The sequence below is a fragment of the Bacillus sp. DB-2 genome (genome assembly GCF_003315125.1).
Classification (GTDB): Bacteria; Bacillota; Bacilli; order Bacillales; family Bacillaceae_G; genus Bacillus_A; species Bacillus_A mycoides.
The window spans coordinates 1-47,184 of sequence record NZ_QNRN01000009.1; the positions used below are offsets into that span (position 1 = coordinate 1).

Annotated in this window: 18 protein-coding genes and 4 pseudogenes (1 of these 22 only partly in view); 17 read left to right on the forward strand and 5 right to left on the reverse strand. The window is 37.3% G+C overall.

The window, feature by feature from the left end; all coding sequences use genetic code 11:
- The coding region (locus DET63_RS16260) for a transposase (protein ID WP_181777922.1) at positions 1 to 130 on the reverse strand (130 nt) is incomplete at its 3' end.
- A gap of 487 nt (positions 131 to 617) precedes the next feature.
- Between DET63_RS16260 and DET63_RS16265 the strand changes: the two genes are divergently transcribed.
- The 6 genes from DET63_RS16265 (at position 618) to DET63_RS16295 (ending at position 11,784) form a co-directional block, all read left to right on the forward strand.
- Positions 618 to 2,864, forward strand: a complete 2,247-nt coding sequence (locus DET63_RS16265) for a M60 family metallopeptidase (RefSeq protein ID WP_113937206.1) — start codon at positions 618 to 620, stop codon at positions 2,862 to 2,864.
- A 140-nt stretch (positions 2,865 to 3,004) separates the two neighbouring features.
- Positions 3,005 to 4,996 carry a DUF3472 domain-containing protein gene (locus DET63_RS16270; RefSeq protein WP_113937207.1) on the forward strand — a complete coding sequence of 664 codons (1,992 nt, stop codon included), beginning with the start codon at positions 3,005 to 3,007 and terminating at the stop codon, positions 4,994 to 4,996.
- Between the two features lie 266 nt (positions 4,997 to 5,262).
- Positions 5,263 to 7,509 carry a putative mucin/carbohydrate-binding domain-containing protein gene (locus DET63_RS16275; RefSeq protein WP_113937208.1) on the forward strand — a complete coding sequence of 749 codons (2,247 nt, stop codon included), beginning with the start codon at positions 5,263 to 5,265 and terminating at the stop codon, positions 7,507 to 7,509.
- A gap of 1,068 nt (positions 7,510 to 8,577) precedes the next feature.
- Positions 8,578 to 8,694: a DNA topoisomerase I gene (locus DET63_RS16280; RefSeq protein ID WP_002203966.1), complete on the forward strand. Its 117-nt coding sequence runs from the start codon at positions 8,578 to 8,580 to the stop codon at positions 8,692 to 8,694.
- Between the two features lie 757 nt (positions 8,695 to 9,451).
- On the forward strand, positions 9,452 to 10,672 hold the full coding sequence (locus DET63_RS16290) for a PrnB family protein (protein WP_016097103.1): 1,221 nt from the start codon (positions 9,452 to 9,454) through the stop codon (positions 10,670 to 10,672).
- A gap of 68 nt (positions 10,673 to 10,740) precedes the next feature.
- Entirely contained in the window at positions 10,741 to 11,784 is a 1,044-nt protein-coding gene (locus DET63_RS16295; RefSeq protein WP_113937209.1) for a methyltransferase, read from the forward strand.
- A gap of 526 nt (positions 11,785 to 12,310) precedes the next feature.
- Here the strand turns inward: DET63_RS16295 and DET63_RS16300 are convergent.
- A pseudogene (locus tag DET63_RS16300) lies at positions 12,311 to 12,538 on the reverse strand (TetR/AcrR family transcriptional regulator); the annotation flags it as partial.
- On the opposite strand from DET63_RS16300, the pseudogene DET63_RS16305 reads away from it, so the two are divergent.
- Positions 12,537 to 12,806 (forward strand): annotated as a pseudogene (locus DET63_RS16305) (serine hydrolase); the annotation flags it as partial. The pseudogenes DET63_RS16300 and DET63_RS16305 overlap by 2 nt on opposite strands.
- A 649-nt stretch (positions 12,807 to 13,455) precedes the next feature.
- Here the strand turns inward: DET63_RS16305 and DET63_RS16310 are convergent.
- A complete protein-coding gene (locus DET63_RS16310) occupies positions 13,456 to 14,628 on the reverse strand; it encodes a serine hydrolase domain-containing protein (protein WP_113937210.1) in 1,173 nt (390 codons plus the stop codon).
- A 549-nt stretch (positions 14,629 to 15,177) separates the two neighbouring features.
- On the opposite strand from DET63_RS16310, the gene DET63_RS31045 reads away from it, so the two are divergent.
- The 10 genes and pseudogenes from DET63_RS31045 (at position 15,178) to DET63_RS16360 (ending at position 45,663) form a co-directional block, all read left to right on the forward strand.
- Positions 15,178 to 15,309 (forward strand): DnaB-like helicase N-terminal domain-containing protein, encoded by a 132-nt coding sequence (locus DET63_RS31045; protein WP_003192741.1) that lies wholly within the window; start codon positions 15,178 to 15,180, stop codon positions 15,307 to 15,309.
- A gap of 22 nt (positions 15,310 to 15,331) precedes the next feature.
- The gene (locus tag DET63_RS16320; protein ID WP_002069669.1) at positions 15,332 to 16,594 is read left to right on the forward strand and encodes an MFS transporter; all 1,263 of its coding nucleotides are present in this window, start codon (positions 15,332 to 15,334) and stop codon (positions 16,592 to 16,594) included.
- Positions 16,595 to 16,608: 14 nt separating this feature from the next.
- The gene (locus DET63_RS16325; RefSeq protein ID WP_113937211.1) at positions 16,609 to 21,165 is read left to right on the forward strand and encodes a non-ribosomal peptide synthetase; all 4,557 of its coding nucleotides are present in this window, start codon (positions 16,609 to 16,611) and stop codon (positions 21,163 to 21,165) included.
- A gap of 2 nt (positions 21,166 to 21,167) precedes the next feature.
- Positions 21,168 to 27,638: a non-ribosomal peptide synthetase gene (locus DET63_RS16330; RefSeq protein WP_113937212.1), complete on the forward strand. Its 6,471-nt coding sequence runs from the start codon at positions 21,168 to 21,170 to the stop codon at positions 27,636 to 27,638.
- The gene (locus DET63_RS16335) at positions 27,635 to 42,544 is read left to right on the forward strand and encodes a non-ribosomal peptide synthetase (protein ID WP_113937213.1); all 14,910 of its coding nucleotides are present in this window, start codon (positions 27,635 to 27,637) and stop codon (positions 42,542 to 42,544) included. The genes DET63_RS16330 and DET63_RS16335 overlap by 4 nt, the downstream gene beginning before the upstream one ends.
- Positions 42,545 to 42,958: 414 nt before the next feature.
- Entirely contained in the window at positions 42,959 to 43,633 is a 675-nt protein-coding gene (locus DET63_RS16340; RefSeq protein WP_003192751.1) for a 4'-phosphopantetheinyl transferase family protein, read from the forward strand.
- Positions 43,634 to 43,649: 16 nt separating this feature from the next.
- Positions 43,650 to 44,372 (forward strand): thioesterase II family protein, encoded by a 723-nt coding sequence (locus tag DET63_RS16345; RefSeq protein WP_113937214.1) that lies wholly within the window; start codon positions 43,650 to 43,652, stop codon positions 44,370 to 44,372.
- Between the two features lie 30 nt (positions 44,373 to 44,402).
- A complete protein-coding gene (locus DET63_RS16350) occupies positions 44,403 to 44,777 on the forward strand; it encodes a putative mucin/carbohydrate-binding domain-containing protein (protein ID WP_258550635.1) in 375 nt (124 codons plus the stop codon).
- 172 nt (positions 44,778 to 44,949) lie between these two features.
- Positions 44,950 to 45,027, forward strand: a pseudogene (locus DET63_RS16355) (restriction endonuclease); the annotation flags it as partial.
- Positions 45,028 to 45,384: 357 nt separating this feature from the next.
- Positions 45,385 to 45,663 (forward strand): AbrB/MazE/SpoVT family DNA-binding domain-containing protein, encoded by a 279-nt coding sequence (locus DET63_RS16360; protein ID WP_016093792.1) that lies wholly within the window; start codon positions 45,385 to 45,387, stop codon positions 45,661 to 45,663.
- An 87-nt stretch (positions 45,664 to 45,750) separates the two neighbouring features.
- On the opposite strand, the pseudogene DET63_RS30635 reads toward DET63_RS16360, so the two are convergent.
- Positions 45,751 to 45,906: pseudogene (locus DET63_RS30635) on the reverse strand (spore germination protein); the annotation flags it as partial.
- Between the two features lie 708 nt (positions 45,907 to 46,614).
- Positions 46,615 to 47,184, reverse strand: the 3' end of a protein-coding gene (locus DET63_RS16370; protein ID WP_113937215.1) for a BclA C-terminal domain-containing protein. Its footprint extends 657 nt past the window's final position; the window shows 570 of its 1,227 coding nt (coding positions 658-1,227); its start codon lies off the right edge, out of view — the gene reads right to left on this strand; it ends in the stop codon at positions 46,615 to 46,617.

Below are 47,184 nucleotides of genomic sequence, written 5' to 3' on the forward strand. Positions count from 1 at the left end.
ATAACCTGATAAACATGTCTTTTGCATAATCTGACATATCATCATCAAACACATTTCTTCTGTATTTTACGACCAACACAAGATGATAATACAACGAGAATACTGAATGATTATTGCTATCTAATTTCATTGATATACCAACCCTTATACTTTATAAGACTGATTATATCAGAGGCAAAATAAAAAGCAAAGCCTTTTGGCTACGCCAAACCGAAATTCATCACCCACCTACCGCTGGGCTACGCCCTTCACGCGCTTGAGGAAGGAGAATTTTTTCGAGGAATTTGTTAAAAGTACTGGTATATCCGGGTTTAGGTGATTAGTTACAACTGCTTGGAAGTTTTTGTACCAAAACATAATGTATTAATATTTTGACATTTTTAAAGATTTTAATACGTTTTTAATAATAAACGTATTAAAATCCTTCTTTTTCTCATACATTCATTTGATTATTCTTCTTATCAAGTGAATTGAAATATGTTCATTATCTTATATAAATGAGTATATTTATGTTAAATTGTGTAAATATGTGTCAATAGATAATATGAATATATAAGTAATATCTATTACTTATATATTCATATTATAAGTATTTGGAAATATAGCGGGGGGATATTATGAAAAGGGGACAGCAACAAAAAACAAAAAATTTAGTGATGATAACTGCCACATTATCTATGTTTGCTACTGGAATAACGCCTTCATTAGAAGTCTTTGCGGAAGAACAAGCACAGCAAAAGAAAGTATCTACAACGTTACAGAATGAAAATTCTGTTAATGTGGAAAATCGAGTATTTGCAGTTCCAGGAAAAGGAGATGTCTCCCAACTTCAAAATATTGAAAGAAGGGAAAGAAATTTTAGTGCATACGAGCCAACAGGGTTATATGCTAAGCCAAATGAACAAATAACAATTCAGGTACAAGGAAATCAAAGTATACAAGCATATATTGGAACTTTCTCGTTCGATGCTTCTTGGAGGGAAGATTCCAAAATTAAATCATTTACTTTAAATCCAGGTACAAACACAATTCAATCTCCAAATGGAGGAATGATTTATTTTTATAATAAACAACAAGGTGGTACCATTCAAACAACAGTAATAACAGGCGGAACGGCTACTCCTCTCTTTGAACTTGGAAAGCATACGAAACAAGATTTAATAAATATGCTCAATCAATATCCAAATGCACATGCGGTGGAATTAAAAGGGGAGCGCGTATTGATTACTGCTAGCCCAGTTCGTGTTAAAAAATATTTGATAGACTCTAACACAGATCCTGTACAACTCTTAAAAAAAATGGATGAGGCTACTAGAATTCAAGATAAAATATCTGGATTATCTGAAGAACAAGTAGATAAACATTATCTGCATTATGTGGAGGATAACCATTCTCTGGATTATTATATGTATGCATATCCTCACAGAACTGCATATGTAGGAGATGCAATCCAACATGTATTAGACATTAATAAATTTACAAATGATGGATGGGGACCTTGGCATGAGGCAGGACATATGAGACAACAAACGCCTTGGAACTTTAAAAATATGACAGAGGTACAAGTCAATCTTTACAGCCTTGCTGTAGAAAAAGCATTTACATCTAATCAACCTTTTAGATTGCAACAAGAGGGCGCTTATACTAAGGCATTTCAATACTTAGAACAATCTAATAAAAATTATGATGACATTAGTGACCTTTTTGTTAAAGTTGTAATGCTTTGGCAATTACAACTAGCGTACGGAGAAGACTTCTATCCTAAGTTGCATCAGCTGTATAGAGACATGCCTTCAAATGAGATTCCACAAACTGATGAAACGAAAAAACAATTATTTATGATTTCAGCATCAAAGGCAGCAAAACAAAATTTAATTCCGTTTTTTGAGAAATGGGGATTACGCCCAAATAATGATACAATCCAAAAAGTAGCGGCACTAGGGTATCCAAATTTAACGGCTGAAATTTGGAAAAGTACAGATTCTAATCCGGTTAAACCGGATACACCGAATTTTTCGGATATTTTAGAAGGAAACCAGTTTGCATGGTCGATGAAAGGGATTGGTGATTTTGAATTTGTGAAAGTAAATTTAAATAAATCAACAGAAGAAATGCAAATTAATCTAAAAGCAGGTGTACCACATAACTACTTTGATAGTACATATGCAAGTATTAAAGTGCAAAACACATCAGGTAAAGTGTTATATAACAAAGAGATTTATGGAAATAAGCAACAAAATGCAGAGCAAGCAAAAGTTCCGGTAAAAGTAGGCAATTTTATTGAATTCACACATTTAGAAGGTGCGAACAGAGCTACTATTACAAATATGGAAAAAAACATTCAGGAAAGTTTTGGGAATAAAGCGGTCTATGAGATTACAAAAGAGGGATTGAAGAAAGTAGATAACATTGTTAATCCGAAACCAGATACAGAAGCTCCCACACAGCCACAAGGATTATATGCAAGTAACGTTACTTCTAACAGTGTAGAGCTAAAATGGAATTCTTCTACAGATAATGTAGGTGTAAAAGAATATCAGGTATTACGTGATGGACAACTAATTCAAACGGTACAAGGAACGACGTTTACTGATCAAAACTTAACAGCTAACAAGGAATATAAATATGCAGTGAAGGCTGTAGATGCAGCTGGAAATACATCAATTCAAAGTAACATTCTTCCGATAAAAACAAAAGATCAAAATGTATCTTATGAAAAATGGAATCCGAAGAAGGCATATACAAAGGGCGACAAAGTAGAACATCAAGGGAAGGTGTATGAGGCTGTTCAAAATCATCAAGGAAATGGTGACCCGAATTGGATATTTGCGTTATCTTTATGGAAACCACTTACAATCAATTAATATGTAAGAATCAGATGTGAATATAGAACATCATAGATTGGGTCAGTATTTTAAAGAATTACTGGATGTTACTTGAATTTTGATAGATTTCTCTACTAAGTTATTATTTAAAAATAAAAATTAGAAAAGGAAGTAGATTAGTGATTAGTCAGAAAACGAAAAAAAGATTTAATAAAGTTATTATAATTACCGCAGCATGTAGCATGTTTTCTATGTTTGGAACGTCTATTTCGCACACTAAAGCAGTAACACGTTCAGCTGCTCCTTCAGTTTATGTGAGTCCACAAAATACAGCTTCCTCAGATATTATTAGTATAGACTGGTCACCAGTTCAGACTGCACCTTATACGTATTGGGCTGTACACAACTGGAATGCAGGTGGTGAAGCTGGAGGATATGCTGGTTTTCAACAACAAAGTGGGTCTGATGAAAAAGGAAAGCGTACTTTACATTTTGCCTTATGGGATCCAATTGCCTCTAAAGAAGCAATAAAGGCCGAATACTTATCTCCGAATTCACAAGCTGGACTCTTTGGAGGAGAAGGAACAGGACTGAAGGTTCAAACAACTTATGGTTGGAAAGACCACAATTGGTACAGAATGACAATGCGTTCATGGCAAGAAAATGGTCATACTAAATTTGGACAATGGATGAAAGATGTAACAAAGAATAAATGGCATCTAATTGCAATTATGGACTTTCCGGTTGCTAATGTTGCATTTAATCATGGATTAGGAATGTTTCAAGAAGACTGGGCTGGTAATGGACAGGATGTTCGAGAAGCACGCCTAAAAAATGGTTATAGTCGAAAGTTATTAGATAAAAAATGGAATTCTTGGAATAATCAAAGTATTTCTGGACAGCATGATACTTCTTATCAATATGATGGAGGAGCGACTTCAGAATATGTATGGGTCAAAGCAGGAGGTAATACTCAATCTACCATTGGAACAGGAAAAATATTCACACTAAATCAACCTACTCAACCTGAAATAGGAAAACTAGATTTTGATATACAATCTATATATTATGAAAATGAAAAATTAAATGTATCCTGGAAACTAAAAGAAAATAGTGCACCACAATTTAAAGGTAAAATTGAAATTTATAATGATGAAAATATGACAGGACAACCAATCGAGATAATTGATAATATTAAATCTTATCAAAGTGAGATTAGTCAATCTATACTATTATCTACAAATGCTTATGCAAAAATTATATTAACAGATTTATTTGACCAAACTGTTGAGAAAAAGGTACAAATCAAAAATGAATCTCCAAACATTTTAGAAGGTAACGAATTTGCATGGTCGCTAAAAGGGATTGGAGATTTTGAATTTGCGAAAGTAAATTTAAATAAATCAACAGAAGAAATGCAAATTGATTTAAAAGCAGGTGTACCACATAACTACTTTGATAGTACATATGCAAGTATTAAAGTGCAAAACACATCAGGTAAAGTAGTATATAACAAAGAGATTTATGGAAATAAGCAACAAAATGCTGAGCAAGCCAAAGTTCCGGTAAAAGTAGGCGATTTTATCGAATTCACACATTTAGAAGGAGCGAACCGAGCTACTATTACAAATATGGAAAAGAACATGCAGGAAAGTTTTGGTAATAAAGCAGTCTATGAGATTACAAAAGAGGGATTGAAGAAAGTAGATAGCATTGTTAATCCGAAACCAGATACAGAAGCTCCCACGCAGCCACAAGGATTATATGCAAGCAACGTTACTTCTAACAGTGTAGAACTAAAATGGAATCCTTCTACAGATAATGTAGGTGTAAAAGAATATCAGGTATTACGTGATGGACAACTAATTCAAACAATACAAGGTACGACGTTTATTGATCAAAATCTAACAGCTAATAAGGAATATAAATACGCAGTAAAGGCTGTAGATGCAGCTGGGAATACATCAAATCAAAGTAACATTCTTCTGATAAAAACAAAAGATCAAAATGTATCTTATGAAAAATGGGATCCGAGGAAGGCATATACAAAGGGCGACAAAGTAGAACATCAAGGGAAAGTGTATGAAGCTGTTCAAAATCATCAAGGAAATGGTGATCCGAATTGGATATTTGCCTTATCGTTATGGAAACCACTTACTTTGAATTTTTAAGTTGATGGGCGTGGGAATACCACGTTATAAAATGAAATTTGTTATGATTTCATCTGAGAATGAAATTCGATAAAGGTAAAATTAGTGAAAGTTATAGGGACTAAGGTGCATTCCACTATGTCAGCCAGTTGCGAAAGGTTAGGAAACTACCAAATTATATTCATGTTGGCTGTTTAATTCCTCATGCCTTTAAGTATGGAAATTATTTTATATAAACGAGAATCATGCAGCAGTCAAAGGTCAAAAACAAAAAAGGGGGAATTATTTTGAAAAGGATTTCATCTTTATTATTAACAATGCCGATTATTTTAGGAAGTATTGCTACGATTCCGCATACAAAGGTTTCAGCTGAAACAATGTCATTCAATCAAGAGACATTCACTTTAGAAACATTGGACCAACAGACGGATCAAGCAATTGCAAATGGTAATTTTGAAGCTCATTTGAATAATCTCACAGCATATTTGAATGGAAATGTTGGGGGTATGACTGAAGAGAACTTGAAAAAGAAGCTTGCAGACCCAGTATTTGCAGCAGCTTTGGCTCAGTGGCAATTCATATCACAAACAGGTGCTGCAACAATGGCTACATTTGCTAAAAAAGATGCTGACCATCAGAAATTTCTTGGCTGGGCTATGAAAAATACAGATGTGATGAATACCTATCTTGAAGGTGGTAGTCCAACTGGAAAAAATCCTGTAAATGCACTTGAGATATGGAATACAATCTGGAATGCGGATGCAAATTCTCACGAAGGATTGTATTTAAAATTAGCGATAGCTACATCGTTAGCTCATGCTGAACCTATAAAATATTGGACAAACAATCAACCTATTAATCCATTAACAAGGTACCAACATTATAAATCAGCAGATCAAAATAATGAGTTACTTCCTTGCTTTAGAACATATGATGTTTGGCATTTAAGATTAGTAGTGAATACTTGGTCACCAGAAGAAGATTTAACTTGGGCAAGAAATATGATTAATACGGAACATCCAGAACTTAAAAATCAAGATAAGGTAGGGGAAAGTGCATATTTGGTTAATTATGTAACCCATAACAAAGATGGAGTTAGCATTCACGCTGGAAATGATGCATTCTACGGTTTAGGTTGGAATCTTTCTTCCATTTACAGATTTGGCGGGGTATGCGGTAATATTTCGAAGTTTGGTACGCAAGTAAGTCAAGCATTTGGAGTGGCAGCTATGCCTGTTGGACAACCTGGACATTGTGCACTTATATGGAATAATAAGCCATCTTCTTGGAATTTAGGAAATGATATATCTGGATGGAGTGGATCGAGCCGTCATGATGCAACTGTTATTCCTTGGTCAGATAATAGCCCGACAAATCAAGTGCCGTATATGCTACTATTTGAAAATGCTGAACGTGACCCAGTAAAACTAGATCAATCAGAGCGATTACGCTGGTTAGCGAAAGCGATGACTTCAGCAGATAATAAAATTGAAATTTATAAAATATCCACCAATATTTTACCAATCAATTTTTTAGTATGGGAAGATTACGTTTCTCTTATGTTACAAAATCCAAATGTAACAGATGCTGAGTGGAGAGAATTAAATAACAGTATCATTTCTGCTTTTGCGAATGAACAGCGACCGTTGAAGGATCTTCTTACTCAAATAAAAAGCCATGTACCAAATGCAGATGATATCTTGGAAGGAAAACAGTTTTCATGGTCACTGAAAGGGATTGGAGATTTTGAATTCGCAAAAGTAAATTTAAATAAATCAACAGAAGAAATGCAAATTGATCTAAAAGCAGGTGTACCACACCATTACTTTGATAGCACATATGCAAGTATTAAAGTGCAAAACACATCAGGTAAAGTGGTCTATAACAAAGAAGTTTATGGGAATAAACAGCAAAATGCTGAATCAAAAACAGTCCCAGTAAAAGTGGGCGATTTTATTGAACTTACACACCTAGAAGGTGAAGAGAGAGCAACGTTAATAAATTTAGATAATAATAAGCACGAAAGCTTTGATAAAAAGGTAATGTATGAGGTTACAAAGGATGGCCTGAAGAAAGTAAATCAAATTGTTAATCCTAAGCCAGATACAGAGGCTCCAACACAGCCACAAGGATTATATGCAAGCAATGTTACTTCTAACAGTGTAGAGCTAAAATGGAATCCTTCTTCAGATAATGTAGGTGTAAAAGAATATCAGGTATTACGTGATGGACAATTGATTCAAACGGTACAAGGAACGACGTTTACTGATCAAAACCTAAAAGTTAGTAAGGAATATAAATATGCAGTGAAGGCTGTAGATGCAGCTGGAAATACATCAAATCAAAGTAACATTCTTCTGATAAAAACAAAAGATCAAAATGTATCTTATGAAAAATGGGATCCGAGGAAGGCATATACAAAGGGGGACAAAGTAGAGCATCAAGGGAAAGTGTATGAAGCTGTTCAAAATCATCAAGGAAATGGTGACCCAAATTGGATATTCGCTTTGGCATTATGGAAGCCACTAACATAGGGGTCTAATATATATTGAAACTACGCCAAAATGTTGATGGTAATTATGGGGTTTCCCTCATTCCCATTAAGCTAACATTTTGAAGTGCCTACAAAACGGAAATTACAGCCAATAAAATAAAGTGGTTTTCCAATGTTGGGTTCCGTGAATGTTACCTATTGAAAAAATGATTTATAGTAATAACATAGACATTTGACGAAAGGGCAACGAATGCATGGTTGCCCTTATTATTCTAAAAGTTCCTTTATAATTTCTTTTATATGCTTAGTGGGCTTATCAACATGGTTTAAATAATAATTTTCAGTTATGACAAGACCTGGTCCTACTATTGAACGAAGAAAAGGTGATATCTTTCCTGTGTAATTATTAATAGTTATGCATTCAGTATCTTCATTCATTAGAATGTTATATTTACATGTTATTTCTAATACAGGCTTTCCTTCATTATTTATCATTTTTCGAGAACTGATGGATTCAATAAGCGCATTACTTTGTTCGATTTAAAAACTATCTGTATTAGCCAAATCGTAGGAAATAATGAAAGCTATACCTATTGCGTTAATCATAGATTTCCTCCTTTAGTAGTTATGCTTACTAAAATATAATAATATATATTAAAAGTAAACAATATGAGAGCAAGTGATGTATGGTTACTCTTTTTTATACGAAATATGACATACCGTAATGGATTATATAATAACAATTTCAGACATAAAGATAATTGAGAAGCATACACTTATATAGAACGGTTGCAAATATAATTACCAATATTCTTTGCGAGAGAGCACTTAAGGAGAGTGCTCTTTTTCATTTTCACACTTTAAAAGAGACAAGCATATAGTATAAAACAAGTTATATTTCATCTAATCCCTTTTTTACCAAAGTACTCGTGGAAACGGGTGCTGTTACTATGTCACCTTTTGATAAGGACAAGTATAGGAACAACCCTGCGTTGTTCCTTATTCACTCATATCTAACTCCTTATCACATTAAGAGCATCCTTGTGTAGGGTGCTTTTTATCATGTAATAAAACACTTTTTACACCAAAAAAGAAAGGTTTGATACATATGATGGATACAATTAAAGGATTTGTATCGAAGAAAACAGGAAAAATGTTTGGTGCGAAATTAACATATGACTCCGAACAGAAGAGGATTACTTTTGTATATGAGAAAAAGAAATAATATCATAAAAATTTAAATTCTGTATATAAAATTAATAAGAAATATGATGTGATGAAAGTAACAAAATACCTCTAAATCTATCTTGCAAAAGGACACACCTACGCATACATATGCCATAGGTGTGTCCTTTTTTCGTTGTCTATAAATTCCTGAAAAAAGAGAGGGGGAAGGTATATTGTGTACGAATGAAATACCAACTACAAATGTATCTTTTGAGAATGTGGAGAGTCAGAAGCGTAATAAGGGGAATGAAATATCAGCATGTCCCAAATGTAAAAAGCAATCATTCAGGGATACGTTTAACGAACATCCAAAGTGGGTTCGATTTTGCTTGTGTTGTGATTATGAAGGAGTGAATCCAGCATATAGTCCATTTTTTTGATTAAGTAGCTTGTGGGAATTTAATGGGATAATCATTTTACGAAAAAAAGGCCCTGTTGTCTCCAACATAACCTTTTTTATTTTAGGAAATGGAGGGATCAAAATATACATAAAAACTTTCTCAATACACAGATTCTAATTAATTCCAATTATTATATTGTGAAAGTATGATTATCAAATTATACTAAGTCCTGAGAATATCATATTTTCTATATCGATTCAAAAGTAAGGAAGTCCCCTTAACACTTATAAAGCAAGTTCGCTCTGTTTACAGACAAGTAATCTCCAATAAGAAAATATATACTATACCAACTATTTATAGAAATCCCAAAAAGTTTTAATAAAGCATTTCGAATCAATTTATGGAGGAATCATAATGTCAAAAGCTTTTAATGAGTTAGATATTCAAAAATTAGATAAATATTCTCATGGTTTTTTACCTAATACTACACCATTACAATTACATCAACTTCCTAATTACTTATCGGAATTTGATATTTTAGCAAATCAATGTATACAGGAATTACATTATCTAGGTGCGCGAAATTTAGTGAAAGAGTTTTTTGCAAAGCATAAGAAACTTTTTGATGTAAATAATGTAAAATCATTAAATAACTATGAACTTAATAATCTAAGTACTCGATTAGCAATTATATTTCATAGTTTCAGATGGGATACTATTCCACCTAAATCCGGCGAATATGCTAGAAAAACACTAGATATTCCGGAATATTGCTTGGAATACTGGCAATATATTAATGAGAAACTTGGAATGCCACCAGTCGGTACTCTTCACAATTTAATGCTCTATAACTGGAAGGTCGATAACATTGGTTCTAATCAAATTTATAATATAGAAAATGTAATTAAAGGTGAAGGGTTACAACCGATATTCTGTTGGGCAACTGAAGAGCACAGAGAACATCATAAAAACTTTTCAATGACCATTGTTCGAATGGAAGCTATCGGTGCATCCATATTTCCAGTAATCAAGAATGTAATTTTAAGTGGACTCACAACAGAATCTATTACTATCCTACTGGATGAACTTCATAAGATAGTAATAAATATAACAAAAATGTTTGCAAGCACTTTGAAAAAGGGAAGTTTTAGCGGAGAAAGTTTTTTATCATCTATTCAACCATTCATGATTTGGGGCCTCGCTTCAAAATCCGGAAAGATACTAACAGGAGCAAGTGGTCCAATGTCCCCAATTGTTCACATTGTTGATGCTATACTACAGATTTCTGGTAAATCTTCTATGAGAATATTATTACAAGAATCTCGTATGTATATGACATATGAACAAAGAAGCATCATAGAGTTAATCGAAAAACTAGCTAAAGAAATACAACCTATAATAGTTACCAATGAAGAATTAATTAACAAATTTAATGTATGTATAGATACAGTAAAACGTTGGCGAATCATGCATAAATCGAGAGCTGTATTCACTTTATCTGAAAAAAACATTCCACAAAAGGAGTATCTTTCTACAGGAATGACTATAGAAGGAGAAGACCGATTACAGCAACTTCGTATCCAACTTGATGAAATCATAGAAGAGACTTCTACATCGCGCTTGTATCATTTATGATTGATACTATATTCTTATTCTTTTGAAATTGTAATATGTATAACTATCTATAATAAGGAGTGGGAGAAATGAATAGTCAGATTAAAAATAAAATAGAAGATATATCAGTTAATAATTTACTGAATATTGCAACTGGTTTTTGGGCTTCTAAAGCACTTGCATCAGCTGTAGAATTAGAGATTTTTAATATAATGCCCAAACAAGGTATAAATATAAAAGAAGTAACAAAGGAACTAGAAATTCAGATTCGTCCTGCCGAAATGTTATTAACTGCATGTACTGCTTTAGGTTTACTTACAAAGAAAGGAGAATTGTATTATAATTCCCCTTTATCAAATAAATTTTTAGTTAAAGGTGAACCTTATTACTTCGGTGGGGTTATAACTATGTTGGATAAAAGAGAATATATCCCCTGGAGTAGGCTCACAGAAGCTATTAAAACCGATCAGATGCAAGTATTAAAAGATGATTCTCTAGGGATTTTCGAGTCTATTTCTGTTAACCCTGAAGAACAGCGGATTTTTACAGAGGGTATGCATAGCTGGAGTATTCAAACAGGGAAAGAGCTTACTAAGGTTTTTGATTTCTCCCAAAATACGCAACTTCTTGATGTCGGTGGATGTTCTGGGGCATATTGTATAGAAGCAGTACAAAAATACCCTGATTTACATGCAGTAGTTTTCGATTTAGCACCTGCATTAAAAATTGCTAAAGAAAAAATTGAACAGGCAGAATTATCTCATCGAATTAAAACGCATACTGGAGATTTTTTTAAAGAGGAGTTACCTAAAGGATCAGATGTTATTCTTCTTTCAATGCTTCTTCAAAATTGGTCACCTGAGGAAAATCATGAGATTTTACAAAAATGTTATAATGTACTTCCTGAAGGTGGAAGTATTATTATAAGTGAACTAATGATTGATGATGATAAAACTGGACCTATATCCGCGGCTCTCATGTCATTAAATATGCTTATTGAAACAATAAAAGGCCGAAACTACAGTTGGTCAGAATATGAGGGTTGGTTAAAAAATATTGGATTTATAGATATCCAAAGAATTACATTTCATTCCCCAGGGGCTAATGGTATATTAGTCGCTCGAAAGCCCTAAAAACTCTTACTTCGAGATTGTAAAGGGAAAAGCTCAGTGATAAGTAGGAAATGAATTATTCTGCTCAACCTTTCGTAAGAAAGGTTTTTTTGTATACATATCGATTGATGATAACTTACATTTAATAATAATCAATGGATTTGGTATTAATAAGGAAATTATTTATTTGATTTTTCAGCTAATTTCTTCTGGGTTTTCTGTCACATGCCCGACAGTTTAAGAATTTTCACATCACCCGAGTGTAAAAAACGTTATTTTTTCTAAAAAGCTATATAGAATAAATAACGTTTTTTTATGAATCTTTCGATTCAAGATGAATTACAACTATTTTCTGAAAGAGAAGTAGCTATCCTCTGTATTTGGGTAAGTCAACGTACAGCGAGTGATTATCTCGTTCGATTATGTAGTCAATTGTAAGCAGCTACAATAACTCAGCTATATTAGGACGAATTCGTTAGCTATCAAAAGTAACGACTAACCGAGAAGCCCCCACTTCAAACAGTCCGTTAGGACGTTAAGTGGCGGGTAGTTCACTTGCCTCTTCTTCAGATTCTTTAAAACAAGCTGTGATTTCAGGTGAATGGTACTCTTTATATTCTTGAAAGAGTGTAGAAACAAAAGGATCTTGATGATATTCTGTACTAATATAATGAAGGACCTTTTGTATTCGAAGTAAAACATCTTTTTCCGCTTTATATAAGTTAAATAATTGTGAGCGTTTAAGCCGAATATAACGCATATAGCAGTCACGCAATGTAAAACCGCTTGATGCAGGCCAATCATCCAAAGTAACGCTGCAAGCAAATGGGTATGCGAAATGGTTTACGATCCCACAAGCGGCAGCGGGGAAAACGATGACCGTGGCTTTGCCATCGAAGAGTTCGTTCGCGGTGTATGATGAGAAGGGAGTATGTGTCAATTTTACCGTTGTGAGCGGCAATAACAAAGTAAAACTGCCGAAGAACGGAACGGTTGTATTTGCTGGCGCGCCGACCTCGGAATTTGCAATCACGTTGAACTAGCTACAATTCTAGATGGACTTCAACAAAACCAGTACGACACAGAAGAGGTGTTTTGCTGGTTTTGTTTGTATTTACGTATGATCTTTACGAAGAGGCTTTCCACGAATAATATCACGCTCAAACTCTGCAAGAACAGCTAGCATACCAGTTCTGGGCAATCATCTTTTGCCCCACTCATCTTCTCGGTGTAAATACGTTCGCAGCCGGCATTATGATGTACAAGCCCTATACGATGCAGGAATTATCCGAGGTATTTCGGCTACTAAGTTTAACCAACATGGCACACTCACACATCAACAGGCTGAACTTATGTTAGAACGAACACTAGAATATCTAGGTGTAGAAAAAGAGTCAAATACAGGGCCCTACCACATACCCATCAACCTAAGACTTTGAAATAACCCCCAAAACGAAAATTTTATATCCCTACAGTTATTTATGAAAGTTCAATTCATTTTTTCATTTTGGGGAACAACCAACTTCTTAAGTTGAGGGGCATGGGGTAGCACCGTACATCCATCAACTTAAGAAGAATAAACGCCACCAAAATAAAAAAAGTCCCAAATTTTTCTTGAAAATAAATTGGGGCTCTTGAACCAGAAAAGTATATTTTTAACTATGAAAACTACGATAGATTTTTCCTTTTTTCCTACTTGCTAAATTCAGCAAGTAAAATATTTTTAAAAGGATCAGGATTGTCAGCTTTTCCTAAACTGTTAAAATTGACAGCTAACGTATGCTTACCTCCAAGTGTACCTCCAGCAAAAGTACTAAACCCTGGAATGCCACCTGAGTGCCCCCATATCGAGACACCGTTTGGAAGCCTAGTTTCATAGATTCCAAGACCATATCCGACGATTTCAGCACTTCCTGTAGAAACTGTAGTAAGCATTTGTTTTAGTTGCTGTTCCTTCAGTAATTTACCACTGAGTAAGTAAGAGAAGAATTTGTTTAAGTCGTCAGCAGTAGAAATCATATCTCCAGCTGAGCTACCTATACTTGGATTATAATACGTAATGTCTTTTAGCTCACTTGCTCCGTCTGGTTGGAAATATCCACGGGCATGGTTGGTGCCTGGAATAACGCTTGAATTGCCAGGTAGAAATGTATTTGACAATTCAAGTGGTTCAATAATTCGATTTTCAATCTCTTCCGCATAGCTGTTTCCAGTTACTTTTTCGATAAGGATACCCAGTAATACGTATCCTGTGTTTGAATAAGACCAGCCCTTTCCTGGGGCAAAGTCTGGGGGCAGCGAAAGTCCCAACTTCACTAGATCTTCAGCAGTAAACGATTTATTTCTATTCTTAAAAAAATCAGCTTCTTTTGTCCTTGAGTATTCAGCGATACCACTTGTATGGTTCAATATCTGCCGGATAGTAATCTGTTTAGCATCATATCCGTTTCCTTGAATAACACCAGGCAACCATTTTTCGATGGAATCGTCTAGATTCAGGCGATTCTCTCCAGCTAATTGAAGTACAACCGTTGCGGTGAACGTCTTCGTTACGCTGGCAATACGAAAGCGAAAATCTGTTTTCATTGGTTTCTTGGTGCTCAAATTCGCTACCCCAGCGGCATAACCCCACGTTTTTCCACCCTCATAGGTTTTAACAAGTATCCCCGGGAATCCAAGATGCAATGTATCTCGCATTGCTTGTTTGACGGAATTACGATCTCGTTTAGTGCTTGTGTGTGACGAACTAGATACATTTTCAGTGGACTCTGCTGTTACAATTGATGTTGGTGTTGTGTATAACAGGGAACTCCCAGCTATTAAAATGGCAAGACTTGCACATGTAATTTGACTACGTGTTTTCATAAGGCATTCCTCTCCTCTATTCATATTGTATAGGTGGTTGCTTGCTGTTTCATACTAACCACACAGCTATCATCTTCACCGATTACAAAAGGTCAACATTGAATTTGTAATCATCTTCATAAGTATGATTTTATCAACGCCATTCTGCCCTAACAAACGGTAAATCTCTCTTTTTTCACATGTTTGTAAACCACAGAAATTACTTCTTTTCCTTGAAACACTTTTGTTACTAGTTTGTTTTTCATATATAAGTCATATCTGTTCCACCTTTCACGCCTCGTAATATTTTTATCCTATACAATGAAACTCTCTTTTTCCTTATCCATTCCTTACAAATTTCTTACGTTCAAAATAGATTCTATTTATTAATATTATTTAAAATCTGCGATACGATTTAATCTTGATTTAGTTGTTTTATAGAAATATATCTGGTTTTCAGAAGAAATAATTGGAATATTCATTGTTTTCTATATTAATTTTAGAAAATAATCCCATTAATAGGAGTGTTATGATTTAATTGTTAGTCAATATCTCACTTTTAGAGCGTTAGTGTCTTTGAGAAAGTCTAAGCAAGCTATTGATTTCATTACCATCACAAACGAACTGCAAAAAAAGAATAGGGTTGAAGAGGCGGGAGAAGTCTCTTATTCCACCCAATTAGTTTCTATCGTCCCTATTTAGTAAACTTAAGGAGCTCGTTTTTATGAAAATTACCGAATCAAAAAGTCTATGGGGAAATACAATTTATTTACAAGTTTTCTCTGCGTATTCACTGCTTATGCTCGGAGTATTTATTGACATGTTAGCCATTATGACCATTGTTAGTTTTGAATGGGAAGTAGACCCCACCATGATTGGATTAATTCCTGTTGCGTATGCACTTCCTGGGATTATATTTAGTTCATGGGCAGGCGTGATTGCTGATCGCTTTAGAAAAATTCCAATTATGATGTTTTGTAATCTAATGGTTGGTTTATTAACAATTGTTCTTTTATTTGTCCAAAATATTCATTGGCTTTTGTTAGCATTAATGGTTCGTTCCATTTTCACCGTTTTTTACTATCCTGCACAGCAAACACTAACACGACAGATTGTTTCTCCTGATCTGCTTACCAAAGCAGTAAGTATCAATGGGATAGTTGAGCAAGGAACCAAGATACTGGGCCCACTTATAGGAGGAATGTTACTGAGCTGGTTTCAGCCAGAGTTTTGTCTGATTATAAGGGCAATATGCTGTTTACTAGCTGCTTTGGTTCTGTTGCCCACAATAAGGTTACAGGAATCTCTGTCAAGAGAACATATAGAAAAGAAACAGCAAAGTACTTGGACTGCTTGGTTACAAGGCTGGGGTTATGTATTATCCAATCGGATGATATTATCAACCATGATTTTCTTTACAATAGCTATGGCAGTATTACAATTAGTAGACTCACAGTTCCCTACTTTATTTAAGAGCTTGTTCCCAAATGATAAGAGTAAAATGGGATACATCATTTCTATTATTGGTCTTGGGGGAATAATTGGCGCATTCTTAACTCAGAAATTAAAACATTTTCAATATGGTTGGATAATATGTGGAGGTATTGCTTTAATGGGAATTGGCTTTGGAGGAATCAGTCTGATAACTCTGATAAGTCCTGATGCATCCCTCATTTTTGCCTATCTGATCAGTTTTATAGCTGGTATTGGAAGTGGACTTATGTTTGTATCCAATCAAGTCATTCTACAAATAGAATCTCATCAAGAACAGGTCGGAAGAGTATTTGGGATTCAAAGCAGTTTAGCAAATGCAGCCCTCATTATTTCTCCTGCTATGAGCGGTCCACTGGTTCACTTTTTCGGAGTAATTGAACTCTATTTTTATGTGGGTATTGGGCTCATCATCATTGCAGTAATTGGGGTTGCACTACAGAAATATTTATGGGTTACACATAAACAAGAACCTGTAAGAGTAAATAATTTTTGAAGGGAAGATTTTTTATGGCCAATGAGGAATGTTATCCGTTAAGTCATCCACAGAGGAGAATATGGTATACAGAAGTTATTCATTCCGGTAAAGGGATATGTAATTTAAGGTTTTTGTTTAAACTTCATAGAAAAATGGATTATTCAAAATTAAATCGAGTTGTGAATCGTGTTATTAGTGAAAATGATGGTCTTTGCATCAGATTAAAAGAAAATGGGCATCAGGAACCTGAACAATATTTTATTAAACATGAAGAACAAGAATTTGAGTTTTTCGATTTCAGTTCCGTGGAGGATTCAGATTTGCTTGAGGAATGGATTGAGCAGAAAACAAAAGAAACGTTTACATTATTTAATTCAGATTTATACTATTTCGCTTTAATAAAATTAAACGATAATGAATGTGCAGTTTTTGGGAATGTTCATCATATTATCATGGATGGTTTATCAATCCAAATATTTACCAGTCAGATTGCAAAATATTATTATGAGATACATAACGAGACTGAGGAAGGCGAAATTAGAAATTCATATGTTCAATTTCTGGCCAATGAACAAACATACTTGAATAGTATTCGCTTTCAAAAAGATCAAAAATTCTGGTTAGAGGAATTTAAAACAATTCCATCTGTGACGGGATTGAAGCCTTATAATACGTACCAAGTTAGTACCAAAGCATCACGTGAAACGTTTATATTATCGGAGCATTTGAAGAAAAAGATAGAGTTATTTTCTGAAGATTATAAATTGAGTGTATATTCTCTTTTTGTTGCTGCTTTCTCATTGTCTATGTATCGGTGGACCTCATCGCTTGATATTGCATTAGGAATGGCTTATGGCAATCGTATGACTAAAATGGAACGGGAATTAATTGGAATGATGGTGAGTACGGTTCCTCTAAGAATGGATATGGATCCAGAGGAAGAAGTACTTTCATTTATTGGTAGGGTGTCCAGAAAACAAAGTAAATCATTACGACATCAGAAATACCCATTTGATTTGTTATTAAAGCAGATTAATAAAGAGAATAACAGCAATGTTAGGCTTTTCGGAACTACGATTGATTATAGAGATCGTGATGAAAGTGGTGACTCACTTTGGATTCCAAATGGTGAAGAAATGCAAGATTTTGCAGTACATATTGAGAATTTGACTGATATAGACTCTTTACAAGTACATATTGACTATCGTAAAGAGCTATTTTCTAAAGAAGAGATAAACCGCTTTTTTAAAACCATGTTAGCAATAATAGAAAATACATTTAAAAACCCAAAGCAAAAGGTTTCTGAGATTGAAATTATTTCAGAAGAAGATAAAAGAAAAAGTTTAGTAGAGTTCAACAATCCTAAGCTTGATTTTCCACCTCAAGTAACTATTCATGAATTGTTCGAACAGCAAGCGATGATTTATCCAAATTCTATTGCAGTTACGTATGAAAAAGGAAAAATTACTTATAGGGAGCTAAATGAACGTGCAAATCAGTTAGCTCATTATCTGCAGAAAAAAGGAGTAGGACCTGATACTTTAGTTGGGTTGTGTGTTGAACGTTCTCTAGAAATGATTGTAGGTATTTTAGGGATTTTGAAGGCTGGTGGAGCCTATGTTCCACTTGATCCAACATATCCAGAGCAGCGACTTCAATATATTTTAGAGGATGCTGGCATTCAGTTATTCGTAACGCAAGAAAGTTTAAAAGAATTGAAATGGTTACCAGAAAATATTAAATCGATTTGCCTGGATCGTGATAGAGATGAGATTGGGCAAGAAAGTAAGACCTTACCGTTTTCTGATGTAAGTTCTCAAAACCTAGCTTACGTAATCTATACTTCGGGATCAACAGGGAATCCAAAGGGCGTTATGATAGAGCATCACAATGTCATTCGTTTATTTAAATCGACGGACTGTTGGTATCAGTTTAATGAAAAAGACACTTGGACGCTTTTTCATTCTTATGCATTTGATTTCTCAGTATGGGAAATTTGGGGAGCATTATTATATGGTGGGAAATTAGTTGTTGTTCCGTACTGGATTAGTCGATCGCCCAAAGATTTCTATCAACTGTTAGTAAAGGAAGAAGTCACAGTTCTAAATCAAACACCTTCCGCATTTCGACAGTTAATACAGGTGTGTGAACAAGAAGATGAGAATAAAAGCTTGCAGCTGCGTTATGTGATATTTGGTGGAGAAGCGTTAGAACCTATTAGCTTGTTACCGTGGTTTCAAAGGTATGGGGAGAAAAAACCGCAGCTAATTAATATGTATGGAATTACAGAAACTACCGTTCATGTTACATATTATCCAATTACTCAAGATGATGTGCAGCATGCTTCAAGAAGTAATATCGGAAAGCGGATTCCAGATTTAGAAGTGTATATACTAGACGCTTATCAACAACCTGTACCTATAGGTGTAGATGGTGAGATTTATATTGGCGGGGCAGGGCTTGCACGTGGGTATTTAAATCGACCTGAATTAACTGCAGAGCGCTTTATACCTCATCCATTTAGTAGTGATCCGAAAGCAAGATTATATCGGACAGGAGACTTAGCAAGGTATTTGCCAGATGGGAATCTGGATTATCGTGGAAGAATTGATCATCAGGTCAAAATACGTGGTTTCCGAATTGAGATTGGGGAGATTGAGTCTACTTTAAATGCATATGCATCTATAAAAGAGGCTGTTGTAATTGTTAGAGAAGATCAACCGGGTGACAAACGATTAGTAGCATATGTTGTAGGAGATGGAAATGTAGGTGCGTGGCGAGAGTATCTTAAAGCGAAACTACCGAGCTATATGGTCCCTTCGAGATTTGTGACGATGGAAGCCATTCCACTAACAGCTAACGGTAAAGTTGATCGTGAGGTCTTACCTATGCCGGAGGAAGAGCAGACTAACAGTGAAGCTGTTGCCCCTCGGAATAGTAACGAAAAGATACTGGCTACCATCTGGAAGCAAGTATTAGGTGTTAAAAAGGTAGGAATCCATGATAATTTCTTTGAAATTGGTGGCGACTCGATTCTCAGTATTCAAATCATATCTCAAGCAAGTCAAGAGGGATTAAAACTTACTCCAAAGCAAATGTTTGAATGCCCAACCATTGCCGAGTTGGCACAAGTGGCTATAGAAACTCAGGGAGTACAAGCGGAGCAGGGAATTGTGACAGGAGAAGTGCCCCTTACTCCAATTCAGTACTGGTTCTTCGAGCAAGAACATTCACGTCCGGAGCATTGGAATCAATCGATGCTTTTAAGAGTAAAAGAGAGATTGGACGTGAAGTTACTAGAAGGAGCGATCTTAAACTTACTAAAACATCATGATGCTTTACGTTTCCGGTACGAACAGTTACCAAATGGAACGTGGAGGCAGAGAAATGAAGGGACTGATGAGCATTCTGTACTTCATGTGGTAAAACGGAACAAAGCTAATGAACAAGCGTGGAATAAAGTAATACAAGAAGAGATGAACATTACTCAAACTAGTTTCAATTTAGTTACAGGTCCGTTAATGAGAGTAGTTTACTTTGAGGACACCTTGTCTGGAAATGATCGAATATTCTGGGTGATTCATCATTTAGTAGTAGATGGAGTATCGTGGAGAATTCTATTGGAAGATTTACAGGCGGTATATAACCAGATGAAACAAGGTCAAGGAGTTCGCCTACCTGCGAAAAGTACATCTTTTAAAGAGTGGTCGGAACGCCTGCAGGCATACAGTGATTCGGGTATTTCAAAAGAAGTACAAGATTATTGGAATGAACGGGTAGAAAAAGAAACGATGAAAATTCCAATGGACTATCCAATGCAAGAAACAACAGAAGAATCGATTGATCAAGTGACGAGGACTTTAGGAGTAGAAGAAACACATGCATTGTTACAAGAAGTTCCAGTGACTCATAAGACAAGGATTAATGAGGTACTATTGGCGGCATTAGGACAAGCTATCGTCGATTTTACAAATCAGCAAACGGTTTCTATTCATCTAGAAGGACACGGGAGAGAAGAGATGGTTGAAGGTATTGATCTATCACGGACAGTGGGCTGGTTCACGAGTATTTATCCTGTTCATCTGAATTTTCAAGGAACTAAAACACCTATTGAAGGATTAAAGGCTGTAAAAGATCAATTGCGTCAAATTCCGAATCGCGGAGTTGATTATGGTATTTTACGTTACTTGAAAAAAGAATTACTTCCGTTTTATCAGCAAAAGCCTTCAATAAGCTTTAACTATTTGGGCCAATTTGATCAAGTGTTTTCAAAAGAATCTTTGTTTATGCAAGAGACAGGGTTTACATTTTTAGATCATGCTCCAGATTCCAAGCCATCTCATCTAATTGAGGTTATCGGTATGGTAAAAGATGAGAAGTTACATTTTGTTTGGATATATAGTAGAGAACAGTTTTCTAGATTAAAAATTCAAGCGATAGCAGATGGTATGTTGAGGCATCTTCTTCAACTTATTAATAAACCAACAACAGAGTCAGCTTTTACAGTATCAGATTTTGCTGATGCTGAGGATCTTACGGAAGAAAGCTTGAGCAAAGTATTACTTAAATTAACAAAGAAGAGGGTGTAAAGATGGGAGACGTTATAGATATATATGGATTATCACCTTTGCAAAAAGGAATATTGTTTCATACTTTATACGATCAAGATGATGAACATTCTTTTTCCTACATTGTACAAGTAGGCTTCTTGCTCGGGGGGCAATTGGATGTTGCTACTTTTGAAAAGGCTTGGGAATATGTTATTCATCGACATGAAGTTCTACGCTCAGTATTTGTGTGGGAGGAAGTAGAAAAACCTCTGCAAGCAGTTTACCAACGTCTTCCTTTTACTATTCATCAAGAGGATTGGAGTGCCCATTCGCATGAGGAGAGGGAGAAGAAATTACACCAGTTTTTGACTGCAGATCGTAGAAAAGGATTTTTATTGGATGAAGCACCGTTGATGAGAGTCACTGCGATTAAAGAAGCAGAAGAGGAAACGAGAATCATTTGGACACATCATCATATTTTGCTAGATGGGTGGAGTGTGTCATTGGTCTTTAGTGAAGTGATGGAAGTTTATCTCAAGATGATAAAGGGAGAATTGTTGAATCTTCCTAAATCTCTTCCTTATAAAAAATATATCCAGTGGATAAATAAACAAGATCAAAGTCAAGCAGAGGAATTTTGGACAGAAGAATTAAAGGGGTTTTATGCACCTACGCCATTAGCGATGGAAAGAAAGGATCAAGAACAGGAGAAGGGCTATGGAGAGTGTGTTTATCAGATATCTGAGGAACTCACTGAGAATTTACAAGAGTGGGTACGAAATAGTCGATTAACATTGAATACGTTAGTACAAGGCGCATGGGCCTATTTGATGAGTAGGTATAGCGGTGAAAGTGACATCGTATTTGGCATAACTAGCTCTGGACGTCCTACTGATTTGATAGGAGCAGAGAATATGGTAGGTCTATTTATTAACACATTACCTACGAGAATTCAATTAACGGATGATACATCAGTAGTAGATTGGCTTCGTAAAATACAGATGAAAGAAATGGAACGAAGACAATATGAGCATAATTCGTTGGTTGATATTCAAGGGTGGAGTGAGGTTCCGCGGAATAGTTCCTTATTTCATACCTTGTATGTGTTTGAAAATTATCCAATTCAAGGTAAGAGAAATGATGATTTAAGATTACTAGATGTTAAAAGCGCGGAACAAACAAATTATCCTTTAACACTCATTGTAATGCCCGGTAAGAAAATTACTTTAAAGTTGATGTATGATCGAAGCTATTTTAATGAAAAAACAATAAATCGGATTCAGGGTCACTTATTGCAAATATTAATTCAGATGACGAAGAGCTTAGATTCAAAACTCTTTGAAATTACTCATTTAACAGTGGAAGAGCAGACACAGTTACTAGAGGAATGGAATAATACTCAAGTAAAATATTCAGCTGAAGGCATGATTCATACGGTGTTTGAGGAGCAAGTCAAGAAAAATCCAGAAGCAATCGCAGCAATGTACGAAAATGAACAAATTACCTATAGAGAGTTGGATGAGCGTGCGAATCAGCTAGCACATTATTTACAAAAGCGTGGTGTAGGTTCAGAGTCTCTAGTCGGGGTATATATGGAACGTTCATTACAAATGATGATAGCGTTATTAGGTATTCTAAAATCAGGAGGGGCGTATGTTCCACTTGATCCTACTTATCCAGAGAGTCGGCTTCGTTATATATTAGAGGATGCTGGAATCGAAGTACTAGTGACGGAAGAAAATTCAAAAAATTTATATATATCTGAATATGTTGAAACGATTTGTATGAATAAAGATTATACTGCAATTAAAAAAGAAGAATCAATCCCATGTATAAGTGGTGTAACAGGGAGAAGTTTAGCGTATGTTATGTATACTTCAGGATCTACAGGTAATCCAAAGGGAGTGATGATTGAGCATCATTCAGTAATCAATTACCTAGAATGGATGCAACATAAATATCCACTTTCTGAAAAGGATGTGGTCTTGCAGAAAACCCCATTCTCATTTGATGTATCTGTTTGGGAGTTATTTTGGGGTATTCACGTTGGAGCAAGTGTATCTTTCCTACCTCGAGGTGGAGAAAAAGATCCTTCTATTATAGCTGAAGTGATTAAAAAACATCAGGTTACTATAGTTCAATTTGTACCTTCGATGTTATCTGTTTTCTTAGATCACTTCAATCATATTGAATTGAACATGAATTGTTCGTCCGTACGCCATGTATTTTCTGGTGGAGAAGAACTAAGTTCAGGGTTAGTTAGACGATTTCAACAGAAATGGAATTATAGTGGACAAGTGAAATTAACCAACTTTTATGGACCAACTGAAGCCACTATTTATGTAAATGCATTTGATATTCAGCCTAATCAAGAATTTGTTTCTATTGGGCAGCCAATACAGAACACGCAATTATATGTATTAGACCAAAATCAACGCTTGCAATCAATAGGAATTGAGGGTGAGTTATATATTGGTGGTGCTGGTTTAGCACGTGGATACTTAAATCGTCCGAATCTTACTGCTGAAAAATTCGTTTCGCATCCATTTCGATTGGGGGAACGACTATATCGAACAGGAGATTCAGTAAGATATCTAACTGATGGAAATATAGAATTTATAGGTAGAATGGACCATCAAGTAAAAATGCGCGGTTTTAGGATTGAATTAGGAGAAATTGAAGCGACTTTAGAAAAATGTTCGTTTATTAAAGAGGCTGTCGTATTAGTTAGAGAAGACCGTCCAGGTGATCAACGATTGGTTGCATATGTAATAAGCGATGGAAATACCCGAAAGTGGCGAGAGTATCTACAAAACCAATTGCCAAATCACATGATTCCAGCGCACCTTGTAGAGTTAGAACAGTTCCCGCTTACTCCGAATGGGAAAATCAATCGAAAGGCCTTACCAGCACCTGATGAGCGACCTATAGGGAATTTAAATGTTCTACCTCGGACGCCTTCGGAAGAGCTTATTGCCTCGGTTTGGAGTCAAGTGTTAGGAACAGAAAATATCGGTATTCAGGATTCCTTTTTTGAACGGGGTGGGCACTCACTACTCGCTACTCAAATCGTCTCTCGATTACAAGAATTGTTCCAGATTAAAATCCCGCTACGTGAACTTTTCAAGCACGATACAGTGGAAGCATTAGCGAAACGAGTAAATCAGTTGCGCAAAGAAGATAAAAAACGAGGGGTTCCATCCCTTGTACCTATGATGCGGGAAGAATTTATTCCACTTTCCTATGCACAGAAACGCCTATGGTTTATTGATCAATTAATGCCAAATAGTGAGATGTACAATATTCATGCAGCGTGTCGTTTAACAGGAAAATGGTCAATTGAAGCATTGGAGGCCGGATGGAATCAGTTGTTGAAACGTCATGAATCATTACGGACGATAATTCTAGAACAAGAAGGTGAACCTTTTCAACAGGTTCAATCTCATGTATTCAGACCCATCCCTCAAACGAATCTAACAGACCTCTGTTCGGAAGATAGGGAAAGAGAAATGAAACGGCTCATTCAAAACGAAGCGGAGGAGCCATTTCACTTTGGACAAGGTCCTCTGATTCGAACACGAATATTGAAAGTGGACAGGGAAGAATGGATTCTCCTTTGTACGATGCATCATATTATTTCGGATGGGTGGTCAATGGGAATCTTACTTGAAGAATGGATGGCTTTTTATGAAGGAGCACTAAGTGGAAAACCGGCGGAACTGAAGGAGTTATCTGTCCAATATGCAGACTTTGTCATGTGGCAGAAGGCATGGCAAAATGAAGAGAATTTGGATCAGCACCTCCAATATTGGAAGGAAGAATTGTCTGGGGAGCTACCGGTTTTACAATTACCGATGGATCGTCCTCGACCTGCGGTTCAAACCCACCGTGGTGCGAGTCAATCCTTATTAGTGGCGAATTCCCTACTGGAAAAGCTCAAAGATTTAAGTCTGCAAGAAGGATGCACTTTATTTATGACATTGATGGCAGCGTATCAAAGCTTCCTTTCTCGTTATACAGGACAAGACGACATCTTGGTTGGAAGCCCAATTGCAAATCGAAATGTTAAAGAGATTGAGGGATTAATAGGTTTCTTTGCAAATACGTTGGTTTATCGAGCTGATTTCAGTGAAAATCCGACGTTCCAAGAACTTTTGTCGCAGGTACGAAAAAAAGCACTAAAAGCCTACGAGTATCAGGACATTCCATTTGAGAAAGTGGTGGAATCTGTAAAACCGGAACGGAATACAAGTCATTCACCGATATTTCAAACCATGTTTACTTTACAGAATACGAAACAAGCGTTTCCTCAGCTATCTGAAAGAAACATGGAACTCATGGAAAGTCATGCTTCTGTTGCGAAATTTGATTTGAGTTTATTTGCTTCTGAGACGGAAGAAGGATTATCGCTAACCTTTGAATACAATACTGATTTGTTTAATGATACAACCATTGAACGCATGGCAAGTCATTTTGAACATTGGTTAAATCAAATTGTCTCTCATCCAAAATATTTATTATCTGAACTGAATATGTTATCGAAAGCAGAATATAAGCAATTACTAGAGGAATGGAATGAATCAGGTGTTGTAGATATACAAGAAAGCACGATTCATACATTGTTTGAAGAACAAGTGAAAAAAACACCAGAAGCAATTGCAGTAGTGTGCGAAGATGAAGAACTAACATATCGAGAGTTGGACGAACGCTCGAATCAGCTGGCACATTATTTACAGAAAAATGGTGTTGCATGCGAATCATTGGTTGGGATTTGCGTTACACGTTCATCCGAGATGATTGTCGGCCTCTTAGGAATTATGAAGGCAGGAGGAGCATATGTCCCAATTGATCCAGCGTATCCGGAAAGTCGACTGCAATACATTTTAGAGGATGCTCAAATAAAGGTACTGGTGACACAGGAAAAGTTACAACAAAAAATGGTTATAACTAAATCCGTTGCCGTGATTTGTATTGATCGTGATCGAGAAGAAATAGAACAAGAAGTAACTACAGTGTGTACCAGTGAAGTGACGGGCGATAATTTAGCCTATATTATCTATACTTCAGGTTCCACTGGAAATCCAAAGGGGGTAATGATTGAGCACAGGAATACAGTAACAATGATTCATTGGGCGCATCACACATATTCCCAAAAGGAATTAGCGGGAGTATTAGCTTCAACTTCGCTATCCTTTGATCTATCCGTTTTTGAAGTGTTTGTTCCCTTAACGATGGGTGGTAAGGTGATTGTCGCTGAAAATGCTCTACATCTAGACAAGTTGTCTACCAAGGGTGTGACTTTGGTCAATACTGTGCCATCGGCAGCGAAGGAACTGGTTCGCGCAAAAACAATTCCTTCTTCGGTAAAGGTGATGAATTTGGCTGGAGAACCATTACCATATTCACTCGTTCAAGATTTATACGAGAGAAGTACGATTGAGAAGGTGTACAACCTATATGGACCGTCCGAAGATACTACGTATTCCACATATATGGAATTAGAAAAGGGTGTCATGTATAGGGTACCACCAATTGGTAAACCAGTCTTCAATGCAGAAGTATATGTACTGAGTGCTGAACAAAAAATGGTTCCAATTGGTGTAGTTGGTGAGCTTTACATTGGTGGATCAGGATTAGTACGTGGATACTTAAACCGTCCTGACTTAACGCAAGATTGTTTTATACCGCATCCGTTTAAAGAAGGAGAGCGAGTATACCGGACTGGAGACCTAGTAAGGTATCTGCCAGATGGAAATTTGGAGTATCTTGGCCGAATCGATCATCAGGTAAAAATTCGTGGGTTCCGGATTGAACTAGGAGAAATTGAAGTGACATTGCAAAAGCATACATTAGTTAACGAAGTTCTTGTGATGGTGCGGGAAGATTATCTTGGTGATCCACGTTTGATTGCCTATGTTGTGGGAGATGGGGATGCTCATAAGTGGCGTGATTATCTCAAGGACCAGCTACCAAATTACATGATTCCAGCCTATTTTGTCGGATTGAATGCATTTCCACTCACTCCAAATGGAAAGATTGATAGGAAGGCCTTACCAGTACCAGAGAGACAGGAGATAGTAAGGGGGTATATTGCTCCCCGTACACCTACGGAAAAAACAATCGTTTCAATATGGCATCAAGTTTTAGGTGTAGAAAATATTGGAGTGCAGGATTCGTTTTTTGAAATAGGTGGGCATTCATTACTTGCTACACAAGCTGTTTCCAATCTTAAAGAGGCTTTTGGAATCGAGTTACCATTGCATGATCTATTTACGTTTCATACGGTGCAACAATTGGCAAAACAGATTGATCAATTGTTCTATAACAAAAATCAAGAAATACAGAATGATAGTAAGGAGAATGTAAGTCTTCAAGACTATATTCAAAAAGAAGCAGAAGTGAGTAATGATGAAGAATTACTTGAACTACTTAAGCAATTAGAAGAGCTATCAGAGGAAGAAGCACAAGGAATATTCGAGAGTAATTTAGTTGAGGAAGGGGTAAAAAAATGAGAAGTGATTTACATGCAAAGTTGAGTTCACTTTCTCCTGAGAAAAGAGCTTGGCTTCAGAAGAAAATGCAAAAAAAGGAGAATAAAGAAGCACTTCCGTTGTCTTATGCACAACAACGTTTGTGGTTTATGGACAGATTTAACCCAAACAGTTCTTTATATAATATTCCAACGGTATGGCTTCTAAAAGGAAATTGGATTCCTGAAGCATTAGAAAAGGGATTCAATCGACTCATTGAACGTCATGAATCATTACGAACCGTTTTTAAAGAAGTAGGAGAACAACCTGTACAACAAATTGTCGAATTCCTTCCTAGAGCATTACCTGTAAGGGATTACTCGCAACTTCCTCTAGAAGTAAAAGAAAAAGAGGTAGATAGTTTAATTGCGAGAGAAGCGCAAGAACCATTTGATTTAATGAATGGCCCTTTAATTCGTAATCAGCTTGTTCAATTAGGGAAGGATGAATGGTTATTACTATGTACGATGCATCATATTATTTCTGATGCTTGGTCCATCGGTATACTCATGAATGAATTACTTACTTTCTATGAAGAAGAAACGGGCGGGAATCCTGCTAAATTAACTTCACTATCCATTCAATATGCAGACTTTGCGAAGTGGCAAAAGGAGTGGTTGCAAGGTGATGTGTTAAATCGTCAACTTACGTATTGGGAGGAAGAATTGTCTGGGGAGCTTCCTATATTACAACTGCCAGTGGACCGACCTCGACCGGTTACGCAAACTTACGCTGGGGATACGCATCACGTGATTGTTCCTTATAGATTACTCAATCAATTAAAGGATATAAGTCGACAAGAAGGATCTACCTTATTTATGACTTTAATGGCTGCATACCAGAGCTTTCTTGCTCGTTATACGGGGCAAAAAGATATTCTAGTCGGAAGTCCGATTGCAAATCGGAATCATAGGGGAGTAGAAGGATTAATCGGTTTCTTTGTTAATACGTTGGTTTACCGATCAGATTTGAGTGGCACCCCTACTTTTCGGGAGATTTTGAACCAAACAAAGAAAAAGGCGTTAAAAGCTTACGAATATCAAGATATACCATTTGAAAAAGTGGTAGAAGCTGTGCAACCTGAACGAAGTATGAGTCATTCTCCTATCTTTCAGACCATGTTTACACTACAGAATATAAAACAAGAACGACTAGATTTGTCTGGTAGAAGTATCGAAATGGTAGAAAGTAATATGTCTATTGTAAAATTTGATCTGAGTTTAACTGCCTACGAAGTGGAAGAAGGTCTATTTGTCTCATTTGAATACAACACGGATTTATTTGATAGTAGTACCGTTGCACGTATGGCAGGCCATTTTGAGAACTGGTTAAATGAAATCGCGTATCATCCAGATGAATCATATACAAAGCTGTCAATGTTATCGGACACAGAGCAGAAACAACTCCTAGAAGAATGGAATGATACTGACATAGTTTATGGTCATGAGTGTATGATTCATGAGCTATTTGAGCAGCAAGTGGCACGTACACCTGATGCAGTGGCGGTAGTTTATGAGGGTGGAAAGTTAACGTATCAAGAACTCAATGAAAAATCGAACCAATTGGCACATTATCTACAAAAACGAGGTATAGGACCTGAATCATTGGTTGGTATATGTGTTGAACGCTCTCCTGATATGATTATTGGTCTCTTTGGGATTTTGAAAGCAGGAGGGGCTTATGTCCCACTGGACCCAAGTTATCCCGAAAACCGTCTGAGATACATTTTAGAGAATTCACAAATTCAAGTGCTGTTAACAAACGAGGCACTACAGGACTGGTTACCTAAAGATATTCAAGCAATTTGTTTAGACCGGGATCAAGTAATGATTTCTAAAGAGAGTAATTTGGCTCCGGTAAGTGGAGTAACTGCAAATAACTTAGCCTATATCATATACACTTCGGGTTCGACGGGAAATCCGAAGGGAGTAATGATTGAACACCATTCGGTTATCAACCGCCTACAGTGGATGCAGAAAAAATATCCATTATCTGAGGAGGATACAATTCTACAAAAGACACCGTTTTCGTTTGATGTTTCTGTCTGGGAATTATTTTGGTGGTCATTTGTAGGAGCACGTGTTTGTTTGCTTCCACCAGGAGGAGAGAAAGATCCTGCGGTGATTGAGGAGTATATCGAACGATATCGTGTGAACACCATTCACTTTGTTCCGTCGATGTTATCTACTTTCTTGGATTATATGGAACAATATAATTCGAAAAGGGATGTAGCGTCTTTAAATCAGGTTTTTACTAGTGGAGAAGCATTAAATACTGAACAGGTTCGCCGCTTTAAGGGGGTATTTTACGATGTTCAGCAAACAAAGTTAATTAACTTGTATGGTCCTACCGAAGCGACTGTGGATGTGACTTATTATAATTGTGATTTAGAAAAAGAACCTATGCTTATTCCAATTGGTCGTCCAATTGATAATACAGAGTTGTATGTGTTAGATCAACATCAACAGGTGGTACCGATTGGTGTGGCGGGGGAACTTTACCTTGGAGGAGTAGGATTGGCACGTGGCTACTTCAATCGACCAGAGTTAACTACTGAGCGTTTTATTCCGCATCCCTTTAAGGAAGGGGAACGATTATATCGAACGGGTGACCTGGTGAGATATATGAATGATCGTAACTTGGAGTATATTGGAAGAATGGATAACCAAGTCAAAATCAGAGGATTCCGAATTGAACTGGGAGAAATCGAAGCAGCTTTACATGATCACTCATCTGTAAAAGAGGCTGTCGTGTTGGTGAAGGAAGATCGACCAGGAGATAAGCAGTTAGTAGCTTATGTAGTGGGTGAAGGGGATACTGGAGAGTGGCGTGAATATCTTAAGAAGCAATTGCCACATTATATGGTTCCGGCATACTTCTTCCAAGTTGAAGGGATGCCACTCACTCCAAATGGTAAGGTGAATCGGAAAGCTTTATTGGAATTGGAGGCACAGTTCATAAGTGAAGATATTACTACTTCATCACGAACACCAGTAGAGGAGCTCATTGTTTCCGTATGGGGCCAAGTGTTAGGTATAAAAAATATAAGTGTTCAGGATTCTTTTTTTGAGATTGGTGGTCACTCGCTGCTAGCTACTCAAGTAGTTTCACGCTTACAAAAAATCTTTCAAATCGAATTACCGGTACGTGAACTATTTGAGTATGCAACGGTGGAGTCACTGGCAAAGCGATTAGATCAGTTACGTAAAGGAGATAGAAAACGAGAGATTCCGCCACTAATGCCGATGGAAAGAGGGGAAACTATTCCGCTCTCTTATGCCCAACAGCGCTTATGGTTTATCGATCAATTTACACCTAATAGCGCCCTTTACAATATGCCAATGGTATGCCGCCTTACAGGGAGTTGGCTACCTGAGGCATTGGAAAAGGGATGGAATCAGCTCATAGAGCGTCATGAATCATTGCGGACGGTCTTTCATGAAGTGAACGGTCAGCCCGTGCAGCAAATTGAACCGTATGCTTTTCGATCAATTCCGAAAACGGATTTAACTATGCTTTCTCCAGAAGACCGAGAAGAAGAAGTTAAACGTTTGATTCAACAAGAAACAGAAGTGCCATTTGATTTAACAGAGGGCCCACTAATCAGGACAAGTATTTTGCAAGTGGGAGAGGAAGAATGGATTCTCCTTTGTACTTTACATCATATCATTTCAGATGGATGGTCAATGGGAGTCCTACTTGAAGAATGGATGGCATTCTATGAGAAAGCTACGGATGGAAAGATAGCAGAACTTGAACCATTACCGGTTCAATATGCCGACTTCGCTCAGTGGCAAAAAGGATGGCTGAAGGCGGAAGTGCTTGATCAACAACTCCAATATTGGAGGGAAGAATTGTCTGGGGAGCTTCCTGTACTCCAACTTCCTATGGATCGCCCGCGTCCCGCAATACAAACTCATCACGGGTCGACATACACCCTGGTTCTGCCAAGCACGCTACATGACAAATTAAATGAATTTAGTCGTCAAGAAGGGGCTACACTCTTCATGACCCTGTTAGCTGCATATCAAAGTTTTCTATCCCGCTATACGGGACAAGAAGATATTCTGGTCGGAAGTCCAATTGCTAATCGAAATTATAGAGAAATTGAAGGACTTATTGGTTTCTTCGTCAACACCTTGGTATATCGGGCTAATCTAAGTGGTAGACCGACATTTCAGGATGTTCTGTCTCAGGTTCGTCAAAAAGCATTGAAGGCGTATGAGTATCAAGATATCCCTTTTGAAAAAATTGTGGAAGTTGTACAACCAGAGCGGAGTACAAGTCATTCGCCAATCTTCCAGACTATGTTCATCTTGCAAAATATGAAACAAGAGTTCCCGGTGTTATCTGGTAGAAGTATTGAAATGATAGAAACCCATAGTCCAATCGCAAAGTTTGATTTAAGCGTAATGGTAGCTGAGACGGAAGAGGGAGTACGTTTTACTTTTGAATACAATAAGGATTTATTCAATGCCACAACTATTGAACGGATGGCAGGGCACTTTGAGAAATGGCTACACGAAGTTTCCCATTACCCGCAAAATCCGTTGCATAGTCTGAGCATGCTATCGGAACCTGAGCGTACTTTGTTATTAGAAACATGGAATGACACTGTAATGGAAATGCCCCCACAGGGTCTTATTTGCGACAGATTTGAGGAACGAGTAGCAAAGCGTCCTGAAGCGATTGCGGTAGTTGATCAAACAAAAGATTGGACTTACGGTGAACTGGATGCACAAGCAAATCAGTTGGCAAATGTTTTACAGCGAAAAGGAGTTGCTCCAGAGTCAGTCGTGGGAGTTTATCTTCCGAGGTCGGCTGAGCTCATGGTAAGTTTACTAGGCATATTAAAAGCTGGTGGAGCTTATGTCGTTTTAGATCCGTTGTATCCAAAATCAAGGTTAGAATACATGATTGAAGATGCAGGAATTCAATTTGTAGTGACGGCGGAAGGACAAGAAGGCCTTTTCGAACAGGTCGAAATGGTGAGGTTAGAAGAGTTAACAGTGGAAAGCGTAATCGCACCTACACGGCAGATAAATCCAGAGAACTTAGCTTACATTGTCTATACCTCTGGTTCTACAGGAAAGCCAAAGGGTGTCATGATTGAATATCGCTCATTAATGAATATGGTTTCTTGGCATCAAGAAGTTTATCGTATTACAGCAGAGGATCGTGCGACTCAGATTGCAGGGATTGCTTTTGATTCGGCTGTCCAGGAGATTTGGCCGTATCTAACTGCTGGTGCAGCACTCTACTTGTCAACAGAGGAACTGAGAATTAATCCAGAAGCACTAAGAGACTGGCTCATTGATTCGCGAATAACAGCTAGTTTTGCACCTACGCCTATTCTGGAAAGACTCTTGAAATTATCTTGGCCAGGTAAAACGGATCTTCGTTTTATCATTACCGGCGGGGATCAATTAACGCAGTATCCATCTAACGATATTCCTTTTGCGGTAATCAATCAGTATGGTCCATCGGAAAATACCGTTGTTACCACGGATTGTTATGTACCTGTAGGAGTGACAACAGGTACGCCATCGATTGGTCGACCGATTGCGAATACAGAAGTTTATGTGTTAGATTCTCATCTTCAGCTAGTACCAAGTGGTGTGATTGGAGATCTCTATATTGGAGGGAAGAGTCTTGCTCGTGGATATGCTAATCGTCCGGACCTTACAAAGGAAAAATTTATTTCGCATCCATTCAAGTCAGGAGAGCGTCTCTATTACACCGGAGACAAAGCAAGTTATCTTTCTGATGGTGCTCTCCAGTTCCATGGTCGTATAGATGACCAAGTGAAAATTCGTGGTTTCCGGATTGAATTGGGAGAAATAGAAGCAGTTTTGCAGGCACATTCTTCTGTGAAAGAAGCGGTTGTATTGGTACGAGAGGATGATCCAGGCGACAAGAGATTAGTAGCTTATGTAGTTGGTGAAGGAAGTGTCCAAGAATGGCGAGAGCATCTACAAATACATTTACCAAATTATATGGTCCCAACAAACTTTATTGAGATGGAATTTTTACCACTTACACCGAATGGAAAACTTGATTTAAAGGCATTGCCAATACCTAGCAAATTATCTACTGAAAATACCGTTCACGCACGAACTCCGCTAGAAGAACTTATCGCTTCAGTGTGGAGTCAAGTGCTAGGAATAGAAAATATAGGTGTTCAGGATTCTTTCTTTGAACTTGGTGGTCATTCTCTACTTGCTACTCAAGTGGTTTCACGTTTACAAGAAGTCTTTCAAATAAAACTACTGGTGCGTGAACTGTTCGAGTATTCAACGGTGGAGGCACTGGCGAAGCGAGTAGATCAGTTACGTAAGGGAGGCAAAAAACGAGAAACTCCACCATTGATGCCTATGGAACGAGGAAATGCCATTCCACTTTCTTATGCTCAACAGCGCTTATGGTTTATCGATCAATTTACACCTAATAGTGCACTTTATAATATGCCGATGGTATGCCGTCTTACAGGAAATTGGTTACTAGAAGCATTGGAGTTGGGATGGAATCAGTTGATAGAGCGTCATGAATCATTGCGGACAGTATTTCATGAAGTGGACGGTCATCCTGTGCAGAAGATTCAACCGTATACTTTCCGTTCCCTTCCACAAATTGATTTAACTAAGATTTCTCCAGAAGAGAGAGAAAGAGAAGTGGAGCAATGGATTCAAACTGAAGTCGAATCCCCATTTGACTTAGAGCAAGGGCCATTGTTCCGTGGACAAATCGTGAAAATTTCAGAAGAAGAATGGGTTCTTCTGTGTAATATGCATCATATTATCTCGGATGGATGGTCGATGGAAATCTTGCTCCAAGAATGGATGGTATTTTATGAGGAGGCGATTGGCGAAAAACCAGCAGAGCTCGCACCATTACCAGTTCAATATGCCGATTTTGCTCAATGGCAAAGGGATTGGTTAAAAGAGGAAGTACTAAATCAACAGCTTGCATATTGGAAGGAAGAACTGTCTGGTGAGTTACCAGTCTTAATGTTGCCGATGGATCGTCCCCGTCCTCCGGTACAAACCCACCATGGATTAACTCATAATGTGTTGTTGTCACGCTCATTACTGGATAAATTAAACGAACTTAGTCGTCAAGAAGGGGCAACGCTTTTCATGACCTTATTGGCATCTTATCAAAGTTTCCTTGCCCGTTATACAGGACAATCAGATATTCTTGTTGGAAGCCCAATTGCGAATCGAAATTATCGAGAGATTGAAGGATTGATTGGTTTCTTTGTCAATACGTTAGTCTATCGGGCTGATTTAAGTGGCGCACCGGCATTTAAAGAGTTGTTGTCTCAAGTGCGGATAAAAGCATTGAAGGCATATGAGTACCAAGATGTTCCGTTTGAGAAAATTGTGGAGGTTATCCAACCTGAACGAAGTACAAGTCATTCTCCGATTTTCCAAACCATGTTTACTTTGCAAAATACGGGACAAGAGCTACCACAGCTACATGGACGAAGTATAGAAGTAATGGACAGCCACGCTTCAATCGCCAAATTTGATTTAAGTTTAACTGCCGCAGAAGTGGAAGAGGGCTTATTGCTTACTTTTGTTTATAGGACTGATTTATTTGACAGTTTAACTATTGAATCCATAGCCGAAAATTGTGGAAACTGGTTGAATTTAATCGTGGAACATCCTGATAAATCATTAGCTAAGTTGCCGATACTGTCAGGATTACAGCAAAAACAGTTAGAAGAGTGGAATAATAATGCTGTAGCATATCCACAGGAATTTGGGATTCATCAGCTGTATGAAGAGCAAGTAAATCGTACACCTGACGCGGTGGCAGTGGTAGATGAAAAACAGCAGTTAACCTATCGAGAGCTGAATGAAAAAGCAAACCAATTGGCACATTATCTCCAGAAATGTGGGATTGGGAGCGAGTCATTGGTTGGTCTCTGCTTCCAGCGTTCAGTTGAGATGATTGTCGGTCTCATGGGGATCTTGAAAGCTGGGGCAGCCTATGTTCCATTGGATCCATCGTATCCAGAAAGTCGCCTACGATATATTCTGGAGGACACAGGGATTCAAGTATTGGTCACGAACGAAGCATTAGAAGGTTGGATAACTGAAGAAATCAAAACAGTTTGTTTGGATCGGGATAAAGCGATGATTTCGCGAGAAAGCACCCTTTCACCAATATGTGAAGTGACAGGAGAAAACTTGGCGTATGTAATCTATACTTCGGGATCAACAGGGAATCCGAAGGGAGTTATGGTAGAGCATCACAATGTGATTCGTTTATTTAAATCGACGGAATGTTGGTATCAGTTTGATGAAAAAGATACTTGGACGCTTTTCCATTCTTATGCGTTTGACTTCTCGGTATGGGAGATTTGGGGGGCATTACTCCATGGCGGAAGATTGATTGTTGTTCCTTACTGGATTAGTCGATCGCCCAAGGATTTCTATCAACTGTTAGTAAAGGAAAAGGTTACGGTTCTTAATCAGACACCATCCGCATTTCGACAATTGATACAAGTGTGTGAACAAGAAGATGAGAAGAAAGACTTGCATCTGCGCTATGTCATATTTGGTGGGGAAGCACTCGATCCTACCAGCTTGGTACCATGGTTTCAAAGGTATGGAGAGCAGGAACCACAGTTAATTAATATGTATGGAATTACAGAAACTACCGTTCATGTTACGTATTATCCAATTACTCAAGATGATGTGCAGCATGCTTCAAGAAGTAATATAGGAAAACAGATTCCAGATTTAGAAGTGTATGTACTAGACACTTGTCAACAACCTGTGCCTATTGGCGTAGCTGGCGAACTATATATTGGTGGAGCAGGACTTGCACGTGGATATTTAAACAGACCCGAATTGACTGCAGAGCGTTTCATTCCTCATCCATTCAGTAGTGACCCAGGAGCGCGATTATATCGGACAGGAGACTTAGCGAGATACTTACCTGATGGAAATCTGGATTATCTTGGGCGGATTGATCACCAGGTGAAAATCCGTGGTTTCCGAATTGAGCTCGGAGAAATTGAATCTGCTTTAAACGCACATGTCTCCATAAAAGAGGCTGTTGTAATTGTTCGAGAAGATCAGCCGGGTGATAAACGGTTGGTGGCATATGTCGTGGGTGACGGGAATGTAGGTGAGTGGAGAGATTATCTCAAGGCGGAACTACCAAGCCATATGGTTCCTTCAGGATTTGTGATGATGGAAGCCATTCCACTAACTGCTAACGGAAAAGTTGATCGTGAGGCCTTACCTGTACCAGAGGAGAGGAAAATCGAAAGTGAATGTGTTGCCACGCGGAATGGTAACGAAGAAACACTGGCCACCATTTGGAAGCAAGTATTAGGGATTAAAAAGGTGGGAATCCATGATAACTTCTTTGAAATTGGTGGAGACTCAATTCTCAGCATTCAGATTGTCTCTCGTGCGAAGCAAGCAGGTTTGCAATTGACGCCAAAGCAAATGTTTGAACACCAAACGATTGCCGAGTTGGCGCAAGTAGTCAATGAAGAACGGGGTGTACAAGCAGAGCAGGGAGTTGTAACTGGAGAACTGATCCTTACACCAATCCAGCAATGGTTTTTTGCACAAGATCATCCAAACCCACACCATTGGAATCAATCCATGTTTTTTAGAACAAAAGAGCGACTGGATATAGTATTACTGGAGAAAGCTGTGAGTACCCTTCTAATCCATCATGATGCTTTGCGTTTAAGATATGAACGGTTACCGAATGGAGTATGGAAACAGCGGAACGAAGGAATCGAAGAACAATCGACGCTGACCGTTATTTCATTAGACGAAGTGTCACAAGCAGAATGGCATCAAGTGATTCAAACGGAGATTGACACTGCACAAGCAAGCTTGCACTTACACGCAGGACCGCTAATGAGAATGGTGTATTTTGATGAAGGTGAAAAAAGAGCCGGCCGATTATTCTGGGTGATTCATCACTTAGCAGTGGATGGTGTTTCTTGGCGGATTTTACTGGAGGATCTGCAAACGGCGTATAATCAAGCGAGCAAGGATCAGATGATCCAATTACCTACAAAGAGTACATCCTTTAAAGCGTGGTCGGAGAAATTGCATCATTACGCTGAAGCTGGGATTGTGCAAGAAGTGCGTGATTACTGGGAGCAGCAATCCGAACAAGAAGTGGCTATGCTACCAGTGGATACCACCCTCGAAGTTCCAGCAAACACAGGAAACGAGGAGATTACCGTGGTGCTAGATGAGAAAGAGACCCGTACGTTATTGAAAGAGATTTCAAGCACTCATCGTGTCCAAATCAATGAAGTACTATTGACAGCATTGGTACAGGCTACGGCAGCATGGACAGGTCATCCGACGCTGACCGTGGATTTGGAGGGGCATGGTCGGGAAGAGATCATCGAAGACGTTGACCTATCTAGAACCGTGGGGTGGTTTACAAGTATTTATCCTGTTCACTTAAATATTACCGGTGCCGACACGCCAATTGCAGCATTAAAAGCAGTTAAAGAACAAGTGCGTAAAATTCCTAATAAGGGTGTTGACCATGGGATTTTGCGGTATCTGAACACAACAATGTGTGAGCAATGGGGGTCTCAACATACACCGTCTATTAGTTTTAACTATCTTGGACAATTTGACCAAATGTTTTCTGACGATGCAATACTTATTCCAGAGAACGGATTTAAGCGCTTAGATCATGCTTCTGGTTCCAAGCGATTGCATTTAATTGATGTAATTGGAATGGTAACGGATGGGAAACTTCAGTTCACTTGGGTATACAATGTAGGACAATATGCGAAATCAACGATTCAAAGTATTGCAGAGAATATGCTCCATCAACTAAGTAAATTGATTCAATCTGCGGATGGAGAATCTGCACTGACTGTTTCAGATTTTGTGATGGCTAATCTTGACCAAGCCAGTTTGACAAAAGTATTAACCAAGATGAATCGTGGAAATAATTATCCGATTACCGATTTATATCCACTATCGCCTTTGCAAGAAGGAATGATTTTCCATACATTGCATGACCAAGGGGAGGAACATGTAGCGCCGTATATAGTGCAATTAAGTTTCATGATTAGAGGAGAATTGGATATTGCTACTTTCGAACAGGCGTGGAAATCGATAATTCAGCGGCATGAAATTTTCCGCTCAGCTTTCCTTTGGAATGAAGTTGAGGAGCCTTTACAAGTGGTGTATGAGAGTGTTCCATTTAAGGTGAATGTAGAAGATTGGCGTACGCTGACTGCTGAAGAAAAAGAAGAGAAAAGAAAAGCCTTTTTGGCATTGGATCGAAAACAAGCCTTTCTTTTTGATAAAGCGCCATTGATGCGGGTGACTGTCATTCAAGAAGGTGAGGAAGAATATCGAATTGTTTGGACACATCACCATATTCTGTTGGATGGATGGAGCCTACCACTGGTCTTTAACGAATTGCTTACAGTGTACCAGAAGAGAATGAATGGAGAAGCCGTGCATTTACCTAATTCATCGCCATACAAGAAATATATTCAATGGCTAAGAGAACAGAATCAGGAGCAGGCGGAGCAATTCTGGAGAGAGAAACTTAAAGGTTTTACAGCTCCAACCCTGCTGGGCTTAGAAAGTAAAGAGCAAGAAAAAGGTTACACAGAGAAGGTAACTTATTTATCAGAAGAGCAAACCCAAGCGTTACAAAACTGGGCGAAGCGCAATAGGCTCACTTTGAATACAGTAATTCAAGGTGCGTGGGCGTATCTCATGAGCCGGTATAGTGGAGAAGATGAAATTGTCTATGGTGTAACTAGCTCAGGACGCCCTACGGAGATTATTGATGTTGAAAACATTGTAGGTCCTTTTATTACCACATCACCGACGCGAATTCAGTTGATAGATAATATAAAAATAATGGATTGGTTGCAGAAGATACAAGAGGAAGAGATAGAAAGAAGACAATATGAATATGCTTCTTTGACAGAGATTCAAGGATGGAGTGAAGTTCCTAGAGGAACCCCGCTGTTCCATAGCTTGTATGTGTTTGAAAACTACCCAGTGAAAGAGGAGTCCTCAGGAAATCTAGAAATTGGTGGGTTGGAAGGAGTAGAGCAAACTCATTATCCATTAGGATTGACAGTTGTCCCAGAAAGCCAGTTGTTGTTAAAGTTGAAGTATGATCGTAGCAAGTTTAATGGCCTCACCATTGAACGGATACTGGGTCATTTAAGCCAGGTGTTAAAGCAAATGATCGAGAACGTTGATCAAACTCTGTCGGAGCTGGTGTATGTTACGGAAATAGAACAGAAACAACTACTGGAAGAATGGAATGATAATGCAGCAGCGTATCCACGTGAGAGTGTGATCCACAAACTGTTTGAAGATCAAGTGGATCGTACACCTGATGCGGTGGCAGTGGTAGATGAAAAGCAGCAGTTGACGTATCGAGAGCTGAATGAGAAAGCAAACCAATTGGCCCATTATCTTCAGAAATGTGGGATTGGGACGGAGTCATTGGTCGGGCTTTGTTTCCAACGTTCAGTTGAGATGATTGTCGGTCTCATGGGAATCTTGAAAGCTGGATCAGCCTATGTTCCGCTGGATCCATCGTATCCAGAAAGTCACCTACGATATATTCTGGAGGACACAGGAATTCAAATATTGGTTACGAACAAAGTATCACAAGGTTGGATACCTGAAGAAGTTGAAACAGTTTGTTTGGACCGAGATCAAGCAATGATTTCGCAAGAAAACACCCTTTCACCAATATGTAAAGTAACAGGAGAAAACTTGGCGTATGTTATCTACACTTCAGGTTCGACCGGGAATCCCAAAGGGGTTATGGTGCAGCATCATTCGGTATTAAATCTATCCTATGGTTTACAGAAAGAGGTTTTTTCACATCGGGCACATGATAACATGCGCGTTGGTCTAAATGCCTCAATCGCCTTTGATTCATCCGTTAAACAATTACAAATGCTTTTGTATGGTTCTAGTTTATATATTATTTCAACAGAAGTTCGCAGTGATCCTCAAAAGTTTGTATCTTATATTCGGGAGAATAAGTTGGAAATGTTTGATATAACACCTTCACTACTCCAATTACTCATAGATGAGGGGTTGTTAGAAAAAAACGATAGTGTTCATGTTCCAAGCAAGGTACTGGTCGGTGGAGAAGCAATTATGCCATCACTGTGGGAACAACTAGTAGAGAATGACCATATCCATTTTTATAATGTATATGGTCCTACGGAATGTACGGTTGATGCGACATGCTATCGTATCAAAAAAGATAGTAAGAGAGTAACCATTGGGCGTCCGTTGCCAAATGTTCAAGCCTATGTATTGGATGAGAAGTTGTTACCTGTTCCAGTTGGTGTAACGGGTGAACTTTATATCGGTGGAGCAGGCCTAGCGAGAGGATACTTGAATCGTCCAGAGTTAACGTTAGAACGTTTTATTCCTCATCCATTTAATGAAGGGGAACGGTTATACCGGACGGGAGATCTAGTCCGCTATTTAGCTGATGGCCATTTGGATTATCTGGGAAGAATCGATAATCAAGTGAAAATTCGAGGATTCCGGATTGAGCTTGGAGAGATTGAAGCGAATTTAGAAAGTCATCCATCGGTGAAAGAGGCTATAGTCTTGATAAGAGAGGACCAACCAGGAGATCGGAGAATGGTTGCCTATGTGGTGGGTGAAGGAAGTATGCATGAATGGCGTGAGCATCTCAAGAGGCAAGTACCGAATTATATGATTCCTGCACACTTTATTGAGGTGGATGCGATTCCGCTTACAACAAATGGGAAGGTTGATCGAAAGGCACTGAACAGCTTAACGATTCAAAGAGAAAGTACCTTTTCTACACCAATCATCCCACGGGATGAAATCGAGTATCAGCTGATTACAATCTGGCAGGATTTGCTACAGTTAGAAGATATCCATGTAAACGATGATTTCTTCAATATAGGAGGTCACTCTCTCCTTGTAATCAAATTGATTTCAAAGGTCAGAGAGAAATTTGGAAAAGAGATTAAGGTGCCCGCACTAATTAAGAATCCGACAGTGGAAGGAATCGCTTGTCTCATTCGTGAGAATCATCGTATGGAAGAATCATTATCGGTTCTGGTTCCATTACAAGAATCAGAGAAAAGACCTTTCTTCTGTGTTCACCCATTTATGGGTAATGTACTCTGTTACATTCAGCTAGCAAGGTTACTCAAGGATCACTGCTCATTTTATGGTCTACAGAATCCTCTCGTAGAGAAAGAAGGAATGAACGGGTTGATTTTATCGGAAGTAGTGCAACTCTACATCGAGGAAATGAAGCGGGCTCAGCCAGAGGGGCCGTATCGTCTGGGAGGATGGTCTCTGGGCGGTGCCATCGCCTATGAAATCGCAACTATGCTACGGAACCAGGGAGAAGAAGTTGAGGTGTTGGTACTATTGGATACCAAGGTGCCTTCAGAACGGGATTACAAGACAGAGGATGAAATGCTATCTTATATATTGGAGCATTTCATCCATATAGAGCTAGTGGACCAGGAAGAAGAGCTTGTTCATCAACAGGACATGCTTGTTGAACAATTAATTGTGGAAGGAGTGCTCCCGCCTGATGCAAATCTTACGAATTTGAAGCAAATTATCAATGCTCACAGGAAATGTCTGAATTTAATGGCAGAGCATGATTTAACACCATATTTTGGGGAAGTTATTTACTTTAGTGCTGAGGAAGGTAAAGAATTGTTTACGGATTGGAAGCCTTTATTAAAAGGAAGAGTGAATATGTATTCGGTCCCTGGATCACACGAAGAAATAGTAGCTTCCCCCGCAGTTGAAAAGTTAGCTAAGTATCTACTAAATGAATTAGAAGGAATAAAAGAGACATCCCTTTCGCTAACGGAAAAGTAGAGAGCACAAATAACAACTTTATAAACAAACATTGTTATTATTAAAGTTGTTATTTGTGAGTAGTAGTGTAAATAAAGAGAGCAGTCCAATAACTGCACATCAAGTGTAGGAGATTATGTATATATATATCAAGAGCATTACTTTTTAAGGGGCTTGCTTGATAGGGACATAGAAACATATATGAGTTGTTCATAGTATGCTGTAAATTCTCTGAAGTTTTTGTACCAGAAGCGAATGCTTTGATGATATTGCTGAGGAAAGGTGTATATTTTCATTGATATGTAAATATGCACCTTTTCTATTATATTTGCACTTGAATAAATGCAAGTTAGAAAATGAAATTGAATTTCTATAACGTATACATAGGAAGAAATCCTTTTAAAAAGGAAGTGATTTATCATACAAATTCATGCTGTGAAAATACCAAAAAATATTGAAAATCATTTGTTTAATCAATTTAGTAACTTGATTTCAAATGAGAAGAGAGAACGAATGAAGCGTTTATTAAATTTATGTGATATTAATAGGACTTTGATAGGAGATTTATTAATCCGTTCCCTAGTTTGCCAAAAATATAAAATGAATAATGAAGAAATTAAATTTATATATAATGAGTACGGAAAACCTTTTGTTCAAAATTTTTCTGACTTTCACTTTAATATTTCGCATTCAGGAGAATGGGTGGTCTGTGCCACTGCTAATTCTAATGTAGGTATTGATATTGAAAGAGTTTCAGACATAGAGGCTCTTAAATTAGCAAATGAATTTTTTTCAGAGGAAGAATTTTATGATTTATCTAATATGAATTCTGATGAACAAATCAATTATTTTTTTGATTTATGGACATTAAAAGAAAGCCATATAAAAATGATTGGTAAAGGACTTTATATCCCGTTAAATTCATTCTCTGTAAAAAAAGAGTCACGAACTTTAATTTCATACACGAATATACCTCAAAACTTTTACTTTAGACAATATAATATTGATCCAAATTATAAGATATCTGCTTGTGCAACACGTGATGAATTACCGAATGAGATAATAATTAAAGACTTTTATACAATTGGCCAAAATATAAACAAATTTTAAAGTAAGGAGAAAATCTATGAATAAGACTAAACTTTTTTGCTTTCCACATGCTGGTGGCTCTGCGTTTAGTTACTCAAAATGGAAAAATTACTTTAATCCACATATTGAAGTAGTTCCAATAGAGTTAGCCGGTAGAGGATATAGAATTGAAGAAAGCCTGTACCAGAGTATGGAAGAGGCTGTAAATGATGTCTACAATAGTATAGTCAAGCAACTAGATAATTCGCCCTATATTTTATATGGGCATAGCATGGGAAGCTTGATTGCCTATGAATTAGCTAGAAAAATACAGGATTCTAATAATGTATTGCCTGAATTTCTTGTTTTATCCGGTAGAAATCATCCTAATAGTAAGATAAAAAATATTCGACATAACCTACCCGATGAACAATTCAAAAATGAAGTTATTGCAATGGGGGGAACATCAACCGAGGTACTACAATCAGAAGAATTAATGGGAATTTTTCTCCCCATTCTAAGAGCAGATTTTAAAATTGTAGAGACATATATCTATAACAACAATATACGAGCATGTGACATTGATTTTCTTGTATTGAACGGAAAAAAAGATGAATTAACTACATATGATGAGGTAAAAAAATGGAAACAATACACAAGTAAATCGTGTACCTTCAATTCATTTGAAGGTAATCATTTCTTTCTAAATGAAAATATTGAAGAAATAGCAAGTGGTATTATAAGAAAGTTAGAATCTAAAAGATTTTCAACTAGTTTTTAGAATATTTCTAGGTATACTTATGGTTGAAAAATAAAAATATTAAAGGTGAAAAATACAGGTTCTGTTGAAACATCATTGAATAAAGAGATAGAAAAAATGCAGATACAATTAGAAGCTGGTATACCACATTCCTACTTTAATAGTACGTATGCAAGTATAAAAGTACAGAACTCATCGGGTAGCGTTGTGTACAATAAAGAAATTGTGGGAAATAGACAACGAACTGCTGAAACCCAAACCGTTCCTGTAAAAGTTGGGGATTACATTGAACTTACCCATATAGAAGGGGAAGCAGAAAAGGAAAAGATACGAGCTACTTTAACTAACCTTGAGAATGGCAAACAGGAATATATGGGTAAGAAGAGAATATATCAGGTTACATCTACAGGACTAATAAGACAATAGATGAATCAAAAAGTTGGGGGAATCCTCAACTTTTTTGGTTAAAAAGGAGGTTCTGGTGCCAATATATGAAGAGGAACGATAGTAGATTTTTAACGGAATCGTATTTTATACTATAAGTCCAAAAATTCTGTGAATTAAATCTTTCTGATTTAGAAAAGACTGATTTTGTACATCAAATAAAACAGGAAGCAAGATTTTTGGATGTTCTCAACACTCTACATGTACGCATACAGAGCTAATAAATACATGAGCTGTGATAAAAATTCAGCTCTTTTTCAATTTTTTAAAGAGTGTATTAAAAAAAGGAAGTTTAATTTAAAAACGACTTTTCAGGTTTGTTTATTTTGCGTTTCGATGGACAAGTTAAAATAGGTCTTGTTCATTTTAAAAACATATGTAAAGACAGATAAGGACTTTAAATGTGTTTTTGGGGTTTTTAGGGGGAATAAAAAGGCTAGTCATTATTTAAGACTTAACCCTTTTCTACTAGCTGACGAATTGCTTCATTTCAATTACTTATCTTGTTATCGTGCCAAAAATCCTCTATTTATTTTACTTGTTCTTTTGTAAATGAAACTAAATTTTCATGTATGGGGAAAGATATTAGATGAAAGCAACCGGAGTAACTAGAAAAGTAGATGAGTTAGGGCGTGTGGTAATTCCAAAGGAACTTAGAAATACGCTAGGTATGAAAGAAAAATCACCATTAGAGATCTTTGTAGAAGGTGAAGACATTGTTTTACAGAAGTATCAGCCTGGTGGTGTTTGTGCATTAACAGAAGAGGTGTCAAATCGTAACATAGTATTAGCAAATGGTAAGATAACATTAAATCCAGAAGGTGCGGAACTATTAATAAAAGAAGTAAAACAGTACCTTGTAAAATAAGTGGCCCTTACAAGGGGCTTTTTTTAAAATCAATAAAATAATTTCATGTACCGTATTTATTATAAAAAATAATAACACAACGAACCTAACACCGCTAAAGGTATTGATAACAAAACCAACATTTGATGATCCTGAACCATTATAAGATTTTGTATTCTCTTTTGGAGAAACATTATAAAAATCGCCTAAGTTGAAAGAACCAGTACTATTTTGTGCGACAAGGTTTGCTACAACTGAGGGCATAGTACGCACCTAATTTCCTAGAAAGTATTTAAATTAGCATATGTTGTAATCATCTAGAGGTTCATTTTGATCTAAGAATTCGAAGTTATTGCTCGTGAAGATTTTAATAAAATAGTTATTTTGTAATAATCAAAAAAGAGCACTTCGTATAGGTGCCGAAATAAGAATTATTCAATTGTCAAGATAATTACTTACCACCATTTTGATTTATACGTTTTAAATAAAAAATAGAACAAGGTCCTGATTTGAAAAATAGAGAGCTCTTTGGAAAGAGCTCTCTGACTAAAATTTATATTGAATATGAATACACACGATATTGTATACGTGCTATTTAGGTAGGTACAATTTTAAAACAAAATCCTTATTTGAATAGAGAAAAAAGACAACAACCGGAGGGCTTGTTGTCTCAAAAAAGTGGAATGTCACTAAAATATTTGTTGAAGACATAACAGGTTATTTAAAGTATATGAATTGCGTATAAAAATATACAGTAGAAATTAAAGAGCGCTTACCAAGGTGCTCTTCTACCCAAACTTACATTGAAAAAGAATCCGCGACATTGTATGCGTATTTCTTTCGCTTTGTGTAGTTTTAAAATAAAATCGTTATTTTAATTAAAAGAGCAGCTAGCAAAAGCTAACTGCTTGTTAAAAAAAGAATCCACTCTAGGTTATTTACTGCCAGAGTTTCAAGAAATAAATGATTAAATTAATTTAATTTTTCAATTACAATCGAAGCATTTATATTTGTTTGTGTTCCACCTGCCAAAGTCTGCAAAGTAACTGCAGCAGCGGAAGTATGATTATTAAGGGTAATAATATCACCTGCAGCTAAAGTGAGGATTGTTTGGCCGTTGTTTGGTTGAGTTCCTGCACCTGATCCATAAACTGCGCTGGTAACCGGAGCACCATTTAAAAAAAGTGTGAATTGATTAGGCTCAACTCCTGATATAGAAAAAGAAATTTTATAATCTCCTGCATTAAGAACCATCAATTGAGAAGTTCCAAGCGTATGAGTAAAACCAGGTGTCATTTTACCATGTGAATTAAAAAGAATAGGTGCTTCTAAGGCAACAACTTGAGCTGCTGTATTGAAAACATAAGCATAATGAGATAACCCAGATACTGTAAGTCCGGTAGGTCCAGTAGGCCCCGGAGGTCCACTAGAAGGTCCGGTTGCTCCAGTTATTCCAGTAGGTCCAGTAGGCCCCGGAGGTCCACCAGAAGGTCCGGTTGCTCCAGTTATTCCAGTAGGTCCAGTAGGCCCCGGAGGTCCACC

Coding starts and splice junctions, on each gene's coding strand:
- DET63_RS16345 (WP_113937214.1), top strand. CDS start 43,650: ATGAATAAGACTAAACTTTTTTGCTTTCCACATGCTGGTGGCTCTGCG.
- DET63_RS16335 (WP_113937213.1), top strand. CDS start 27,635: ATGAGAAGTGATTTACATGCAAAGTTGAGTTCACTTTCTCCTGAGAAA.
- DET63_RS16325 (WP_113937211.1), top strand. CDS start 16,609: ATGGCCAATGAGGAATGTTATCCGTTAAGTCATCCACAGAGGAGAATA.
- DET63_RS16295 (WP_113937209.1), top strand. CDS start 10,741: ATGAATAGTCAGATTAAAAATAAAATAGAAGATATATCAGTTAATAAT.
- DET63_RS16280 (WP_002203966.1), top strand. CDS start 8,578: ATGATGGATACAATTAAAGGATTTGTATCGAAGAAAACAGGAAAAATG.
- DET63_RS16265 (WP_113937206.1), top strand. CDS start 618: ATGAAAAGGGGACAGCAACAAAAAACAAAAAATTTAGTGATGATAACT.
- DET63_RS16310 (WP_113937210.1), bottom strand. CDS start 14,628: ATGAAAACACGTAGTCAAATTACATGTGCAAGTCTTGCCATTTTAATA.
- DET63_RS16290 (WP_016097103.1), top strand. CDS start 9,452: ATGTCAAAAGCTTTTAATGAGTTAGATATTCAAAAATTAGATAAATAT.
- DET63_RS16320 (WP_002069669.1), top strand. CDS start 15,332: ATGAAAATTACCGAATCAAAAAGTCTATGGGGAAATACAATTTATTTA.
- DET63_RS16360 (WP_016093792.1), top strand. CDS start 45,385: ATGAAAGCAACCGGAGTAACTAGAAAAGTAGATGAGTTAGGGCGTGTG.
- DET63_RS16330 (WP_113937212.1), top strand. CDS start 21,168: ATGGGAGACGTTATAGATATATATGGATTATCACCTTTGCAAAAAGGA.